Source organism: Polynucleobacter parvulilacunae, assembly GCF_018881715.1.
Classification (GTDB): domain Bacteria; phylum Pseudomonadota; class Gammaproteobacteria; order Burkholderiales; family Burkholderiaceae; genus Polynucleobacter; species Polynucleobacter parvulilacunae.
In genome coordinates, this window is sequence record NZ_JACVPW010000003.1 from 112,167 (window position 1) to 168,882 (window position 56,716).

Sequence of the window (56,716 nt, forward strand, 5' to 3'; positions counted from 1 at the left end):
AGTGGGTGAGGCGCAATTACTACCGCTAATTGGGCGCGTAGACGAGGAGCAACCAGAGAGAGATGGTTCTGCTTTTGATGCTGCAATTCGAGATTCTGGTCAAACCAGTGATGTGCAGCAGCGCTATGAAGAGGGTAAGCAAATTAGCCGCTTAATTCGCCACGTGATTGCCACACGTCAAGTGATGGATAAAAAAGATGGTCAAGATTGTTGGCGCCCAGCAAGAGCTAGCGACTTCATTCTGTTGGTTAAGCGTCGTAAATATTTGCCACAGTTCGAAAGAGCTCTTCGTGAGGCAGGTTTGGCTTATGACAGCACTCGCTTGGGCGGCCTTCTTAATACATTAGAGATTGATGACTTAATTGCATTGCTCACGGTTTTGGTTTCTCCTCGCCATGATTTGCCATTAGCCCAGGTTTTGCGTAGCCCGATTTTTGGCTTCACTGAAGCGCATATGCAAGAACTCAGCATGAGTGTGAATGGCAATCAGCAGGGCTATCGCTGTTGGTGGGATGCTTTACAGGATAGTCAAAACCCACATATCCAAAAGGCTGCAAGGTATTTGGAGCATTGGCGCGGGCTAGGCGAGGTATTACCAGTGCAGGACTTACTGGATTTGATTTATCACGAGAGCAATTTGCGCGTGAGCTATGCCGTTGCCGCTCAAAATCTAGCAAGGGCACAAGTCCTGGCCAATCTAGATGCTTTTCTAGAGCTCGCCTTAAATCAAGATGGCGGTCGCTATCCAAGCTTAAGTCGCTTCATTGATGAGATGAATGCAATGCGCCGTGGCGATGATGATGAAACGCCAGATGAGGGCGATGTTGAGGCTGAAGCTAATGAAGATATTGGTGAGGTAGATGAGCAAAGCGAGATGTCAGAGGAGGATCGTCATAAGCGTGTACGTTTAATGACAATTCATGGGGCTAAAGGATTGGAGTCGCCCTTTGTCATCATGCTCGACGCAAATAATACCGAGTGGCGCGCGCCACATCGCGGCATTCTCCTGGATTGGTCGCCAGAGCATGAGAGCCCGACACATCTCTCCCTGTATACCTCTAAGACCCTCACGGGTGAGCGTAGCGCTATCTTCAAAAAGGAAAATGAAGTTAGTCAAAATGAAAACTGGAACCTTCTCTACGTTGCGATGACTAGAGCCAAGCAGGGCTTATGGCTGAGCGGCGCGGCTAACAGTAGCAAGACTGGTCTGAATGAGCGCTCTTGGTATGGCAGAGCTTTGGCCGCAGGTGTTCCTATGTTAGACATCAATACCCCTGATCTTAAAGATATGCCCATAGAACAACGCGATATGCAGTTGGAGCTGGGAAGTACGCCATTTACGATTGATCACTTTCAGATTGCGTGGGATCAGGCTAAGACTCATTATCAAGACTCAATTGCAAAGATTGAGAGTGGCGCCTTAGCTAAAGCGCTTGCAGAAAAAACCTTAGAACAAGCAAAAGCGGAGCCTGACCCAGAAATTTTGGAAGAGGGCACGAACTTCCACAAATTACTTGAGTTCCTCACGCCGGATTCTAGTAATGAGGCAGTCTCACCTATGCCAAGCGAGCAAGAGCTCATGAACTGGCTTGGCGTTGATCAGGAGGGTGCAAATAAACTGATTGCACGCGTCCAAAAAGTGCTGACAACCCCAGAGCTCAAGCCTTATCTGACATCAGGCGAGTGGGTGCAGGCTTGGAATGAGTTAGATATCGCTAGCGAAGATGGCAAGAGCTACCGCATGGACCGATTGGTGGAGCTCGATGATCATTTGGCCATCATTGATTACAAGTTGACCATCCCAGAAGCAGGTAGCGAGAAATATGAAAAGTATCGCAAGCAGTTGCAGGGCTATCAGGCTGAACTAGCCAGAATTAGAAAAGACAAGCCAAACAAGGCTTATTTGATTTCTGCGCAAGGCGAGATCAAGGAGATCTATTAAACTGAATCAATCGGTTTAGCAACCTCGTCTTACTTCATTCTTTAGGAAATCCCCATGGCAATTTCAATGTACCAAGTATCAATCCCGCAATTTACAAAGATGCTCACCAACCTTTCGAACATCCTCAAAAAGGGTGAAGAATTTGCGGGTGCCAAGGGCCTTGATAGCAAAGTGTTGGTAGAGGGTCGGCTTGCTCCAGATATGTTTCCGCTAACTAAGCAAATTCAAATTGCTTGTGATCTAGTAAAAAATGGCATGGCGCGCATAGCTGGTGTTGAGTCGCCTAAATTTGAAGATGATGAGGTAACCTTTGCGGACCTTCAGGAGCGAATTGCTAAAACCATTGCTTTTGCTAATAGCCTCAAACCAGAGCAGATTAATGGCACCGAAGCGAAAGAAATTAAGTTCTCGATTAAAGAGTGGAGCTTTGAGTTTGTCGGTGAGCAGTATTTACTGACTTGGATTACTCCTAATTTCTACTTTCATGTGACTACGGCTTATGACATCCTGCGTCACAACGGGGTAGAAATCGGGAAGACGGATTATTTGGGCGGTTAAACTAGGGGCCATGGATCACTTTACTAAGCTCGTCGACATTGCGCAGCCTTGGCTGTATCGCGCCAGCATTTATCTTTCAAATGCTTTTGTCGACGACCCGGCGATCCTGGCCTTTGCTTTTTGCTAAGAGCAAAGCAGCCTTAAAAAGCCACCTACGGGTGGTTTTTTGTTGCCTAAATTTTGAGCAAATAGCCCTAAAACAACAAAAAGAGCTTCATTTTTGCGGTTTTTACATATACTGTATAAACATACAGTATATTAATGACTATGACGCAAGCGATGAACTCCGCAAAAGTAACTCTTACCCAGGCACCACAAGCCTTGGCAGGGCATTTTGCCGCCTATGAGCTCAAGCTTCTAAGTCACCGAATGTCAGCTGGATTCCCTAGTCCAGCGGCAGATTATGCTGAGGACGGCTTAGATCTGAACCATTACCTCGTTCAAAACAAGCCAGCTACTTTCATGTTTACCGTGAAGGGGGACTCTATGTTGGGCGCGGGGATTTGCGATGGCGATAAGGTAGTCGTTGATAAAGCCCTCAAGCCAAAACATAAAGATATCGTGGTCGCCGTTGTTGATAGCGAATACACCATCAAGCGCCTCTATCAATTACGCGGCCGTATTGAGCTGCAACCAGAAAATCCTAACTATCAACCCATTACCTTTAACGAAGGCAGCGAGCTACAAATCTGGGGTGTGGTTGTTGGGGTAGTGCGTAAGTACAGTAATGCGAGCACTAGATACAGCAAAGAAGGGAAGTGATATGAATATGCAAAATACTTCAAATTCACTCTTTGCGCTTGTTGATGTCAATAACTTCTATGTTTCTTGTGAGCGTGTATTTCAGCCTAAGTTAGAAGAGGTGCCGATGGTGGTGCTTTCCAATAACGATGGCTGCGCCGTAGCGCGTAGTGCCGAAGTTAAGGCGCTTGGCGTGAAGATGGGAACCCCTTGGTTTCAGATGAAGGAGCTGGCTAAAATGCATGGTATTCAGGCTTATTCATCTAATTACACCTTGTATGGTGATATGAGTAGTCGCGTTGTGCAGGTGCTCAGAGAATTCACACCCAATCTAGAGGTCTACAGTATTGACGAGAGCTTCTTGCAAATCGAAACCGTCTTAAAGCAATACCAAGACACTATCGAATTGGGTCAGAAGATCAAACAACAAGTTAAAGACACTACTGGCTTGCCAGTCTGCGTGGGCATTGGTGCCAGCAAGACCTTGGCAAAGCTGGCCAACCACTTAGCTAAGAAGCATCAGCAGTTTGCTGGCGTATGTGATGTGAACGCCATGGCAAAAGAAGAGCTCTATCAGTGGATGAGTGAGACTGAAGTGGGTGAGGTATGGGGTGTTGGTAAGCAAATTGCCACAAAACTCAAAGCTCAAAATATTCAGAGCGTATTTGATCTCTTGCAAGCTTCACCACAAGCCATGCGCCAACAGTTTGGCGTAGTGATGGAGCGTCTTTGTTATGAACTCCGCGGCACCTCTTGCTTGCAGTTAGAGGAAGTGGCGCCAGCCAAGCAACAAATCATTGCCTCACGCAGTTTTGGTAAGTTGGTTACCAGTCAGGCAGAGCTTGCAGAATCCGTCGCTACCCATGTAGCACGGGCAGCTGAAAAGCTCAGAACCCAAAACAGTACTACGGGCGCGCTCACGGTATTTATTCAGACTAATCCGTTTAAGCAAAACGAGCCGCAGCATCACCAGAGCGTCACGATCCCATTGGCAGATCCAACTGATAACACGCTGGTACTAACGAATGCGGCGCTGGCAGGACTCAAGCAAATCTATCAAGCTAACTTTCGCTATAAAAAGGCTGGAGTCATTCTGAATCTCATTAGCGATAAGCCAACGGCGCAGCAATCCTTATTTGACGATATTGCAACCAAAGGCAGATCAGCGCATCTCATGAAAGCGGTGGATGAGATCAATACGCGTTTTGGTAATGCGGTGATCCGATCTGCGGCCGCAGGAACCAACAACACTAAAGAAGATTGGCAGATGAGGTCAAACAATCGGTCCCCGAACTACACCACCAAGTGGGATGAGTTGCCGGTAGCTAGATAAAGAATTTAGTAACAAATCAATTAATCAGTAAATAACACGTAACAACGCATAAAGGAGAAGCAAATGGACACAATCAGCAACTTAATGAATAACTTTAACGGTATCTCATTAGCAGTGATCATGATCCTGTCTTACTGCGCAGTATTGAAAAATACTAAGCGTCACGATAGTGAAACAAAGCAGATCTTTAATCGCAGATACCAGTAAAAACATATCAGCAGTAGCAGTCAGCAAATAAGAAGCGGTAGGCCTGGAGGGGGAATAAGGAAATCACGGATTCCTTATTCCCTTGCTCTTTTGAGAGAGTTTAATTAGAGGAGGATTTATGTCTGATTCATCATTGATATCTGCATCAGCATTCTGAATAAGGATGCGGCCCTGTGCTACAGCGGTACTGTGTCGTAGCAAAAAGTAATGTTTTAAGAATTCATCAAAGTTGCTGCCCACATATTTTTTCTTCATAAATGATCTCTAATTAGTTTTTAATTAAAAGCGCATCAATAAAGATGTATGTTTAAAGTAAGAAGTTACTGAAAAGCTTGTAGGGGAGCTTTAATAAAAAACAGCAAGGGTTGGATTGACCCAAGCAAGAGAGCTAAGACTACTTGGCTTCTAAAGCTCTACGGAGGAATTCAGAAACATTATCTTGACGCAGCATCCATTGTTTGTAGTCGCTTGGAACCTGGCTAATGAGTTCACCTTTGTGTTTGCCAAAAGGCATGATCTTTGGAATTCGGGCTTTCTCAGACATTTCCCATAGAGCATCCAAAGAGACTGGGTGCAACTTATCAATAATTTGCCCAACAATCTTGGAGCAGATCCATACATCGGCCAATGCACTATGCGCATTGCGTAATTGATCTCGTGCCGTCTTGCGTTCAAAGTAATAGAGTAGTGCGCTTTGTGTGTGGCTATCTAAGTCGGGCCACAGACTGCGTGCCAGGGCTAGCGTGCAAATGCGTTTGACCTCGGGGCTACCAATAGCAACCCAGTCAAAGTCAATATTGTGACCAATCAGATATTTAGTGCCAGCAGGCAATCTAAAAGAACTACTAGCGGGACAATTAACCAACTCTTCATCCATGATGTGATGAGTGGCAAGTGCACCCAGGCTAATCGGTTTGCCAGGGTTATATCGTTGCACCCAAGGATTGCTAACTTCAAATGGATTGAGGGAAGTGACATCTAGTGAGGCAGCTTCAATAATGACTGCATCGTTCTTGTCGGTTGCTTCGACATCAAAAATAATTGCTTGGGGCATAAGGATTTCTTAGTGAATTGCTGGTGAGAATGATTGTGCCTTGAAACTACATTTTCGTATTAAAAAGTTAAGGAGACGGACTTATTGAATGGCTGCATATAGCTGAGCTGTTCTCATTACTCTCATTATTTGAATCTATAATGATCCCGTTATTTATGGGGAAAACAATATGAACGCAAAATCCATCATGGTCAGTACTGCAACTCTAATGCTCTTGGCTGGTTGTGCTGCCAAAGCGATTCACCCAAACGCGCAACAGGTTCGAATTCTCGAAAAAGCGCCAGATGGTAAGTGCCGGTATATTGGTGAAGCAATTGGTAGCCAGGGCAACTTCTTCACTGGGGCATATACGTCTGATGAGAATTTGCAGCAAGGCGCATTGAATGAGCTTAAAAACAAAGCAGCAAATATGGGTGGCAACGCAATCGTATTGGTTTCAAACCAAGCTGGATTGACACAAGGCTCCCAACGGAACACGACTTCATTGGGCAATGTATATAACTGTCAGTTCTGATGAAGCTAGGCGCTACATATTAATTAGCTTTCCTACAATCAATTCATCCCCAATCCCTACCTGCTACTCTCTAAAGTCACTACGCTGAATCTATCCACATAGAGGAGGATTCGGTTTGCAAGTATCTGTTGAGTGCACCCATAAGACATTACGTCTTTTTAAGATCCAATTGGACGCACGAACCGTCCTAGTTTTGCTGATTATTTGGATGATTTGGGGAATTTTCCGGATTCTGAAGATCTTCTGAATCACTGTTTTTGCTATGGGGAAGGGTGGATGAGCCAAACCCCCGGCACTGGCAGAAATTGGGTTTGGCTGCTTCGTTCCCGACCTGACCAGGTTATCCAACCCACCATGCGGGGAGGCCCATCCAATTCCATTTTAGCTTGTTAGAATGTAAGACATGACAGCATTGGCATTAGCCCGTTCGTGGCGCCCCAAAACCTTCTCTGAATTAGTCGGCCAAGACCACGTGGTCAAGGCTTTAACCCATGCCTTGGATCAGGGTCGTTTACACCACGCATGGCTCTTTACTGGCACCCGTGGGGTAGGTAAGACCACGATTGCCCGCATTATGGCTAAAGCCCTCAATTGCACTGGATCCGATGGTTCCGGCAAGATGACTTCAGAGCCTTGTGGTAAGTGCCCAGCCTGCATGGAAATCGATGCCGGTCGCTTTGTTGACTATATAGAGATGGACGCTGCAAGCAATCGCGGTGTTGACGATATTGCTTCTCTATTGGAAAAAGCAGCTTACGCACCAAGTAATGGTCGTTTTAAGGTTTACATGATTGACGAGGTGCACATGCTCACCAATCATGCTTTTAATGCCATGCTCAAAACTTTGGAAGAACCTCCAGAGCACGTCAAATTTATTCTGGCTACTACCGATCCGCAAAAGATCCCAGTAACTATTCTGTCTCGTTGCTTGCAGTTCAATCTCAAGCAAATGCCAGTACCACTCATCGTTGAGCATTTGGAAAAAGTGCTCGCAGCTGAAAAGGTGGAGTGCGAAGTGAATGCATTGCGTGTTCTTGCTAAAGCAGCCCAAGGCTCTATGCGTGATGCACTTTCTCTGACTGATCAAGCCATTGCCTATGCGGCCGGCAAAGTCACCGAGGAATCTGTGCGTGGCATGCTTGGTACCTTAGATGATGCTTATCTCATTCGCATTCTGGATTGCTTAATTGCTAAAGACGGTGCAAGTCTTCTTGCTGTAGCAAACGAGATGGGTGAGCGCAGTATGTCTTTCTCATTGGCCCTGCAAGATCTCTCCAGTTTGTTGCAAAAAATTGCAGCAGCGCAAGTAGTTCCAGAATCTGTATTAGAAGATTGGCCAGAAGCAGGTGAGATTCGTCGCTTAGCAGGTCAGCTCACAAAAGAAGAAGCGCAACTCTTCTACCAAATCACCATTACCAGTCGTCCAGATTTATCACTCGCGCCGGATGAACAAACTGGCTTTGCCATGACGCTCTTGCGCATGTTGGCGTTTCGTCCGGGCAATGGTGGAGGAGGCAATTCTTCTCCAGCACCATCATCGCCATCGGTCCCACCGGTAAATACTGCTCGTCAAACACCTCCAATGCCAGCAGCTAAAACAGCTGCTCCTGCGCCAACAGCAAAAGCTGCTGCTCCAGCTCCGTCACCCGCTGCTCCTGCACCTGTTGCTGCTTTAGCTAGCTCAGCTGAGCGTCCAGATTGGCATGCTTTGATGCGTCAGCTACCTGTTAAGGGGATGGTGCAACAGTTAGCGTTTCAGACGGAGTTGCAAGATTGGAATGATTCAGCGGCTGGTGTACGCGCAACGATTGTGACGCCTATGCCGCAGTTAGCTTCCGATGCATCTGTTGGTCGCTTAGCCGACGCACTTACTGCTCACTTTGGTAAGCCAGTGAAGATCGTGATTGAGAAGGGTGAAGTAGAAGGTAAGACTGTTGCTAAGGTTGATGCCCAGATTCATCAAGAGAAAAGAATGAATGCGGAACAGATGATTGCCGCTGATCCATTTATTCAGCAATTGGAAAAAGAGTTTGGCGCCAAAGTAGTTGGCGGATCTGTAAAACCTCTTTGATGTGACTCATTTAGTTAAATATCAATATTCAAAAGCACTAAGGAAATAAAGCGATGATGAAAGGTGGACTTGCTGGCCTCATGAAACAGGCTCAGCAGATGCAAGAGAAAATGAAAACTGCGCAAGCTGAATTGGCTGCGCTGGAAGTGACTGGCCAAGCGGCTGGTGGCTTGGTTAAAGTAACCATCTCTGGCAAGTACGAACTGAAGCGCGTGCAAATTGATCCAGGCGCTATGGATGATCGCGAGATGTTGGAAGACCTCATCGTGACTGCCTATACAGAAGCCTTTAAGCAAGTGGAAGCCGCTAGCGCACAGATGATGTCTGGTGCAACCGCAGGTATGCCTATGCCCCCTGGCTTCAAGTTGCCGTTCTAACTCTTTTCTAAATATAAAGCTCTGAATACATGGCGCGCATAGAAGCACCTCAAGATGCACTCGGTCGACTGATTGAAGCATTGCGCGTATTGCCTGGTGTAGGCCCTAAGTCTGCCCAGCGCATGGCGTTCTATTTATTGCAGCACGATCGCAATGGTGCAGCAGTGCTCGCTCAATCATTGGGTGAAGCAGTAGAAACTGTTGGACACTGCACGCGTTGTAATACGTTTTCAGAAACACAAATCTGCAGCACATGCTCGGACGATCGTCGTGATCCATCTTTGCTGTGTATTGTGGAAACGCCTGCTGACCAGGTGATGGTGGAGCAGACCTTAAGCTTCAAAGGCAATTACTTTGTATTGATGGGCCGTCTCTCACCACTTGATGGCATGGGCCCGAATGAAATTGGCTTTGATCGCTTACTCACTCGTATTGAAACTCCTGATACTGGTGTGCCGATTCGTGAAGTGGTTTTGGCTACGAATTTCACGAGTGAAGGTGAGGCCACTGCCCATTACATTGGTGAAGTGCTCAAGTCAAAAGGTATCAAGGTCACTCGTATTGCGCGAGGTATCCCGGTTGGCGGCGAGCTCGAGTATGTCGATGCAGGCACATTGGCTCGCGCCTTAATGGACCGCCGCTAATTCTTCTTAATCTCGGCGGTGAGTTGTTTTCAGGGTGCATGCAAAAACCAATGCGAGCCCAATCTAGCGGTGATTCTTCCTCAATCTGTCATCTTCAGGACATAAAGACTAGGTAAATTACCTCTTTTTGGGGATAATTCGGTCTGCACCACCCTTGAGCTTCAATCTCAAGCTGTGTTTGCCTAGTTTTCTCCATCGGCATGTTGTCTTTGCATTGCACTGGCAACCCCATTAGAAATTGTGAATGACCCGCAAGATTTATCTACTCCTCCTGTTGAGCATTATTTGCACATTCTTCGGGGCAACTGCGTTCGCGCAGAGGGCGGGTTCTGGCGCCGACCAAATTGCTGGTTTTGCGGAAGCTATTCATGGTTTACCAACAGAAGGTGAGCTCTTTGGTTTGCCGATGAACGTGCACGGTCAAACAACGTACATCAATCAGCGTTACAACAACTTCACATCAAGCTATTCTGGTCAGAATAGTATGTCATCTTTGAAGTCGATGAGCTATACCTGGTCAGGAACTTTATTTTTTGGTGCACGCCTTGCTCCAAATACAGATATATATTTCAACCCAGAAGTGATTTCTGGGGTGCCATTTTCTGGGCTCACTGGCCTTGGCGGATTTACCAATGGTGAGGCAACTAAAGCAAATGGTGCACAAGCCAAGTTTTACTCTGCACGCGCATTTTTACGCCAAACAATCAATCAAGAGGGCGATAAAGTCGTTCTTGAAAACGAAGCTAATCAAATTACCCAAACTGTGAGTAGTAATCGCGTAGTAGTAACTGCTGGACAGTTTTCCACTTTAGATATTTTTGACGATAGTCGTTACGCTAAAGATCCTCGTGTGCAGTTCATGAACTGGGGCAATATGACCTATTTGGCTTATGACTATGCTGCCGATGCGCGCGGCTATAGTACTGGCTTAGCGGGCGAATGGTACCTAGGCAATTGGGTGATGAGAGCGTCTCGAATGCTTGCCCCAAAGACTCCAAATGGCCGTGATTTGAATTGGCAAATCTTCAATACTTATGGCGATCAAGTTGAAGTAGAGCGTCAACACAATATTGCTGACTTGCCTGGAAAAGTTTCGGTACTCGCTTATCGCAACAAAATGATCTTGGCCCGCTTTCAGGATGCGACAAATTACGTAGTAGCTAATAATGCGCAAGGTACTCAAGCGATTAATAATGTTCGCAATAATTATCAGTACAAAACGGGTATTGGTATTAATGGCGAACAAGCGTTAACTAAAGATCTTGGCATTTATGGCCGCGCCTTTACCTCCGATGGTCACACAGAAACTATGTCCTTTACTGAAGCAGATAATTCTTTATCAGTGGGTATGGGGCTAAATGGTACGAGTTGGAGTCGTCCAAAAGACACAGTTGGTATATCGATGATGCAAAACGGTTTATCGAGCTATCGTAAAAATTATTTACAGTCGGGTGGAGTGTCTTACTTTATTGGTGACTATGCCGGTCCTGGACAGGCAATTTCTTATCGTCCTGAGCGTATTGGTGAGCTGTATTACAACGCCACGGTGATTAAGAATGTCCTGGCTGGTTTGAACTTTCAGCACATCAATAATCCGGCCTATAACGCGGCTCGTGGCCCCGTAAATATCCTATCTTTTAGGATTCATGCCGAGTTTTAAGGTTTTTACTGATAGCAGGAGTCATGCAGGCTTAATTATTATCTTTAGAATCAATAACTTATGGATTCTGATTTATTAGACTTTTGGCTTTTGTCCCCTATAATCCTTAAAACCCCCTGAAATGGGTATGGATAGGATCTAAATCCGCATCTGGGGCTATAAAAACAGCATTTCTACTGATTTAGAGGCAGCCGCTTTTGTTGATTCTCGGCAGATATAAAACTTGCGCAGTGAAACCGCTCAATAGCGTGACGCCATTTGCAATGGCCGCTTTTGTTGTTTGCTCCTCTGCCTTTTCAGTTTCAGCATTTGCACAAGCGGCTGTGGATGGTACTCCAGCAAGCGTGACTGTTCAGTCTGGTGATACTTCATTAGCGGCACCACCATCGATTGGCTCACAACTCGGCGCAAGCTCTAAAGCTGCTGAGATGTTTGCTCCAGTTACCAAAGCAAATACCCCGAAGATTTATACCAAGCCTGTTTCATCGGGACCAACGGAGATGGATTTGCGTCAACTCTGGAATGAGTTGAGGATAAATAATCCGCAGTTATCTTCATTGCGTGAGTCTTACTTATCCGCCAAGGCAACTGTTCCACAAATTAATGCGCCGGCCAATCCGCAGGTTGGTTTGGTGTGGTCAGGTATGCCGGTTAATTCACCTTTTGCTTTAGGCGGAGCAAACGCACCATCACAGCAATATCCAGGCGGCATTAGTAGTAATAACGCCATTTCAGTGGCGCAACCATTTCAGTTTCCAGGCAAGAAGAGTCTTGCAGCAGACATCGCCGATACCAATGCTGAAGCTTTGCTAGCAAGCTCTGAATCTACCTATTTGCAACTGGGTGCACAGTTATCAACGCTTTACTACAACGCTCTTGCAGCTCAAAAGCAATTGCAGGTTCTAAAAGAGTCTGTCATTCGTTTGGAGATGATCAAGAATGTAGCTAAAGCCCGTTATGCCAATAACGCTGCAGCCTATGTTGAGTTCTTAAACGCGCAAGTAGCGCAAAGTGCAGCGCAGGCAGATCAATTTAATGTAGAGCGCCAACTGAATGTTGCTTTAAACAACATTAACACTTTGGTTGGTCGTCACTCTCGTGACAGGCTGATATTGCGTGGGGATGTGCGTCGCGCAATGAACGGTGTCCCAACCTTGATTGAGTTAGAAGATTATGCAGAAAGTAGTCACCCATCTTTGAAGAGTTCAGCATTGCAATTGGATGCTGCGCGTAAAGGGGTGGATTTGGCAAAGAAAGCCTACCTACCAGACTTTCAGGTGATAGGTTCCTCTTACACACCACGCGGACCATTTTCTGCAAACAATGGCGCGATGTTCTATCAGTTTGAATTAGATTTAATTATCCCGTTGTACTTCTTTACTAAAGAAAAGTATGGGGTAGAGCAGGCGCAGCGTAATCAAGCAGCAGCAGAGGCGGGCAATATCTCCAATCGCCAACAAATCGTATTGGCTGTAAATACGGCCTACGCCAATTATGAGCAAGCCAAGAATCAAACCCAGTTTTTGAAGGATCGCCAAGTACCTCAGGCTGATGCTGCTTACAAGGTTGGACTGACGCAATACTCAAATAATGGTCAGGGCTTTAATGATTTATTGACTGCGCAAACGCAATTGCGTAACTTGGAGATTGCATTAGCTCAGGCGGAAAGCAATCTAATGCAAGCGCAAGCAGTATTAATGGTTTCAGCGGGTAAAGAACCCTTTTAAGGAGTAGTTTTGAAAGACAAAATTCTTTCGTTTCTAAAACAGTTGTCTGAAAAGGCAAAGCCACATTTGCAAAAAGGCGCTCAGCAGGGTGCGCACCATGCAAAAGTAGCGGCTGCTGGCTTGGCCGGTTTGTATTGGAATCTCTCTCCACAAAATCGCCATCGTGTACGTTTGGCTGCTTTTGCCTTTGCCATTCTTTCTCTGGGTATTATGGTTGGTCGTCTTACCAACGTGAATCGTGCTGTAAAGATTGAGGCATCTGACAAGGCATTAAAGGTGGAGAGGAGCGGAGCGCTAGAGTTAAGTCTTCCTGGCATCTCCCTTAATCCAGAAATTTATATATTTCAGTCAGCAGAAAAAGTGCAAGTTCCTGTAAATATTAAAGTGCCAGGACGTCTTGCCTTTAATGCAGAAAAATCTAAAGTACTGTCAGCACGTGCTCCTGGCCGCATAGAGCGCATTTATGCGTTTGATGGGGCTCCTGTAGAAATTGGCTCGCCAATTGTTGAGATGTACAGCCCTGAGTTTCTTTCGGCGCAGCAAGAGTACTTGCTGTCTTCTAAGACGGCCAAAGTCCTTGAATCTAGTAAGACCATGAGTGACTTGTTGGGGGATGCTCGTATTACCCAGCAGGCGGCTGCAAATCGCATGAGAAATCTCGGAGCAGGCGAAGGTGATATCAGAAGTATTGAAACTACAGGCAAAACTACTAGCAATCTCATCATGCGATCCCCTTTAAAAGGGGTTGTCGTCAAGCGCAATGTTGAGCCTGGGGCTGCTGTCAATTCTGGCGATGTAATTGCCACATTAGCCGACCCCAAGCAACTCTGGTTTTTGGGTAATGTGTTCGAACAGGATTTCAGGATGATCAAGCAGGGGCAAAAAATGGTTCTGCATCTTGAGGCTTATCCTGAAAAAGAATTTATTGCTTATGCAAACTACATTGCGCCGACGATTGATCCGCAGACGAGGGCTTTGTTGATCCGTGCTGATGTAGAGAACACGGACGATTTGTTGCGTCCGGATATGTTCGCTTCTGGCTTATTAACCACTGGCATTACTGATGCGGTTGTGGTTCCGCAAACAGCAATCGTCAGGGTGCGAGAAAATCGCTATGCCATTATTAAGGTTGGCCCTGAAACGTATCGCCGTGTCCCCGTTAAGGGTTATGACCTCAATAGCAAGACTTTTGCTATTACTGAGGGTGTGGAACAGGGCTGGCAAGTATTGGCTCAAGGCGCGGTGTTGTTAAATGATCGCTTTGCCAAGCAGGAGGATTAATTGAGCGCTTTTACCTCCTTTATTCGAGGGGTTGTTGAGAAGCGTGCGCTTGTCATATTTGCTTCGATCGTTTTACTTGGTCTGGGTGTGTTTAGCCTCAGTAAGTTGCCTATTCAACCCTATCCTGGTGTTGCTCCTTTAACTATTCAAGCCATTTCCCAATGGCCCGGCCGAAGTACAGCAGAGGTTGAGCAGCAGGTCACCATTCCAGTCGAGAACGCCTTAGCTGGTATTCCGGGATTGCAGGCTTTCCGTTCCGTTTCATTGTTTGGCTTATCTGTTGTCACTCTGAAATTTACCGAAACCACTGATTCGTTTAAAGCCCGTCAAATATTTATCAGTAATTTAAATGGCGTGAACTTTCCGCCTGGTGTTACTTCCAGTATTAGTCCGGATTCAGATGCGATTGGTGAAATCATGCGTTATGAGGTGCGCTCTGATTTCGCTTCCTCCACCCAGCTAAAAACTTTACAAAACTATGAGATCTATAAAGAGCTCAAGCAGACCCCTGGTGTAGCTGACGTTTCTTCTTTCGGTGGCAAGGTGCGCCAGTACCAAGTCATCGTCAGCCCAGAGAGTCTCCAGGCAAAAGGCGTATCTGTTAACCAGCTAATTGACGCCTTAACAAATGCTAATAGCAATACAGGCGGCGGATTGCTGCCAACAGGTGAGCAGCAGTTCGTAGTTCGTGGTGTAGGCCTGCTGAAGAATATTGATGATATCAAGCAGGTAGTCATTACTAACAATAAAGATGTTCCGATTCGGATCGGTGACGTGGCTAAGGTCGAGATCGGAAATGCGCCGCGTTTAGGTATGTTTCAGTTCAACGACAACCCAGACTCGGTAGAGGGAATCATCTATTTGCGTCGTGGTGAAAATGCTACAGAAGTATTAGCACGCGTTCGTACAACGATTGAAAATATTAATAAGCATGTATTGCCACCTGGTATTGAAGTAAAACCTTTTTATGACCGCCAGGCTTTATTGGACATCACAATTGGCACTGTTAAGCACACTTTAGTTATTGGTATTTTGTTGGTGGTTGCCGTTCTTTATTTGTTCCTAGGAAACTTGCGTGCTGCTGCAGTAGTTGCAGCAATTATCCCTTTGTCACTTTGCGTTTCCTTTATCCAGATGCACTTATGGAGTGTTCCGGCTAATTTGATTTCCTTAGGGGCGATTGACTTTGGTGTGATTGTCGATGCCGCAGTGATCTTGTGTGAAAACGTGATGCGTCACTTAGAGGAGGGTGGCAAGCGCCTGAACCAGAGCATCATTATGGCCACAAGTGAAGTACAGCGCGCCATGATTTACTCCACAGGAATCATCATCGTAGCTTACTCTCCATTATTTTTTATGGGCGGTGTAGAAGGCATTATCTTTAGACCAATGGCCTTTACGATGGGCTTTGCTTTACTGGCTGCAATGGTGCTAAGCCTGACCTTTTTACCGGCAATGGTTTCCTTGGTCTTTGGTGAAAATCTCCACCACAAGCCACCAGAGTTCATTACGAAACTTATTGCAAGCTATAAGCCTTTATTACGTAAGTTAATGGATCGTCCTTTAACGGTTTTCTCGGTAACTGTTTTTGTATTGGCTCTTACCCTTCTGAGTATGACTCGATTGGGAACGGCCTTCTTGCCAACCCTGGAAGAAAACAATATTTGGTTGCGTGTGACTTTGCCTAACACTGTTGACTTAGACTACTCAATTAAGATCGCTAATCAACTGCGCCAAAGCTTTAAGGGGCGCCCCGAAATTGATCGGGTAGCTGTTCAAATTGGCCGCCCTGATGACGGTACCGATTCGACTGGTGTGTTTAATCAGGAGTACGGACTTTATTTGAAGAGTCCAGACAAAATGCCCGCAGGCTCTTCTAAGAAGTTGTTGATTACGCAGTTAGAAAAAGAGCTTAATACCATCCCCGGTATTAGCTATAGCTTCTCTCAATACATTGAAGACAACGTAAACGAAGCCTTATCTGGCGTTAAAGGTGAGAATTCGGTCAAAATTTATGGCGACGATTTAGATGTTCTTGATCAGAAGGCGCATGAAGTGGTTGCACAACTGAAAAAAGTACGCGGTGTCGCTGATGAGGGTGTTCTGAAGGAGCTTGGACAGCCAACGCTGAATATTCAAATTGATCGCGATCGCGCCGCGCGTTATGGCATTAACGTCAACGATATTCAAACTGTTGTTGCCAATGCAATTGGTGGCGCTGCGGTAACTAACTTGCTTGAAGATGAAAAGACTTTTGGCATCGCCATTCGCCTGAATGAAGGTAGTCGCAATGATGTGGCTGACATTGGCCATTTATTGGTTGACTCTCCAAATGACACCAAGATTCCGCTATCCATGGTGGCAACGGTCAAGCTAACTGATGGGCCATTCTTCATCTATCGAGAAGCCGGTAAGCGTTATATTGCGATTAAATTTAGCGTGCGCAACCGTGACTTAGGCAGCGCCGTTGAGGATGCGCAGTACCTCGTAGAGAAGAACATTACCTTACCGCCGAATTACTCTATAAGTTGGGATGGTCAGTTCAATCAAATGAAACAAGCCCATAAAAAGCTGATGGTCATCGTGCCTTTGGCTTTGACTGGAATCTTCCTTCTGCTTGTTAGTGCATTTGGTAATTTCCGTGATGCGTTTATTGTGATGATTAATGTGCCATTTGCTGCCATTGGCGGTGTGATCGCACTGCATCTCGCAGGTGAGACTTTGAGTATCTCAGCATTCTTTGGCTTCTTATCGCTCTTTGGTATTGCCATTCAAGATGGTGTAATACTTATTTCCTTTATTAATAAGACCACAGCTAAAGAGCATGGTGAGATGAAGGATGTCATGGTTGATGGCGCTGCTCTTCGGGTGCGTCCCGTGTTGATGACTGCCATCTTGGCTGGTTTGGGTCTTTTACCAGCCGCCTTATCGCACTCCATTGGTTCGGAAGCGCAACGTCCTTTAGCGCTGGTGATTGTGGGTGGCATGGTCTCCACTATTATTTTGACGCTGCTCGTGTTACCGGTGATTTATAGCTGGTTTAGAGGTCGCGCCTTAACTGCAATGCAAAATACTCAAGCCTAGAAAGCCAATTTTTATGAGCGATCGTCAACCCCATATCTTGGTCTCTAATGATGATGGCTATTTAGCTCCTGGCTTATTGGCTTTGGTTAAAGCAGTGCGTCCTTTAGGGCGCATTACTGTGATTGCCCCAGAGCAGAACCATAGCGGCGCCTCGAATTCACTCACATTATCAAGACCCTTGTCGATTCATCGTGTAGCAGGTGGTGAGCGTGATGGTTTCTTCTTTATCAACGGCACGCCTACAGATTGTGTACACGTTGCGATGACTGGATTCTTGGATGAGAAACCTGACTTAGTGATCTCCGGTATTAATCAAGGCGAGAACATGGGTGAAGATACGCTGTACTCTGGCACCGTTGCAGCCGCAGTAGAGGGTGTGATGTTTGGTGTACCAGGCATTGCTTTCTCGCAAATTGATCGTGGCTGGAATCGCATTGAAGATGCTGCTAAAGCGGCACATGACGTAGTGGCACAAATGTTGGTTTCTGCCTTAAGTAAAAATCATGCTGACGGCGTAGCAACACTACTTAATGTGAATATTCCGAACCGCCCCTATGCTGATTTATACCGCTGGCGTGTTACCCGCCTGGGCAATCGCCACCACTCACAACCAGTGGTAGTGCAAGACAGCCCACGTGGTGAGAAGATCTACTGGATTGGCGCTGCTGGTGACGTGAAAGAGGGCTCTGAAGGCACGGACTTTCACGCAATCGCAGAGGGATGTATTTCTATTACGCCGATGCAATTGGATTTAACGCACCATGCGCGATTAGCAGCAATGCGTGCAAATGGCTGGGATCGCGGTTGAAGGCTCCTACCGAACGCTTTGCGGTATACCGACAAGCCTTAGCTGCAAAAGTGCATGCTGGTGGCGTCAAGCACGGCAAAACCTTAGAGGCTATTGCCACAGTTCCTCGCCATGCATTTATGGACGCCGGCTTGCATGCGCAAGCTTATGAAGATACGGCTTTACCTATTGGGCACGAACAAACCATTTCTAAGCCTTCTGTAGTAGCGCGCATGATTGAGTTATTACACAAGCCTAAACATAAGCTTGGCAAAGTACTAGAGATTGGCACTGGTTGCGGTTACCAGGCTGCAGTTCTGAGTTTGTTGGCGGATGAAGTGTATTCGATTGAGCGCATCCGTCCACTGCACGATATGGCAAGGGCCAAATTGCGCCCATTTCGAATTAATAATCTGCGCCTGATTTATGGCGACGGGATTTTGGGTTTGCCTCAAGCGGCACCGTTTGATGGGATTATTCTGGCAGCAGCAGGGCTCGGCATTCCGGATGCCTTGCTAGACCAATTGGCTATTGGTGGGCGCTTAGTTGCCCCAGTTGCCAAAAATGACAAAGAGCAGCAATTGGTGATGGTGGAAAGAATGAGTTCCCAGCGCTACCAAAGAACTGTGCTGGACGGGGTCTTTTTTGTGCCCTTACAATCAGGGGTAGTATGAGATTTATGATGAATTCACCCATTCAGCATCTTTTTAATGCCGTCAATTTAATGCCACATAAGCTATCTAATACCCTTCTTATTGCACTTCTATCCTCATCAGTAATATTGGTGGCCGGTTGTTCCATACCTCGCACTAAGCCTGCTAGCGTGACTGATCGTAGTGGTGGCTCTAGTGAACCTGCACCTCCTGGTTACTATCGCGTCAAAAAGGGCGATACGCTTGCTCGCATTGCTTTAGACAATGGCCAAGCGCCACGTGATGTCACTCAGTGGAACAAAGCGGTAAACCCAAGCTTTAATCCGAATGTGATTGAAGTGGGTGATTTGATTTTGATTAAAGCGCCTGGAGGTGCTAAGCCTGCGCGCGTAGCTGATAAAAAGTCAGATGCACCAGTGCAAGCACAATCACCAGAACCAGCCAAAACAGATGTCATTGCTGAACCAGGTATTCGTTTATCTTGGCCGGCAAAAGGTAAAGTCACTGGCGAGTTCAGCGAGACCAATAAAGGGATTGATATTGCTGGCAAAGTCGGCGAGCCCGTTCTTGCAGCATCCGATGGCAAAGTCGTCTATGCGGGTAATAGCCTGCGCGGTTACGGCAATCTCTTGATTGTGAAACATGACAACACCTACCTAACTGCTTACGCCCACAACAGCAAGCTCTTAGTTAAAGAGGGTGATGCTGTGCGCAAAGGTCAAAAGATCGCGGAAATGGGCGATACCGATGCTACAGCGGCAAAGCTGCACTTTGAGTTACGCGTTAACGGCAAACCAGTCAATCCAACACCGTATTTACAGTAGTGTTGCAGGAATAGGGTGATGGGCTATGGCCACTGTTCTTGTATTTGATATTGAAACTATTCCCGATGTAGCGGGTTTGCGTCGCCTGGAAGATTTTCCAGAGTCAATGAGCGACACTGAAGTAGCCGCCAAAGCAATGGCCGATCGTGCCGCTAAAACTGGTAGTGAATTTCTTCCTTTATTTCTACAAAAGATTGTTGCCATTTCCTGCGTGATTCGCAGAACGACCAAAGAAGGCTTGCCGCAAATTAAAGTGGGCACCCTTGGTACTGCGCAAGATGATGAGAAGGTATTGGTCCAAGCTTTCTTTGATCTGGTCGAAAAATACACTCCCCAATTGGTTTCCTGGAACGGTAGTGGCTTTGATTTACCTGTGCTGCACTATCGTGCATTAGCGAATCATGTACAGGCGCCACGGTATTGGGAGATGGGCGAGAGCCAAGATTCTGATAGCCGTGAATTTAAATGGAACAACTACATTAGTCGTTACCACATGCGTCATCTTGACATGATGGATCTCTTAGCAAAATTTAACGGTCGCGCGAATGCACCGTTAGATGGATTGGCTAAGCTGTGCGGCTTCCCGGGTAAGATGGGTATGGATGGTAGCCAAGTATGGCCCGCCTATCAAGACGGCAAGATTAATGATATTCGTCGGTACTGCGAAACCGATGTGGTTAATACGTACTTGATGTATTGCCGCTTTCAGTTGTTGCGTGGTGGCTTTTCTCTCGAGGAATACCAAGAAGAAATCGACTTCGTAAAGGCCTATTTAGAAAAAGAGGCCAAAGAACTGAATGGCGGTCAGTGGCAAGAATATCTCCAGGGTTTTTCAGCAGATGCGTAGAGGAGATAAGCCGGTCAATATTGAGGTGATTGAGCCAATCAAAGTGGAAGCCCTAGATTTAGATGCCCAGGGTATTGCGCGCCTAGCCCCCAGCGAAGAAGAAGCTTCCCAGGGTCAAAGTGGTAAGGTTATCTTTATTAAAGGTGCATTGCCAACAGAATTGGTGACCTACACCATCACTAGTAATAAAGCGCGTTTTAGTAAGGCAAAGGTGCGAGACATACTCAAGCCTGCAGTATTTAGAGCTGAACCTAAATGCAAGGCTTTTGGTGTATGCGGTGGCTGCACGATGCAGCATTTAGATATTCGTGCGCAAGTAGCTATGAAGCAGCGCGTCCTCGAAGATGATTTGCATCATATCGCCAAAGTGAAGCCAGAAGAAATTCTGCGCCCGATGGGTGGCCCCGCTTGGGAATATCGTCACCGCGCACGTTTAAGTGCCGTCAATCGCTCCATTAAAAAAGGTACGGTACTGATTGGCTTTCATGAGGGTAAGAGTGGCTATGTAGCTGACATGCTTGCTTGTGAGATCTTGCCTAAGCATGTCTCCGATTTATTGCCGGAGATGCGCAAATTGGTAATGGGTTTATCGATTGTTGATCGCATGCCACAAATAGAAATTGCAGTTGGCGAGCCTGAAGATGCACTATCGGATGACCCTAAAAAATCTAAGCCAGTCACCGCATTAGTGTTTCGTAATCTCAAACCCTTAACGACTGAAGATGAGCAGCTCTTGCGAGCGTTTGCAGATCAGCATCAGGTCTGGATGTGGTTACAGCCTAAAGGTATTGAGACGGTGGCGCCGTTTTATCCTGAGACTGGCAAGCTTTGCTATCGTCTGCCTGAGTTTGAAATCGAGATGCCATTTAAGCCTGCGGATTTCACGCAGGTAAATCATATGATGAACCGCGCATTGGTGAGCAGAGCGATTCGGTTGTTGGAAGTCAAAGAAACAGACCGAGTATTGGATCTCTTCTGTGGAATTGGTAATTTCACATTACCCCTTGCTAGAAAAGCAAAACAAGTTTTAGGCATTGAAGGTTTAGAGAGCTTGACGACTCGAGCAAAAGCAAATGCAGAACATAACGGACTCGTTGATAAAGCGAGCTTCATGCAAAGCGATTTATTTTTAGTAACAACAGAAACAATCACATCCTGGGGTAAAGCGGAGCGCTGGTTGATGGATCCACCACGTGAAGGTGCAATGGAGATTTGTAAAGCGCTAGCAGAATTGCATCTACAACAAAGCGACTTGCTTCCCCGGCGCATTGTCTATGTCTCTTGCAATCCTAAAACCTTGGCTAGGGATGTGGAGATCTTGTGCCACCAGGCGGACTACCGATTGAGTAGCGCAGGGATTATTAATATGTTCCCGCACACCTCCCACGTCGAGTCGATGGCAGTTTTTGATAGGTTATAGCTATTTGATATAGTGATAAATAATAAATAAAAAAGTATTGGAGGCGTAGTCAGATGAAGAAATTGGCATTTTTGCTGTGCGTTTTAGCGACCCCTTTTGCTTATGGCCAATCGCAAAACTTTGAAGGTTTTGGTTTGTCTGTGGACTATGCATTAAATTCTATTACTGACATATCAACACCAGGCGGATCGGTAACTAGTCGAAGCGGAATTCCCAGCATCACCGCTGATGTTTATAAAGCTATTAATGATCAATGGCTAGTCGGTGGATATGGTAGCTATGATTTGGCCACAACGGATACTTCAGGCTCCGACCCGGATGCGCAGCACCCAATGGAAGCTGGTGGAAAAGTGGCTTATGCATTTACTGAAAATTTATTGGGCTATATCAAGCTCGGATGGTCTTGGTCCAAGTACTCTTCGCCTGGCTACTATCAATGGCTGAATGGACCAAGTTACGGTATTGGGGCTGAGTATCTACTCAACAAGCATCTCTTTACTAGAGTGGAAGTGTCACAACAAAACTATAAAACCATTCAATGGAATGATGGCTCAACCGACAAGGTTAATATCAATAGCTATGGCGTTTCTCTGGGTTGGCGTTTTTAGTCTCTCGGACTTAAATTTCTCCGGCTCGTAATATTCGCACCAAAAGGGCGCAAATTCAGCGCTCTCTTGGTGTTTTTCGCCTTTGGCCGGGCATTCTAAGTATTTTCCTGTCTTATAGAAGAGTAGATTAAGCTTGTGTAGTGAATCTTGCTGCCAATCAGTCCATTTACTTTTGGGGGTACATCATGAAAGCCTCAGATAGTTTTGCTCTCTTGTTTATTTTGATAGCGCTGTCTTATGCGGTGAGTATATTTGTAGCAACTTAATTTGCTTGCTGTAAGCCAAGGAGCATTTAGTGCTCAAAGAAAAAGGCGCCCGCAGGCGCCTTAGAGAACATCACACTTTGCAGTGCGCTAAATTCCTTTTAGTCTCTATTGCCACCAACAATGCCCAATAATGCGAGCAAGTTGGTAAAGACGTTATACACATCCAAGTAGATTGCTAGGGTAGCCATGATGTAGTTGGTCTCACCGCCATTGATGACACGTTGTACATCAACCAAGATGAAGGCGGAGAAGATCGCGATAGCCAGCACCATCACAGTCAACATCAAAGCAGGTAACTGTAACCAGATGTTTGCAAGGGAAGCAACGATCAAGAGCAGTACGCCAACCATCAGCCATTTGCCCATGCCAGCAAAGTCACTCTTGCTTACAGTGGCAATGGTTGCCATGGTTGCGAAGATTGCAGCTGTGCCGCCGAAAGACAGCATGATCAGTGTTGCACCATTGCTATAGCTATTTAAAGTAAAGCCGACTAAACGGGACATCATGATGCCCATGAAGAAAGTAAAGCCCAGAAGTAGCAGGACGCCTACACCGGTATCTTTATTCTTTTCGATTGCCCAGAAGAAACCAAAGGCAACAGCCATAAACACCATAAAGCCAATAAATGGGCTGCCTGAGAACAGGTCTAATCCCATGGCAACTCCGAGCCATGCCCCAATCACTGTTGGAACCATGGAGAGCGCCAAGAGGGCGTAGGTATTACGCAGTACGCGGTTGCGTACCTGGACAGTGCTAATTGAGCCGGTTTGGCCAAAGCCGTAAGAGTTCAGATCACTCATATTGACTCCTTCTTTTTCATAGTTAATACAAGAGCCCATGTAGGGCTGTTGAGGATAAGTATAGACAAAACACCCCAATTTCAAGCCCCCACAGAAAAGACCTACAAATTAAAGGCTTATGCCCTGTAAATTCAAGGGCTTAGCCCTACAGACATAGGGGTAAATACGGTCAGGCAATGTATAATTCGGGGGTCGCTGGAGTGGGGCGGGTTATTAGTCCAATCCCAGCAAATACCTTTGAAATCACTATTGGAGTCTTGAATGGCAATTGAACGCACCCTTTCTATTATCAAACCTGATGCTGTCGCTAAAAACGTCATCGGCAAAATCTATGACCGTTTTGAATCTGCTGGTTTGAAGATTGTTGCTTCCAGAATGGCGCATTTGTCACAAAATGAAGCAGAGCAGTTCTACGGCGTTCACAAAGACCGTCCTTTCTTCAAAGACTTGGTGAGCTTCATGATCTCCGGCCCTGTAATGATTCAAGTATTGCAAGGCGAAGGCGCTATTGCTAAGAATCGTGACTTGATGGGCGCGACTGATCCTAAGAAAGCAGAAAAAGGCACAATCCGTGCTGACTTTGCTGACAGCATCGATGCAAACGCTGTTCACGGTTCTGACGCTCCTGAAACAGCTGCTGTGGAAGTTGCTTTCTTCTTCCCTGGTATGAATGTTTTCAATCGTTAATCGACGATTGCTAACGAACAACCTATTTAACTAATAAGTAGGCGCATTGACCTCCCCGCGCGTAAATCTCTTAGATTTTGACGCTGACCAAATGGCAGCGTATGTCGCGGGGTTGAATGAAAAGCCCTTTAGGGCAAAGCAGCTCATGCAATGGATACACCAACGTGGTGTTGCTGACATTAATGAGATGAGTGATTTAGCAAAAAGCTTTCGAGCAACTTTGCTAGACAAAGCAGAAGTACTTTCTCTCCCCGTAATTAAAGACGAACACGCCGCTGATGGTACCCGCAAGTGGTTGCTGGACGTGGGCGCCGGTAATGCAGTGGAGTCTGTTTTTATTCCTGAAGATGACCGCGGCACCTTGTGCATTTCATCTCAGGCAGGTTGTGCAGTGAATTGCCGCTTTTGCTCAACAGGGCATCAAGGCTTCTCTCGTAATCTGACTTCCGGTGAAATCATCGGACAACTTTGGTTCGCTGAGCATCTATTGCGTAATGATCCAGAAGCTATTCGCAGAATTGAAAAATTTCCAACTCCAGGCTGGGAGCACACAGGTCGTGTGATTTCCAACGTGGTGATGATGGGTATGGGCGAGCCTTTACTTAACTATGACAACGTCGTTTCTGCATTGCGTTTAATGCTCGATGACAGAGCCTATGGTTTATCTCGTCGTCGTGTGACGGTTTCTACATCTGGCGTAGTGCCCATGATTGATCGTCTTGCGCAAGATTGCCCAGTCGCATTAGCAGTTTCTCTGCATGCACCGAATGATGCATTGCGTGATCAATTGGTGCCGCTGAATCAAAAATATCCCTTACGTGAATTGCTAGATGCGTGTGAGCGTTACCTACCATTCGCACCAAGAGACTTCCTGACCTTTGAATATTGCATGCTCGATGGTGTGAATGACTCGGATATTCAGGCAAAAGAATTGGTGCGCCTGCTTAGAAACATTAAGTGCAAGATTAATCTCATTCCATTTAACCCATTCCCAGAGTCTGGGTTAAAGCGTTCACCAGCTCAGCGGGTCAATGCATTTGCTGGCATCTTGCTGGATGCAGGTATGGTAGCCACAGTACGCAAGACCCGTGGTGATGACATTGCTGCGGCTTGTGGTCAATTGGCGGGTGATGTGGTTGATCGTACCCGCGTGCGTGAACGTGATGTCCACAGTGCCGAGATCGAAATCGAAGAAGTGGAATCCGATGAGCGGTCAAATGAGCACCCCATTGAGTGGCTCAAAAAGTTAAATTAAAGATTAGATTCCGATTAATCCAATGAGTTCTAATAATTCTTTGCCGCCATTACCGAATTTACCTTTGGGCCCTTCGCCTAAGCGACCAACACGTCAAGCAACGGTTGCTTGGAAGACAAACGTCATCACTGTTGGTGGTGATGCACCTGTTCGTGTGCAGTCAATGACAAATACCGATACTGCTGATGCGGTGGGTACAGCGATTCAGGTGAAAGAACTAGCGCGCGCTGGTTCGGAGATGGTGCGCATTACTGTAGATACACCAGCTGCTGCAGCAGCGGTGCCTTATATTCGTGAGCAGTTAGACAAGATGGATGTCTTAGTACCATTGATTGGCGACTTCCACTACAACGGGCACACTTTATTAAATGATTTTCCAGAGTGCGCTAAAGCGCTCTCAAAGTACCGTATCAATCCAGGTAATGTGGGTAAGGGCGCTAAGCGCGATCCACAATTTGCGCAGATGATCGAAGCCGCTTGTAAATACGATAAGCCTATTCGGATTGGCGTGAACTGGGGTAGCTTGGATCAGGATCTTCTGGCATCCATCATGGATAGCAATGCTGCTTTAGCAGTTCCAAAAACTGCGCAAGAAGTAATGATTGAGGCCTTGATTCAATCTGCTTTGCAGTCCGCAGAAAAAGCGGTTGAGTTTGGCATGAACCCCGATCAAATTTTGCTGTCTTGCAAAGTGAGTAATGTACAAGACCTAGTTGCCGTATATCGTGATCTCTCCCGTCGCTCTGACTATCCCTTACATTTAGGTTTAACTGAAGCGGGTATGGGTAGCAAAGGAATTGTTTCTTCTACTGCTGCGATGGGTATTTTGTTGCAGGAAGGTATTGGCGACACGATTCGTGTTTCCTTAACGCCTGACCCAGGCGCCCCTCGTGAAAACGAAGTGATTGTTGCCCAAGAGATTTTGCAAACTATGGGCCTACGCAATTTCACGCCAATGGTAATTGCGTGTCCTGGTTGTGGCAGAACAACTAGTACAACTTTCCAAGAGTTGGCAGCCAATATCCAGTCTTATCTTCGCCAACAAATGCCGGTTTGGAAGAAAACCCATCCTGGCGTAGAGAATATGAATGTAGCCGTAATGGGTTGTATCGTGAATGGCCCGGGCGAGAGCAAGCATGCCAATATTGGTATTTCATTACCAGGAACGGGTGAAACTCCGGCCGCGCCAGTATTTGTGGATGGAGTGAAGGTCAAAACCCTACGTGGTGAGAAAATCGCTGAAGAGTTTCAGGTGATTGTTGATGAGTACGTCAAACAAAATTACGCAGCAAAAGTTGAATAAAGCCAAGCTAGAACAAGAATAAAAATGACTGATCAAAGTAAAGACCAAAAGCCACAGGCCAAAGTTCAAAAGACGCAAAAGATCAATGGCGTGCGTGGCATGAATGATCTGCTGCCTGCAGATGCCGCTCAGTGGGCGCACCTTGAGCATGTCTTGCGTGATCTCACACGTGCTTATGGTTATGAATTCATGAGAACGCCGATTGTTGAAGCAACCGCAGTATTTCAACGTGGCATTGGTGAGGTTACTGACATTGTTGAAAAAGAAATGTATTCCTTTGAGGATCGCTTAAATGGTGAGCAACTGACTTTACGTCCTGAAGGCACAGCTGCTTTAGTGCGTTCTGTTATTGAGAATAACTTGCTCTACGAAGGACCAAAGCGTCTTTGGTATACAGGTCCCATGTTCCGTCACGAGCGCCCACAACGTGGTCGCTATCGCCAATTCCACCAGTTTGGTATTGAGGCTTTAGGCTTCTCAGGCCCTGATATTGATGCGGAAATTATTCTCATGGGTCAGCGCCTCTGGGATGAGCTGGGTTTGAAGGGCGTGCGTCTAGAAATTAACTCTCTTGGTCAGGCACCTGAGCGTGCAGAGCACCGCGCTGCCTTGGTAACGTATTTTGAGAAGAATAAAGAGGGGCTTGATGAAGATTCGCAGCGTCGTCTTCTCACTAATCCACTAAGAATTTTGGATTCTAAAAATCCAGAAATGCAGGCATTAATTGAAGGCGCGCCAAAGTTATTGGATTTCTTGGGTGAAGAGTCCCTTAAGCATTTCAATGCCGTACAAGCATTGCTCAAGGCCAATAACATTCCCTGCAAAATCAATCCACGTTTAGTGCGTGGCTTGGATTACTATAACCTCACCGTCTTTGAATGGGTGACTGATGAATTAGGTGCTCAAGGCACGATTGCGGGTGGTGGACGTTACGACCCCTTGATCGAGCGCATGGGTGGTAAAGCTGCACCTGCTTGTGGTTGGGCTATGGGTATGGAGCGTGTTTTGGAATTGATGAAGGTTTCTGGATCATTGCCAGAAGCTCAGGTTCAATGCGATATCTTTGTATTGCATCAAGGTGGCGAGACTTTGACGGCCGCCATGATTATTGCTGAGCGCTTACGTAGTGCTGGTATCGATACTATTCTTTTCTGCCCTCCAGACGGTCAATCTGCTAGCTTTAAGTCCCAAATGAAGAAGGCGGATAGTAGCGGGGCCGCTTTTGCGGTCATTATTGGCCCAGATGAATTGGCTAAGAATGAGGCCCAACTGAAGGATTTACGTGGCACGGGTGAGCAAAAGTCTGTTCCCTTGGATGATGTCCTGGGAGCGTCAATTGATGCCCTAGTAGGCGCCTCCGAATAGAATTAAGCTAATACACCATTAATTACTAATAAATGAGTTTGGATTGACATGCCTTTAGATCTAGAAGAACAAGAACAATTAGACCAATTCAAAGCGTTTTGGCAAAAGTACCGCAACCTGATTACTGGCGTAATTACTGCTGCCTTATTCGCCTATGCTGCTTACAGTGGATATCAATGGTGGCGTAATAGCCAGGCGCTAGAAGCTTCTAAGTTGTATGAAACGATGGTAAGCGCTATTGCTAAAGGTGATAAAGATCAGACCTTGCGCGCTACAGACGATCTGCAAAAAGATTTTGGACGTACGCCTTATGCAGCGATGTCTAGTTTGATTGCTGCGCGTATTGCATCGGACGCCGGTGACACTGCAAAGGCTTTGGATTACTTGCGTTGGGCTGCAAAGAACGCTTCAAATGATGGTTATCTTGCGTTGGCTAAATTACGCTTGGTGACACAGTTGATTGAGCAGGGCGGCGAGAAAGATTTTGCGGAAGCCAATCAAATCTTGAATGAGAAACCCATTGCCGGTTTTGAGTCTTTATGGCTTGAGCGTCGTGGCGATTGGTACTTGGCTCAAAAGAAAAATGCCGAAGCTAAAACAAGTTATCAAGATGCGTGGAAAAAATTAGATCAAGCAAAAGAGTTTCCTGAAGAGGCGCGACGTCTCTTGAAGGTGAAGCTAGATGCTGTTGGAGGAGTTGCTCAGTGATGATTAAAAAGATGAAGAGCTCGCCAATGCGTATCTGTACTGCTTTGGTATTGGGTTCGTTGGTCATTGCTTTGACAGCTTGCTCCGGCGGCTCTCGAGTCAGAAAGCCAGCAGAATTAGTTACAGTAAGTAATCAATTTGATTTGCAACCGGTATGGTCTACCAGCATTGGCTCATCAGAAACTTTTAACTTTCATCCAATTGTTGCTGGCGATGCAGTGTATGCAGCCTCTCATGGTGGGAACTTGGCAAAGATTGATTTAGCAACTGGCAATAAGGTCTGGTCAGTATCGGTTCCTGAGAATTTATCGGTTGGCCCTGGCTCTGATGGCCGTACTACCGTTGCTGTAACTACCAAAGGCATGGTCTACGCCTATGATGATGCTGGTAAACCGATCTGGAATGTCAGTGTTGGCAGTGAAGTATTAAGTGAGCCAGTAGTTGCTGGTGGCGTGGTAATTGTGCGCGCGCTCGACAATCGCTTCATTGGGCTGGATGCACAAACTGGCGCCAAAAAATGGACCTATCAGCGTCAGCAATCCGCTTTGTCTTTGCGTGTAGGCTACGGAATGTTGGCTATTAATAATGAAGTGATTGTGACGGGTTTTGCCGGCGGACGTTTTGGCATGATTGCCATTGCTAATGGCGGTTTAGTTTGGGAGACCCCAGTTTCATTTCCGAAGGGTTTCTCAGAAATTGAGCGCTTGAATGATGTGACTGCTAAGCCAAGCATGGAAGGCGATATTCTTTGTGCGGTTTCTTATCAAGGACGTATTGGCTGTGGTCAAGCCCGTACTGGCAGCCTTTTGTGGTTTAAGGACTATTCAAGTTATACCGGTACTTCACAAAGTACGGATATGGTTTTCTCAGCAAACGAAAAATCCTATGTCACTGCCTTTGCGACGAAGGACGGCACACAGGTTTGGGAAAATACACAACTCACATATCGTGATGTAGGCGAGTCACTTGCAGTTGGCAGAGTGTTATTAATGGGTGATGCCCAAGGGTATATCCATGCATTTTCACAGGCGAATGGTGAGATGGTTGCGCGTATTCGTCACGACAGTAGTCCAATCTCGGCTGCCCCCATTGCGGTAGGTGGCCTCATCTTGGTTCAGTCTCAAGGTGGAAAAATAGCGGCGTACAGTCCAAAATGAATCCAGTCATCACTATCGTCGGCCGTCCCAATGTGGGTAAGTCGACACTCTTTAATCGCCTAACGCGTTCACGTGATGCTTTGGTGGCTGACTTTTCTGGCTTAACCAGGGATCGTCACTATGGTAAAGGCCGCATTGGTGAGCGTGCATTTATTTGTGTGGACACTGGCGGTTTTGAGCCGGTAGCAAAGACTGGCATTGTTGCCGAAATGGCAAAGCAAACCAAGCAAGCCGTTGCAGAGTCTGACATTGTGATTTTCTTGGTTGATGGTCGTTTGGGCATGGCGCCGCAAGATCGTGTCATTGCTGACTTCCTGCGTAAGACTGGTAGACCAGTCATCTTGGCGGTAAATAAAACAGAAGGTATGCAGGCTGGTGTTGTGACTGCCGACTTTCATGAACTCGGTTTGGGCGAGCCATTTCCAATCTCTTCCGCGCATGGTGATGGTGTTCGTGGTCTGATTGATGACGCATTAGACTCACTAGGCATTGCAGAGCCCGATGAAGATGAATTAGCTAACGATCCAAATCGCCCAATGAAGATTGCGGTAGTAGGGCGTCCTAACGTTGGTAAATCTACCTTGATCAATAAGTTGATCGGTGAAGAGCGCGTCATTGCATTTGATATGCCAGGCACTACCCGTGATGCAATCGAGGTTCCCTTTGAGCGCAATGGCAAGCCATACATCTTGGTTGACACCGCAGGCCTGCGTCGTCGTGGCAAAGTATTTGAGGCAATTGAGAAGTTCTCGGTTGTTAAAACATTGCAAGCGATTGCCGACTGTAATGTGGTGATCTTGATGTTAGATGCCCAGCAAGATATTTCTGAGCAAGATGCTCACATCGCAGGATTTATTGTTGAAGCCGGTCGTGCATTGGTGGTTGCGGTGAACAAGTGGGATGGCCTCGATGCGTATGTAAAAGAGCGCGCTCGTTTAGAGATTGCACAAAAGCTGCGCTTCTTAGATTTTGCAAACGTACACCCGATTTCGGCTAAAAAAGGCACAGGCCTAAAGGAGCTCTTTAAAGATGTGGATTTAGCCTATGCTGCAGCGATGGCAAAACTACCAACGCCACGCCTAACGCGTATTTTGCAAGAGGCTATCGAGCATCAACAGCCAAAACGCGTGGGTATGGGTCGTCCGAAATTGCGTTATGCCCACCAAGGGGGCATGAACCCCCCAATTGTGGTCATTCATGGCACATCATTGAGTGGGGTTACTGATAGCTATAAACGATACTTAGAGGGTCGCTTTAGGGATGTCTTTAAGTTGCGTGGAACGCCTTTGCGTATTCAAATGAATACGGCCAAAAACCCCTATGTTGATGACGACAAGGGTAAAAAAGGCAAAAAACGCTAATTTAGGCTAAGCTTTATTCCTCGACTTGAAATGGGCTTGATTTTTTTAAAAATCGGCCCAATATAGATAGTCTGAGTAGTAATTTGCTTAGATTTGGTTGGCATGTATTTAGTAGTGAATATTGATGTTTAATAAAAAAAGCAAGACTCCCAAAAAAGTAGTTAACAAAAGATAATCAAGGAGCAGTATGAGTAATAGCAACCCAAAACAAATTCAATTACTTCAGGATCCTTTCCTCAATGCTTTGCGCAAAGAGCATGTTCCTGTTTCGATCTATCTCGTAAATGGTATTAAGTTGCAAGGGAATATTGAATCATTTGATCAGTATGTTGTCCTTTTGCGCAATACCGTGACGCAGATGGTTTACAAACACGCAATCTCTACGATCGTTCCTGCTCGTGCGATTGATTTCCGTTTGGAAGAAGCTAGCCCTGTATAAAACTGGTGTAGATGCGGCACGCGCTGTTCTGGTTGGAGTAGACACAGGACGCGAAGATTTTGCAGATAGCATGGCCGAGCTCAGCCTTTTAGCTGACAGTGCCGGCTCTATACCCGCAGCCAGTGTTATTGCCCGTAAAGGCAGAACCGATCCAGCCCTATTCATAGGTTCTGGCAAGGCTAATGAACTCAAGAGAGTGATGGAGGAGCAAGGTGCAGAGCTTGCCATCTTTAATCATCCGCTTTCACCAACTCAGCAACGTAACTTAGAGCGTCACATTGGTTTTCATGTGATGGATCGCACTGGTTTGATTTTGGATATCTTTAGTCAGAGAGCACAAAGTCATATTGGTAAGACGCAAGTTGAGCTTGCTCAAGTGCGCTATCGCATGTCTCGTTTGGTGAGGGCGTGGAGCCACTTAGAGCGACAGCGTGGTGGTATTGGTGTGCGCGGCGGCCCTGGTGAAACGCAGATGGAGTTAGACCGTCGGATGCTGGCGACTAAAGCCAAGCGCCTAGAAAACGAATTAGAAAAGCTTCAACGCCAACAAAGAACCCAAAGAAGGGCCCGTAACCGCAAAGATGTGTTCTCCGTTTCTTTGGTGGGATACACCAATGCTGGTAAATCCACTTTATTTAATGCCCTAACTAAAGCAGGGGCATATGCGGCCGACCAATTGTTTGCCACCTTGGACACCACTTCCAGAAAGGTCCATTTGGACGGGGTGGGGTCGATTGTGGTCTCCGATACGGTGGGTTTCATCCGTGATTTGCCCCACCAGCTGGTAGAGGCTTTTAGGGCCACTTTGGACGAAACCATCCACGCGGACCTGATTTTGCATGTTATTGACGCCTGTAGCCCAGTTGCCAGGGAGCAAAAGGCCGAAGTTGAGGCAGTTTTGGAGGAAATTGGGGCTGATGATATCCCTCGGATCGAGGTGATGAACAAGATCGATCAGATGCCTCAGACCTTCACCCGTGGGGCCGCTTTAGAGCGGGATGCCCAGGGCTTTCCGAGCCAGGTTTTCCTGTCAGCCAAGACGGGCTTGGGCCTTGATTTGCTTCGCTCAGCCCTGGCTGAATGCTCCCAAATGACTGATAGAATAAGGGTCGAGCACAACCGTGCCAAGAAGCAATTGGCCCCGGATGAGTTTTTAGAGCCTTTACCCGAACGACCAGAAACTTCTGAATTTAATCCGATTGCCAACCGAAGCTATTTTTCTAATGACGCGTAAATTTCTCGACCTCTTTTCGGTCAATGATCCAGGATGGGGCAACAGTCACAATTCTGGTGGATCCAAAGATGCCAAAGATGGGCAGGCGACTGATCAAGCTCCAAAAATAGATCCAGAAAATAAACCGGTAGAAACTCAACCAAACAATCCAGTAAATGCGCCCGTAAACAAGCCAGACGGCCCTCCGGATTTGGATGAATTGTGGCGCGATTTCAACGACAGAATTGCTGGCATCTTTGGCGGCAAGAAAAAGCCGGGCACAGTTAATAATTCTGCAAGTAAGCCAGTCAATAAGCCAAGTAGCACAGATATACCTCCGCCATCACAGCGTGGCGGTAATGGTGGTGGCAATAATGGCGGTATCAATACACCTAACTTTAATTTCAGCAATCCATTTGGATCCAAAGCAAGTTTTCTGATTGCGGGAGCGGTTGTTTTCTTTATGTGGGTATGCAGCGGCTTCTTCATTATTCAAGAAGGTCAAGCTGGCGTCATTCTGACTTTTGGTAAATACGATTACACCGCTAAGCCTGGCATCAATTGGCACATGCCATGGCCGATTCAGTCCGAAGAGACGGTGAATTTATCTGGCGTGCGATCTGTTGAAGTGGGACGTCCAGTGCTGATCAAGGCCACCAATCAAAAAGATTCTTCAATGCTGACTGAAGATGAAAACATCATCGACGTTCGCTTTGCTGTTCAATACCGCTTAAAAGATCCTACAGATTATTTATTCAATAACCGTGATCCAGATACTGCAGTTGTCCAGGCAGCTGAAACAGCGGTTCGTGAAATCGTTGCGCGTAGCAAGATGGATACCGTCTTGTATGAGGGGCGCGAAAAAATTGGCATTGATTTAGCAAACTCTATTCAGAAGATTTTGGATAGCTATAAGACTGGCATCTATGTCACGAGTGTGACTGTGCAGAACGTACAGCCACCAGAGCAAGTACAGGCCGCATTTGATGACGCAGTCAAAGCAGGGCAGGACCAAGAGCGCCTCAAGAGTGAAGGTCAGGCTTATGCCAATGACATTATTCCGCGTGCAAAGGGTACGGCTGCTCGCCTAATTCAAGAGGCTGAGGGCTATAAAGCGCGTGTAGTGGCTACCGCCGAGGGTGATGCAACCCGCTTCAAGCAGATTTTGGTTGAGTACGCCAAAGCTCCACAGGTAACCAAAGATCGCATGTATATCGATACTATGCGTGAGATGTACAACAACGTAACCAAGATCTTGGTTGATACCACCAAGAGTAATAGCTTGCTATATCTGCCGCTAGATAAGATCGTGGCACAGGTAAGTGCTGAAAGTGCTCAAGCGGCAAATACACAAGTTAATTCCTCTACCGCAACTACCCCAACTGGAAGTGTGACAGTGGGTGGTGCAACCGGCACAAATACGAACCCTACGAGTTCCGTATCCAGTTCGGTTACTAGTCCAACCCCTGTAACGCCAGCTGCTAACAGCGGCGCTGATAAACGTGATGGTCTCCGTAGTCGCGATAGGGAGTCCAGATAATGAATGCAAATCGTTTAATTGCCGCAGGCATTGGATTTATTATTTTCATTTATGTGCTGTCATCCAGCATCTTTGTTGTAGATCAACGGAAGTTCGCTGTGGTGTTTTCATTCGGACAAATTGTTCGTGTGATTGAAAAGCCTGGTATTCAGGTGAAGATGCCTGCGCCATTTGAAAGCGTTCGCTTTTTTGATCGTCGTATTTTGACGATTGATAATCCAGAGGCAGAGCGTTTCATTACCGCTGAAAAGAAAAACTTATTAGTGGATTCTTATGTGAAATGGCGGATTGTTGATCCACGTAAGTTCTTTATTAGCTTTAAAGGCGATGAGCGCTTAGCTCAAGACCGTTTAACTCAATTGGTGCGCTCAGCCCTGAATGAAGAGTTCACAAAACGCACTGTGCGTGAATTGATTTCCGATCAGCGTGAAGAGGTGATGCAGGGCATTCGCAAAAAAGTAGCTGATGATGCAGCTGATATCGGTGTTGAGATAGTCGATGTACGCTTAAAGCGCGTTGACCTCTTAGCGGAAATTAGCGACTCTGTTTATCGCCGTATGGAAGCAGAGCGTAAGCGTGTAGCGAATGAGTTGCGTTCAACTGGTGCTGCAGAGTCTGACAAGATTCGCGCGAATGCCGAACGTCAGCGCGACACCATCTTGGCTGAGGCTTATCGTGATGCGCAAAAGATAAAGGGTGCTGGCGATGCTAAAGCTACTGCGCTGTATGCAGAAGCTTTTGGGCGCGATCCCCAATTCGCCCAGTTCTATCAAAGTCTAGAAGCTTATAGAAGCTCATTCAAGGACAAGAGGGACGTCATGGTCGTTGAGCCAAGTGGCGAGTTCTTTAAGTTCTTGCACAAAAAATAAGAAAGCGAATAGCCCACATCATGAATCGCTGGTTACTTCCTGAAGATATTGCAGACGTATTGCCTGCTGAGGCTCGCAAGGTTGAGTCATTGCGTCGTGCCATTTTGGATTTATATCAATCTTATGGCTATGAATTGGTTGCTCCTCCAATATTAGAGTTTTTAGACTCGTTATTGACTGGTACTGGCTCTGATCTCAATTTACAAACCTTTAAATTGGTAGACCAGTTATCTGGTCGCACCTTAGGTTTGCGCGCAGACATGACTCCGCAAGTCGCTCGTATTGATGCACACCTTTTAAATCGTGCTGGAGTCACCCGCCTATGCTATGCCGGCTCTGTTGCGCATGCTCGCACGCCAGTAGGCAGTTCAGCACGCGAAGAGTTGCAACTTGGTGCGGAGATTTACGGTTGTGCAACTTGGGAAGCTGACTTAGAGGCAATCACCCTTTTGCTAAAAACACTTTCCGTTGCAGGTTTGGAGAAGGTTTATCTTGATTTATCCCATGCTGGCATTTTGGCGGGGATCTTGGACGGTCAGAACTTAGATAAAGCAACAGTTGAAGTTTTGTATGGTCTATTGCAAAGCAAGGATCGTCCACGCTTAAGTCAGTGGGCCACTTGTCTACCTGCAAAAGCATCTGAAGCGCTAATAGCGCTCACGGAATTAAATGGCCCATGTTCAGAAGTGCTGGCTAAAGCAAGAAAAGTATTGCCTAAGCACGCGGCAATTGACCAGGCTTTGGCTGATCTAGAGCGCTTGGTTTCGGCTGCAGCAAAGTTATCCACAAGCTTGGAGATCAGCATTGACTTGGCTGACCTGCGTGGCTATCAATATCACAGCGGCGTGATGTTCGCCGCTTATATTGATCAATTGCCGCAGCCCATTGCTAGAGGCGGTCGCTACGACCATGTTGGTCAAGCCTTTGGTCGTCCTCGTCCTGCAACGGGTTTTTCATTGGATCTCCTAACCCTAGCAAACCTATCTCCTTTAAATGTACGCAAGTTGGCTATCTTGGCTCCTTGGATTGATGATGCTGAATTAAGCAAGGCAATCGCAACCCTCAGAAGTCAGGGTGAGGTGGTGATTCAGATTCCAGCAGGCACAACGGTAGATGCTGCTGAATATCAATGCGACCGAGAGTTAGTAAAGCAGGGCAGCTCTTGGGAAGTAAAGAAGAAGTAAAAAAATTAAAGCAGTGAATATATAAAGCAGCAAATCAAGTAGTGAGCAAGTAATAAGCAGTTAACTTATTTTGTAATTATCTTTTTGGATTTCATTATGTCTTCAAAGCAGCAAACTAAAGGTCGTAACGTAGTTGTCATTGGCACCCAGTGGGGTGATGAAGGCAAGGGTAAGGTAGTCGATTGGTTGACTGATCATGCGCAAGCGGTAGTTCGCTTCCAAGGCGGTCACAATGCTGGCCATACCTTGATCATCGGTGACAAGAAGACAATTTTGCGTTTGATCCCATCCGGAATCATGCATAAGAATGTGATTTGCTACATTGGTAACGGTGTGGTGCTCTCACCAGAAGCGCTCTTTAAAGAAATTGGTGAGCTTGAGTCTGCTGGTTTAGATGTTCAATCTCGTTTGAAGATTTCAGAAGCAACTACTTTAATTCTGCCTTATCACGTAGCGATTGACCATGCCCGCGAGAAGAAGCGTGGCCAAGCCAAGATTGGTACGACTGGTCGCGGCATTGGACCTGCTTATGAAGACAAGGTAGCACGTCGTGCACTACGCGTACAAGATTTGTTCTACCCAGAAAAATTTGCTGAGCAATTACGTGAGAACTTGGAATATCACAATTTCATGCTCACTAATTACTATGGTGCTGAACCAGTAAATTATGAGAAGACGTTAGCTGAAGCAATGTCTTATGCTGAGCGCCTTAAGCCAATGGTGGTTGATGTATCTAGCGCCTTGTATGCTGCTGAGCAGTCTGGCCAGAACCTATTGTTCGAAGGCGCACAGGGAACATTGCTCGATATCGATCACGGCACTTATCCATACGTAACCTCTAGTAACTGCGTCGCAGGTAATGCCGCTGCTGGTTCAGGTGTTGGTCCAGATTCTTTGCAATACATCTTAGGTATCACTAAGGCCTATTGCACACGCGTTGGTGCTGGTCCATTCCCTAGTGAGCTTTACGATCATGACAACCCTGCTAAGCAAGATCCAGTAGGCGTGCGTTTGGCTGAAGTCGGCAAGGAATTTGGTTCTGTAACTGGACGCCCACGTCGTACTGGTTGGTTGGACGCTGCTGCATTGAAGCGCTCTATTCAGATCAATGGCTTGTCTGGTCTATGCATTACTAAGTTAGACGTTCTCGATGGTTTTGAAACCATTCGTTTGTGCGTTGGTTACAACCTTGACGGCAAGAAGTTGGATGTATTGCCACGCGGCGCTGAATCTGTTGCCCGTTGCGAGCCAATTTATGAAGATTTCCCAGGCTGGAAGGGCACAACTTTCGGTATCCGCGAATGGGACAAGTTGCCCCCTGAGGCGCAAAACTTCCTGCGTCGTATTGAGGAGGTTGCCGGTAAACCAATTGCCATGGTCTCTACAGGCCCAGAGCGTGACGAAACCATCCTGCTCCAGCATCCATTCCAGGATTGATGGAAAATATTTGATTCAGCAATTTTTAACCTATTTATCAACATTTATTAAGAAATTAACACCATGACTGCGCGCACAACTTGCAATAGCCTTCAAGTGGCAACTCCCTTATATCGATTCATCGAAGATAAAGTACTTCCAGGTACTGGTATTAAGAGTGCTGACTTTTGGAAGGGCTTTGATGAAATCGTTAAAGACTTAACCCCAAAGAATGAAGCCCTGCTCGCAAAGCGTGATCGTATTCAATTGGATTTGGATAAATGGCACCAAGCGAATCCAGGCCCAATCAAAGATATGCCTGCTTACCGTAAGTTCTTAAAAGAAATCGATTACTTAGTTGATGTCCCAGGGAAAATTACCGCCACAACCAAGAATGTAGATGACGAGTTAGCGCTGCAGGCTGGCCCTCAATTAGTGGTTCCAGTTCTGAATGCGCGTTATGCATTAAATGCTGCTAATGCACGGTGGGGCTCTTTGTATGATGCTCTCTATGGTACCGATGTTTTATCTGAAGAAGATGGCGCTACCAAGACTGGTGCTTACAATCCGATTCGCGGCGCTAAGGTAGTTGCTTATGCACGTAACTTCTTGGACCAAGCTGCACCATTGGCAAAAGGATCACACCGTGATTCAGTAGCTTACACAGTAGATGGCAATAAGTTATCTGTGAAGTTAAAGGACGGTACAAGTACTGGCTTGGCTGATGAGAAGCAATTCGTGGGTTACCAAGGTGATGCAGCGGCTCCAAGTTCTATCTTGTTGCGCAATAACGGCGTTCACATTGATATCGAAATTAATAAGAGCAAAACGATTGGCGCCAGTGATCCTGCAGGCATCAATGATGTTGTATTGGAAGCTGCTCTTTCTACTATTTTGGACTTGGAAGACTCTATTGCTGCAGTGGATGGCGATGACAAGGTTCTAGCTTATGAGAATTGGTTGGGCATCCTCAAAGGCACTTTAGTTGAGGAAGTAAAGAAGGGTGATAAGACTATTACCCGCACTCTGAATCCAGATCGCAAATACAAAGCTGGCATCGGCGCAGTAGATGCAAAAGATGGCGTGGTCACTTTGCATGGCCGATCACTCTTGTTCCTGCGTAACGTTGGCCATTTGATGACTAACCCGGCGATCATTACTGGTGAAGGTAAGGAGATCTACGAGGGTATCTTGGATGCAGTAGTAACTGTATTGATCGCCTTGTATGACATCAACCGTCCAGCAAGCCAAACAATTGGTAATACACGCAAGGGTTCTGTTTATATCGTTAAGCCAAAAATGCACAGCCCAGAAGAAGTGGCTTTTGCAGGTGAATTGTTTGGTCGTGTTGAAAAGCTACTCGGCCTGCCAGCGGATACAGTGAAGTTAGGCATCATGGACGAAGAGCGTCGCATGAGCGCAAACATCAAAGCGGCAATTGCTGCTGCTGGTGCGCGTGTAGCCTTCATTAATACTGGCTTCTTGGACCGTACTGGTGATGAAATGCACACAGCAATGTATGCAGGCCCAATGATGCGTAAAGGCGATATGAAGACTAGCAAATGGTTGTCCGCTTATGAGCGTCGCAACGTATTTGCAGGTTTGGATTGTGGCTTGCGTGGCCGCGCTCAAATCGGTAAGGGTATGTGGGCAATGCCAGACATGATGAAGGCTATGGTTGAGCAGAAGATTGTTCATCCTAAAGCGGGAGCAAATACTGCTTGGGTACCATCACCAACAGCTGCAACCTTGCATGCGCTTCACTACCATCAAGTAAACGTCGCTGAACTCCAGAAAGAAATGGAAAAGCTTGATACTCAAGCTGAAGCTGAAGCATTGATCAACGATTTGTTGACTATTCCTGTGGTTGAGAAGGCTAACTGGTCTAAGGAAGAGATTCAGCAGGAGTTAGATAACAATTGCCAGGGTATCTTGGGTTATGTAGTTCGTTGGATCGATCAAGGCGTTGGTTGCTCTAAGGTGCCTGATATTCATAACGTAGGCTTGATGGAAGATCGTGCAACATTGCGTATCTCCAGCCAGCATATTGCTAACTGGTTGCTCAACGGTATCGTTACTGCTGATCAAGTCAACGAAACTTTGCAGCGTATGGCTAAAGTAGTTGATGGTCAGAATGCTGGCGATCCTTTGTATCAGCCAATGATGCCTAACTACAAAGATTCTTATGCTTATAAAGCAGCTAGCGATTTGATTTTCAAGGGTCTTGAGCAGCCTAATGGCTACACAGAGCCTTTGTTGCACGCCTGGCGTTTAGAGGTAAAGAAAGCGCACGCTAAGTAATTTAGCTAAGACCCTAAATAAGAATGGATTTGCTCACAAAGCAAATCCATTTTTTATTGGTTACAAATTATTAACTATTGAGCATGTTCGGATTTCTAAACCCATTCTCTAATACCCGCTCCCGGTTTCCATTTCAGTTTAATGATGGTGGTAGGGAGGCGGCTGGTTTCAAAGGTGGTGCAGGGGATTGTGTAGTGAGATCGATAGCAATTGCCGCAAACCTTCCATATATGCGCGTGTATGAAGATTTAAGGCTTGCGAATGAGAGTTACGCCCAACTCAAAAATGATCGCTTGGCAAAGAGGCTCAATGCAAAAGGATCATCCCCTAGGAATGGCAATCACCGCAATGTGTTTCATGACTACATCCTAGCTCAGGGTTTTGAGTGGGTGCCAACTATGAAGGTGGGGGCAGGCTGTCAGGTGCACTTACGTCCTGATGAGTTGCCTAGCAAAATACTGATTGCCAAGGTTTCTAAGCATCTCACCGCTATTATTGATGGCGTCATACACGATACGCATGATCCCTCAAGGGGTGGCAATCGTTGTGTGTATGGTTACTACATTAAGACGCGTTAGGATCTTTTTGGTGGTGTTTAAGATTCCAAGCGGCCCTATACGAATTCGTCATCCCGATCATGCTTGAGGTAGTCCATGCGATGGCGAAGAGGCCTGAAAAGGAAATAAAGAATGCGAGGCTTTTCCAGCCATTGGGCAAAATGTCGGCGATAAAGCCTACCGTGGTGTAACAGCTACCTACAAATAGAAGCGTTTGAATTGCGTTATCAATCAAGCCAAGGCTAAGAATGTACAGCGTCCAGACAATAATCTCTGAGATATGAATAATGGCTATAAAGAAAAAAGACGCATAGAAATGAAAAAATACACGATTGTATTGTTTGTATTTAAGATTTTGGTTGGTTAATCTCTCAAAGCGCATCATGATGAAATTAAGCAAGCCACCATGGAAAAAGAGCACCAGAATTAGCCCTAATATCCCATAAAGAACATCCCTGATGAGAGGTAATAGCGGAATACCTGCCAGAGTTGCTTGGGCTAAGTAGTCGGGGGTAGTGGGCATAAATTGAGCGTAATCTAAAAAAGCTGGATATGCAAATATCCTTATCAGGGTTGATAATGTCATATTGAATAGCCCAAGTAAAGTAGCCCTTGAATACCACCCCTCATATTCTTGAAACCAAGAAGCGCGAACGCTTCTTTTTGTTTTCTTTGGCGGGTATTCAGTTCACCCACATCCTTGATTTCATGATCATGATGCCTTTGGGCCCTGAGTTTATTCGGGTGCTCAATATCAATACCCATCAATTTGGTTTGCTGCTGTCTTCGTATACCTTTGCCGCTGCAGCAGCAGGTATTTTCGCCACTTACTATGTGGATCGATTTGAGCGCAGAAAGCTGCTTCTCAGTCTCTATGTATGCTTCATTATTGCAACACTAGCTTGCGGCTTGGCGCCGAATTATGAGTTGCTTTTTATAGCCCGAGCTTTTGCTGGTGCATTTGGTGGAATCTTAGGCTCCTTGGTTCAAACCATTGTGGCTGATTCAATCCCGTTTGAGCGCAGAGGTAAGGCGCTGGGAACGGTGATGGCTGCATTCTCGGTCTCCACTGTTGCTGGCGTTCCGCTGGGATTATTTCTGGCAAACCATATTCCTTCTTTAGGCTGGCGTGCTCCATTCTTCTTTATTGCCATCGTCTCAACTTTGATTCTTTACCTGGGTTACCGCAACATTCCGAAGATAGCTGGTCATCTAGAACATGTGCATGAGGGCAGTCGCCTTAGCCAGATTATAAAAATCGTAATAGCGCGCCAGAACATTAAGGCTTTCATCTTTATGGCGCTGATCATGATTACGGGATTTTCGGTAATTCCTTATATCGCTTTGTATCTGACTTCTAATGTCGGCATCAGTAACTCTTATATTTCTTTAATCTACTTGTGCGGTGGCATAGCGACCCTGATGAGCTCTCGCTTTATCGGGCATATGTCAGATAAGCATGGCAAGGTGCTGGTATTTAGGGTGTTAGCAATCATTAGCTTGATTCCGCTCTTAGTTACGACCAATTTGCCGGTGACGCCTTTGTGGATTGTGCTGATTAATTCAACAGCATTCTTCATTTTGGTTTCTGGAAGAATGATTCCAGCTATGGCCATGGTGAGTCAGCTAGTTGAAAGCAAGATACGTGGAACCTTTATGAGTCTGATTGGTTCCGTGCAAATGCTTTCTTCTGGTATTGCCTCGGTCTTGGCGGGTTGGGTAGTTACTATTGGACCGGATGGCATGATGCAGCACTACAACCTAGTGGGTTACGGAGCGGCAGTCTGTGGATTACTGACATTCTGGCTGGTAGGATATATTCATTCCGATAAGAAAAAAGCATAAGAACTAAAGAACATAGGAGATCTCATGATTGAATTTAAAAGACCTGATGGACAGCTTCTCAAAGGATATTTGGCTGAGCCAAGTGATAAGGCGAATGCCCCTGGCATAGTTGTCATTCAGGAGTGGTGGGGTCTAGATGATGAAGTAAAGGCCGTAGCGGATCGCTTTGCTAAAGCCGGATATCGTGCGCTAGTGCCTGACTTATATCGCGGCAAATTGGCTCTTGAAGCAAATGAGGCCGAACATTTAATGGGCGACCTTAATTTTGGCGATGCGGCTGGCCAAGATATTCGTGGCGCCGTTCGATATCTAAAGGCAACTGGCAGCGCAAAGGTTGCGGTAACTGGTTTTTGCATGGGCGGAGCACTAACTGTTCTTACGGCCTGCAATGTCCCAGAATTAGATGCCTCTATTGTTTGGTATGGCAATCCTCCATTGGATTATGTCGATGCCAAAGCAATTACCAAGCCGATGCTAGGCCACTGGGCCTTACACGATGAGTTCTTCCCAATAGCGGGCGTTGATCAGCTTGAAGAAAAGCTAAAACTAGCGGGCGTTAGTTATGAGTTTCACCGCTATGACACTAAGCATGCCTTCGCGAACCCCAAATCGGATACTCGTGGGTTGACGCCCCTCAAGTACAACGCTGAAGCGGCACAGTTAGCCTGGGACCGCACTTTGGTTTTCTTAAAAAAATATATAGCTAGCTAGGCCTCATGAAAAATACCGCCCGCGAAGACGTATTCTTCAATTGGATATACAAGAGAAGCAATGTCCAAATCTTGCTAGTGCTAATTCTCTTTTTTGTTAGCTTGCTTGATTTGATGCCTCGTATGTTGCAAAGCATCCCGTTCTTGGTGCCAACGCAAGATAGCACTAGATTGGGTTTGGCACTTTTTGGATCCATCATTACCTTGAGCGGCCTATTGATTGGTTTTTTACTGAATCAAGCACAAAGTAATTTTCGTGAAGTGCAAACTTTGGTTTCTCAAGAGGCAGGGCGTATTAATAATCTGGATCGTCTACTTACTCGTTTTGGTGACCCATCCATAGCGCTGATTCGTGCCGAGTTATTTGAATACATGAACTCTATTGTCATTGACGAATGGCCGCTTTTGCAAAAAAACGAGGGCAGCACGAAGACCCATATGCTCTGGCGCGGAATATCTCGGAAGCTGATGTCAATTGAGCCCCATACCAACCGTCAGACGGCAATGTATACCGACATTATTAAGAAATCAGAGGAAGTAGCTGAAAGTAGGGAAGCGCGTATTGAGCGTGCCAACATCCGGTTGCCCGGCTTATTTTGGGTGGTCATTCTCATTTGTATGTTTTCACTGGTGGGGATTAATACTTTATTTGTGCCCTCGGATTCGTTTTTCTTGGGCTTGAAAATTTTGCCAGTGACGATGGGTGCATTGATTTCTCTGCTGGTGATCACTGATCAACCATTCAAGGGGCAGAACTCTGTAAAGCCAGACGCCTTCTATAAAATTATCGAATCGATTAAAACTCGTAAAGAGTAATATTTTTTAAATTGCTATGCACTTATTTTCTGAAAACCTTGCGGTAGAAATTTCTACCTATTACCGTAACTTGGCCCTGGGTCATGGTGCTGTGCCAAAGGTATTTACTTTGGTAAATGGCGAGGGCGATCAATACCTCTTTTTTGTTGATGATCTTCCTTTTGAGAAAGAGGACGAACAGAATCAATTTCTTGCTTACATCGTGCAGGCGCACGAAGCGGTTTGTTATGCCCGTGGCACTTTAGTCATCGTCGAAAAAAATCAGCAATATATTGAGTTTGCAGTAATTGATCGAGATGATGCCCAAGCGATTGTCTGCTCGGCAGAGCTGACTAGAGATATGGACAATAAGCCGATTGGCTTAGGTGAATTTGAAAAGACTTTGGTAAAGAAGAGCTCTATTATTTTTGGAGGCCTCTTTGAGCCTATTCAATTATCTAATGACAAGATCGACGACTTTGAAAGCCTCTGGGCGGAGATGAAATCTAAAATCTTGCACCGTTCAATGGGGCTGTAATTTATTTCTGAGAAATTTACGAGAGGTGGCCTCAACTGCAAAAGAGCCAACCAAGGCAATCATCAAAGCAATTGCACTATTCGGCGCTGTCTCAATCACATTCAGAAACAAAGTAGTAAACAAGCTTAAGTTAATAACGATTGCCGTCCATAGGGGCCAAATCTTGGCACCTGTTTGATTTCGTACGCGAATATGTCCGTAAGTAATGGCAGCGTAGACCAATAAAAAGGCAAGGCTGGCCATTTTTCCAACCACCTCTAGTGGAAATGCTAATACCAATCCAATTACCAAAAGGGTGGATATGGTTAAAGAGCGCAACCCTGTTTTTAAGACTGACTCACCAAGGGCTTTAGAGATTGAGTTCTTGTTGGCCATGTCAGCAGCGATGTTTGATGCAGCAAAGATGGTGGCATTAAGGGCTGCGGCGCAAGCTAAGAGGGCAGATGCACCTATCACAACAAATCCTGTCTTTCCAGCTACGATTTGGGCGGCATCGGCCAATACATGGCCGTTATAGGCCGCCATTTGAGCGGGGGAGAGTAGAAGTATGGATGCGGTACTCACTAGAACATAAGCAATAGTTACCAAAATAAGTGCTGAAAACATCGCAAGCGGAAGCTCTTTCCGAGGCTCTTGCATGGCGTTAGAGGAGTTGGTGACTACGCCGAAACCTTGGTAATTGATATACAAGATACCAGTAGCAATGGCAATGCCATTAATCGACCAGCTTGATGGCTCAAATGCGCCAATATCAGCAACATGAATGCCGTCTACCGAAAAGAGCAAAAGAGCAATCGTCACAAAGCCAATTGCTAGTGCCTCTGCTTTACCAACAAAATTAGTGCCAAGCAATTTAATCCCGGCACAAAAAATAACGATGCCAGCGCTAATAAACTTTACTTCTAAAGGTGATAAGTTGCCGCCAAACAAGGTATTAGCATATTCAGAAAAACCAGCGGCGTAAAGTGCGGCAGCAATAAGATAGGCTATGAATTGAAATATATTGAGGCCGCCAGAAACTACACCAGGCCCAAAACTCATCACGGTAAATGTAGCGGCACCTCCGCTGCTGGGGTAGGTGGCGCCTAATTTGGCATAGGAGTAGACGGAAAATGATGCGGCAATAGCGCCAAGCAAAAATGCAAGGGGAATGTGGGATCCAGCATGGGCGCTCGCTGTGCCTAGGAGGGAAAAAAGACCGGCGCCCATCATTCCGCCAATACCCAGGGCAGTAGCAGAAAAAAGGCTAATATTTTTTCCTTTGGAGTTGGTGCTTTTTAGAAGAGCGGGTTTGGATGGGTTTATCAAGGGGCGCAGGTTTCTGTTTGTAGACTCTATATTAAGGCTTACGGTCAATTTAGGCCAACTTACCGCAAGATCATTTGGTGTTGCGGGCCCCCGCTAAGGGGTAACTTTGCGCTGTTAGAATCATCTAATACCAACTTTTCTGAAGGTTAAAAATGCGCTATATCAATCGAATCGCTCTCTCAGCAATGTGCCTAGTTGCACAATCAGTTATTGCTGGTGGAAATGCAGATACTATTTTTTATGGTGGCCCTATTCTTACGGTAAACCCAAAGAATGAGCAGGTTCAAGCATTGGCAGTGCAGAACGGAAAAATTGTTGCGGCAGGAAAAAAAGATGTTGTTACAAAAGAATGGCAATCTAGTTCAACTAAGGTTGTAGATCTTCAGGGTCAAACCTTGATGCCAGGTTTTGTTGAGCCTCATGTACATATCATTGGTACAGCCATGACTGAAGTATTGGGCTTAAACCTCTCCAATTTTAATTTGCCGTATGACACATTGGATACATTAAATGCAAAGATGAAAGCTGCGTTGAGTAGTGTTCCTCCAGGAGGTTGGCTTTTTGGTTTTGGTGTTGATCCATCGCGCACCGATCCATTTATGACTGAGTTGAACGCGGACGTTTTGGATAGGGTATCCACTACAGTGCCGATTTTTATCATTAATCAATCAGGGCATATTGGTTACGTAAACCATAAGGCATTGGAATTGGCTGGTGTTACAGAAAGTACACCCAATCCTGGCGGCGGCGGAGTATATGTCAAAGATGGAGCAGGAAAGTTGACTGGTGTGCTAATTGAGCCTCCAACTTATGCGCCGTTTATGGCAAAGATGCCTAAGCCACCTGTTGCAGACTTGGTAAATGCCATTAAGAAAACTGTTAACAACATTGCATCTAGCGGTGTGACTACCTCTGCGGAGATTACTGTTGGTTTTGACTTAGGGCTAGATCAAGAGGTGAAGCTGTACCAATCTTTATTTGCAAATGACGCTATGCCTATTCGGGTACGCGGTTACTTGTATGGTCCAGCGATCCCGGCTGGATATAGTGGCTTAAAGCCAAACGAAGGTAATGATCGTTTACGCTTTATTGGTGTCAAGTTTATTTCTGATGGGTCTACTCAAGGCTTAACTGCAGCTTTAAACGATCCATATATCTATCCAAAAAATACTGATAACCGCGGTAATTTGGATTATCAGACTGAAGATCTGTATCAGCAAATGAAAACTTACTTTGATCAAGGTTGGCAATTGGCCGTGCATGCTAATGGCGACCGCGCAATTGATCAAACCTTATCTAACTATGAGAGATTGTTAGCTGGCAACCCTAAGCCAAAAGAGCGTCGTCTTCGCATTGAGCACTTTACGGTGAACACTCCTGACGAAGTAAGTAGGGCGGCAAAAATTGGCGCTATCCCAGGATTTACTATTGGCCATGTTGACTATTGGGGGGAGGCTTTCCATAATCATTTGATTGGGCCAGAGCGAGCTAATCGAATTGATCCATCGGCGAGCTTCCAAAAGCTTGGAGCACGCTATGCATATCACAGCGATTCCCCAGTTTCTAACGTAGGTCCTCTCAATTACATCTCTGAAGGTGCGGGTCGTTTATGGCAAAAGCCTACGCGTCAGGTGCTTGGGCCTAATCAACGCGTCAGTGTGGATCAGGCTATTCGTGCAGTCACCATTAATCCGGCTTATGAAATGTTCTCTGATGACAAGATTGGCAGTCTGGAAGTGGGTAAGCAGGCTGATTTAGTTGTTCTGGAGAAGAATCCTCGCGCAACTGCCGTAGATGAAATCCGTAATATCAAAGTTAAAGAAACTTGGATTGATGGCAAGAAACAGACTTGGTGATCAGAGTTTTAGCTAATTAAAGAATAAGCCGCCTTTGGGCGGTTTTTCTTTGGGCGCTTAGAGTGCTTGCCTATTGTAAAAAGGGCTTTAGGCCCCATATAGGTCTTTGTAGGTGTATTTGGTGCCCAGGAAGGGTCCTTAACGGTTTACTTCCTGTCTTATGAATCAATAGTTTAGCAGTTGTTTTGTCTACAGATTTATGTAGTTTTATGTAGAACGAGGCTAAGATGCTATTGATTAGTACAAGGAACATTCAAGTAAAGATGCGTTATTACACCAATAATAATGGCCAACATTATTTCCAGCGAGCCATCCCCAAGGACTTACGCAGGTACTTCAAGGGTCAAAATTCTGTCCGCCATAAGCTACCATCCATTCATGCTCAGATGCTTGTTGAGATAGATCGGCTAGCTCGTCACTATGATCTTTATTTCAAATCTTTAAAGAATGGCAATGAAGGCACACCACGTGAGTTACAGAATCAGGCTTTAGCAATTCTTGATATTCATGGCGTCTTTCCTTTGGCTGCAATTACGCCAGCTAGAGTGCCGGCTGGTGAATATGCCTATCCACATCTAGACGAAATAGAGGACTATCTTCGGGACCGCGAACAAGGTGGAGTCATGACAAAGTCCGATGAACTTGCAAAGGCTTGGTTGTCGAAGCCGCTGCCTATATTGCTTTCGCAGGCGCTTGAGATTTATTTTGAAAATCATGTCAATGGCCAAAAAGAGAAGTTCCAAAAAGGCGTTATTAAGCGCTGGAAGCACGTATATGACGTTACTGGTGGGGATATACCACTGGATGATGTTACTAGGGATATGGGTAGGCGTTACGTCCGGCATCGCTTAAAAAGTGTCAAGACTGGCACCATTGAGCGCGAGCTTAAAACAATTCGTGCGGTAATCAACAAGACAATCATTGAGCGATCGCTAAAGATAACCAATGTCTTTGAGCGATTAAGCATCCCCAATAAGGGAGGGGATAAGAAAGTCAGAGAAGACTTTGAGATTTCAGAGCTAAGTTCAATACTAAAGGGTTGTGTGGCTAAAGGAGACGATATTCGCATTCTCATTTTGGTAGCCTGTTTAACTGGAGCAAGGCCTAGTGAGATTGCTGGATTGCGTCGTGAGGATGTCTACTTAAACGATCCAATACCCCATATCGACATTGTTGAGTACGCAAGCCGCACATTAAAAACAAAGTCTAGTCTTCGTAAAGTCCCCTTAATTCCCCTTGCTGCAAAATGGTTGGGTAAGTTACTAAACAGTCATCAAGACGAGGCTGTATTCACACGCTATTGTGATGGTTTTGAGGTATTTGGCGATAACGTTAGCGCGACAACTAGTAAATACATTAAAACGTATGCCAACAATAAATCCCTTTATTCGGGGCGCCATACAACCAAAACCTTGTTGGACCAGGCAAATACTCCTGAGCATTTATCGGAGGCTATTGGCGGGTGGGGCAAAGCCTCTATTAGTCGAGGTTATGGCACGGGCCACTCTCTGAAGCAAAAGTATGATGCGCTGATTGAGGCGTTTAAACCCTTAGTAAACGAAGAAATAATTCTGTCTTAATGGGGCGAATTCGTCTGTAAATGTGCACTATTAGTTATAGCCAAAGAAATTGTTTGAAAAAGTGAATTATCTAGGGCGAAAATGGCTAAAAATTTGCATTATTATAAGTAGGGCAGGTAAATATGCGTCAATAAACTGTTGATTTGCGTATTAGTAAGAGTGCAGGAATGAGGTTGGTAGGTTGGTCCAACGTTAAATAAGTCTCCAACTGTAAAAAGTCTAAAACGTCTGGGCCATGACGGCGCCCAAGTGCCTTGGTTTATGTTGCAAAACCAGCGGCCAAGCCCCTGAGGCGGCGGATGTATCGCCTCTTGTAGATATGTGATCGGCCTGCATCCGCAGGTGGGAGATCACCAAAAATCCGAAAGCAACCCTAACGGGCCGCAAGGCCACTTATTGTCTTTTGAAAGGGCGATTATGGGTGTTTCCATATCTAACAAGGAATTTCTACAAGCAGTTTTCAATAACCCACCAGCCTCCCGTTGTGCTTGGGTAACTAGTTTTACAGCCAATCCAAATGAGGCGAAAAAGGTGTGGGGTGGAAGATTGACGCCATTACATGCATGCCGCGATTATGTAGACTCAAATGCGTACTTCAGCGTTTCTTTATTTGCCTCAGATGCCCCCAAGCGTCGCAAGGAAACAATGCAAGAGATGCATGTTGTTGTTTTGGATGATGCGAAAAGTATCTCAATACCACCAAGTTGGCGTTTAGAAACTTCTGACAATAACTATCAAGTTGGCTTTATCTTAAGCGCCCCAATTACTGATGTCCAACTTGGAACAAGGCTATTGCAGGAGGTCAGCCGTAAAAGCTATGTCAACTCCAATGATCAAAATGGCAATAATCCGGTTAGATACGTGCGGCTTCCAGTTGCAGTGAATACAAAGACCAGCCCGCCATTTATTCATCGTCTAGTAGAGTTCGCGCCCGAAAAGCGTTACGGCTTAGATGCGCTCATAGAGGCTTTGCACTTAGATGCTCACTATATTTATAGCGGGGCACCATCAGCGCGTGATCCATCAGTTTTTTCGGATCACTTCGCGGGATTCGGCCCAGTGGATTTGGGGGAAATGAAGCGCCAGATTGCGGAGGATGGTAGGTATCACGATCAGATGCTCAAAATTACCGCCAAGTTAGTTAGCGAAGGCATATCACCAGAGGATGTGAGGCTGCAATGTGAGCAGTTTATGCAATCAATACCCCTCGATCAAAGAAGATCAAATTGGTCAAACGATTTTGCCGATATTGGGCACATGGTATCTGGAGCGGTTGAGAAGGGCTTTGCTAATCGCCTACGTCTTGGGCATCAAATTGATCTTCAAACCGGTGAAATCATCGAGACTGGTGAGGGTCAGATGTATGGGGATATTTACAACGGCAAAGTGTTTGCGCAGATGTTCGCTGGTCGAATGTTGTATTGCCATGCCAGTAAAGAATGGTTGCGATGGAATGGTCAGGTCTGGCAATGGTGCCTATCAGGCGAGCAAGATGTATTGGCTAAGCAAGCATCCAATGAGCTTATTCGGCGTGCAGCGCAGGCATTTGCCAGTAATCCCAAGGGCGAAGAAAACAAGCAAATACAGGCTAGTGCAAAACAAACGCTAAATAATCAAAAACGAGCAGATATGCTGCGTGCAGCCAGCACTGAACCGGGTATGTGGATTGGCAGCATGGCAGAGTTGGACGCTGATCCGATGCTTCTGGGCTGTAGCAATGGTGTTATCAACCTAACCACCGGAACCTTGCTTACATCAGATCCAAAGATGCTTATTACGAAGCAGGTGAGGGCGGCTTATCAGCCAGAAGCTAAGGCAACGCTATGGGAACGCTTTATCTGTGAATGCTTTCTAGGTGATGCTGAAACAATTCGCTACATCCAAAAGGCTCTTGGGTACTCCTTAACCGGTGATGTTGGCGAAGAAGTCATGCACTTTTTCTACGGTGTTGGCAGCAATGGCAAGACGCTGCTTACTAATGTTATTTACAACATCCTCAGTGATTACGCAGCGATTGCTGATACCGACCTGTTGATGCGCAAAGATAAGACTAATGACAATACGCCAACTCCAGATATAGCGCGTCTACAAGGCAAGCGGTTTGTTATTGCCAATGAGGTAGAGGAGGGGCGCAGGTTGAACGACAAAAACCTAAAGACCTTAGCAAGTAAGCAAAACATGCATGCTCGTGAGCTCTATGGCAAGACGTTTGAGTTTGCTCCACAGCACAAGATTTTTGTCACAACCAACCACAAGCCCTATGTGTCAGATCAATCTGAGGGTGCGTGGCGACGTATTCGTATGGTTCCGTTCTTGAATCGAGTGTCTGGGGATCAGATTGACTTCGATTTAGAGGGCAAGCTGATGAAAGAGGCCTCAGGGATTTTGAACTGGCTAATTCGCGGTTGCTTAATGTGGCAAGAGGAGCGTCTAAATCCATCGTCAGCAATTGAGCGGTCCAGTAGTGAATATAGAAGGGAAAGTGACGTGTTTGGATTGTTTATTTCCGAATGCTGCAAAGAAGGCCCGGAGGAAAAAGTGGATCAACAAGCGCTCTTTAATCGCTGGCGATTATGGTGCATTGAGAATGGTCATCAAGTGGGCTCTAAACGCACTCTAACCATGCGCTTGGAGATAAGGGGTATGAGCTCCAAAGTCTATATCGGAAAAACAAGGGCCTATCAGGGAATTGGTCTGGATCTTAGCGCTGAGTTCCCGCAGTTAGCCGCAGCTTAGCCACAGCAAGCAACAGCATCTATTGCTATTTCTATAAAACCTCACAGGAAAGAATTATTAGAAGGGGTTTTAGGGATTTGGGAGTTGATGCTGTGGCTTGTTGTTGCCGACGTTCAGCAAATACAAATACTCAATATATGGAGCACGCAATGCGTATCAAATTCAATCCGTCTTTTAATTTAACTTCCGAGCAAGGCTATGAGCTACTGCAGGCATGGGAGCCTATTAGAGGTCTCGTAGAGGCCTCGAAAGATACTCTAGTCGTCCTAAAGTTAAGTAGGAGAAACCCAGTTCTTACCCGGCGTCAGCTTTACATGATCTGCGCCACCTTAGCTAACCTTGGGCAAGCAAGTATCCCTGAGTGGGCTCATGAAATGCTTGATATTCAGCCGGGGGCCAAATGAGCAAAATCAACTGTCCCCGCTATCAGCAATGTAGCGCTGCAATCTGTCCCATGTGGCGCCCAGTGCTTGATCAGAAAATGGTGAAAGGAGAGCGAGTCTGTGGCGTGCTTCTTGAATACCAAAAAACCCAATCCAGAGCCATATTAACCACCCACTATGGCACACAAATGATGCAGCTAATGGCACAGGCTACCGATCAGATTAAAGCCCATGGCGGGTACCTTCTTCGTTCAGCCCTAAACCGAGCTGCGAGCTCTGGAACAAGGCTGAAGTTCATTTCCTGCGGTTAGGTCGGCACGCGGATGCGAGAGCTGAGGTCGGGGTTGGACTAGGTTTTTTGATACCCAACTCCGATTGTTAACAATGCAGCACATTTTTATCCCCCGCAAAGCTAAGCATGTTCTTAAAAGTGCATTAACTATCCTTTCATTAAATCCAACCACAAAACCCAACAACAAAAAACACTCAATAAATTAGGAGAAATCATGGCAAAAAGACGCAGCAAAAAACGAAATTACTTAACATTGGACGTGGAATTTGCAGAATTGGCGTATGTATTACACGGAAATGCTAACCGCCTCAGAACTACCGCAACCCACATCAACATCACAGCAGCGTTTCGCATGCAGTTGCTGAGAATGGAGCAGCGGATGGTAGAGCTTGCCAGAAGTCTGGGTAATGAGCTGGATCAACCCGATCAAGATGCATTTATGACAAAAGAGAGTACTGAGAGAATTGGGGACCAGCTGGGCCTATTTGATAACTAACCATAAAGGGTTAAGGTCCGCTATCGGCCAATAAGAGGCGGTAGTGTCACCTCTTTTTTACTTCACGGGTAGCGATAATTTATTTAAGATCCCGCAGTGTGCTGAGTCCTGATTCGCATGACATTGTTTTCTGAGCAGCTTTAATTGTCGCTCAAGTTGGCGTAGCTCATTAATTCGATTGCTTACACCTTCAATATGGGCATCAAGCAATTCATTTACTGCATCACAGTTTTCATCGGGCAAATCTTTTAAGCGAAGTAATTGACGAATTTCACTTAAGGTCATGTCCAGCGAGCGGCAGTGGCGAATAAATGTAAGGCGTTGCAGGTGCTGATCCCCGTAGATTCGGAAGTTACCCTCAGATCGAGCCGGTTTTGCTAACAAACCCTCTTGCTCATAAAACCGAATAGTTTCCACTTGAGTGCCTGTGGCTGTTGCTAGTTCACCAATTCTCATTTGACCTCCAAGTTTTTACATTTTTATTCTAATCCCTTGACTCTATAGTTACTATAGGGTGTTAAATGTTCTATGTCTTCATCATTTAGGTTTCCGCTATGAGCGAATGCAATACCTCCTGTAGTTGTTCTACATCAACCCCTGTGACAAAGGCTTCTGAGATACGGAGCAAGAATAAGGCCATCTATCGCATTGAAAATATGGACTGCCCAACTGAAGAGGCGCTTATTCGCAAAAAGCTAGTTAGTGTAAACGGCATTGAGTCGCTGGACTTTAACTTAATGCAAAGGATACTCACGGTTGGTCACAATCTCAACTCACTTGACGCTATCGAGTCCGCTTTGGGTTCAATTGGAATGCAGGCGGTGCTACAAAGTGGTCAGACTTCTACAAAGGACAGCTCGATTGAGCCTATACCTAAAAAAAATTGGTGGCCATTGGCTGTTGCAGGTATCACTGCAACCTTGGCTGAAATCATGGAATTGCTGCAACTTGGTAATCAGTGGATTGTCATTGCTCTAGTAATCGCCTCAATTGCTTCAGGTGGCCTGACCACCTATAAAAAGGGCTGGATTGCATTAAAGAATGGCAATCTCAATATCAATGCCTTAATGTCAATTGCAGTCACAGGCGCGATGGCGATTGGAAGTTGGCCAGAAGCCGCCATGGTGATGTTCTTATTTACTCTAGCTGAAGTAATTGAAGCCAAGTCATTAGATCGTGCTCGTAATGCGATTCGTGGCTTATTAGACCTCACCCCTGAAACCGCAACCGTTCAGCAAGCCGATGGCTCTTGGGTGCTAACGGATGTAAAGGCTATCGCTTTAGGTGCTTTAGTTCGAGTGCGTCCTGGAGAGCGAATAGCTTTAGACGGCATATTAATAAGTGGTAACTCGGCAGTAAATCAAGCGCCAATCACGGGTGAGAGCCTACCCGTCGATAAGATAGTTGGCGATGAGGTATTTGCAGGAACGATCAATCAGACAGGATCGTTCGAATACAAAGTTACTGCAGAAGCGACTCATTCAACGCTAGCTCGAATTATTCATGCAGTTGAAGCAGCGCAAGGAAGTCGTGCGCCCACCCAGCGTTTTGTTGATCAATTCGCCAAGATCTATACGCCAGCTGTTTTTTTGCTTGCGGTGTTAGTCGCTGTTTTGCCTCCATTGTTAATGGCGCAGTCATGGCAAGAGTGGATCTATAAAGCATTAGTCATGTTAGTGATTGCCTGCCCTTGTGCTTTGGTGATCTCAACACCAGTAACGATTGTGAGTGGCTTAGCAGCCGCTGCAAGAAAAGGCATCTTAATTAAAGGAGGCGCTTTTTTAGAAGCAGGACGGAGCATGAAGGTCTTAGCAGTAGATAAGACAGGGACACTAACCTACGGGAAGCCTGCACAAACGGACTTTTTTGCATTAAGTAGCAATGACAAGCATATTCACGAAATTGCCATCAGTCTTGCAGCGCGATCTGATCATCCCGTATCTCTAGCAATTGCCCATGCTAATCAAGAGCAAAAGAATGATTTAAAGACTGTAGATAGCTTTGAGGCGATTCTGGGTCGCGGTGTCAAAGGCGTTATTGAGGGTAATTTGTATTACCTTGGCAATCATCGACTGATTGAAGAATTGGGTTTGTGCTCTGATGATATTGAGAATCGTTTATTACCACTAGAGCAGCAAGGCAAAACGGCCGTATTGCTTACCAACCAAACAGAGGTTTTAGCCATTATTGCGGTGGCCGATACTGTTAGAGAAACAAGCAAGCAGGCTATTGATGAGCTTCACCAATTAGGCGTGACTACCATCATGCTCACTGGTGACAATCAGCACACCGCTAAGGCAATAGGTAAACAGGTGGGTGTCGATGAGATTATGGGTAATTTATTGCCTGAAGATAAGCTCAAAATAATTGACAGTCGCCTAAAAAAGGATCCCAATGTAAAGGTAGGCATGGTTGGAGATGGCATTAATGATGCCCCCGCTTTAGCAAGAGCAAGTATTGGATTTGCGATGGGGGCGGCTGGAACCGATACTGCGATAGAGACTGCTGATGTTGCGCTAATGGATGATGATTTACGCAAGATTGCTACCTTTATTCGGCTATCCAAATCAACCGCTCTAATTCTGACTCAAAACATTGTTCTTGCTCTTGGCATTAAAGCTATTTTCCTTGTGCTTACCTTTACAGGGCAAGCCACGATGTGGATGGCGGTATTTGCGGATATGGGTGCGAGCTTGCTAGTAGTGGCAAATGGATTGCGGTTATTAAGAAGCTAGGTGTTAGTTCATATCAAGCAGTTAACTCAAGGAGTACTAAAATGAAAAAGCTAGGATGGGTTGCGATTTTAAGTTTAGGTGTTTTACTAAGTGCGCCCGTTTTGGCGCAAACAGCAGGGGCGGGCACTAAAGCCTCACAGACACAACAAAAAAATGTTGATGTAGCGGAGTTTGATAAGCAAGCCGCTCAAATTCAAGAGAACTTTAAAAAGATGCAACAGCAGATGGATCAGATCCGTGCAACTCAAGATCCGCAAGAAAGGCAAAAGCTGATGCAGGCTCACTGGAGCACAATGCAGGGCAACATGAATATGATGCAAGGCATGTGGGGTTCGGGAATGATGGGTTGTTGTGGTGGTAACGGCGGCATGATGGGTGGACACATGATGGGTTGGAATGGTATGGGCCCCTATTACTCTAAATTAACACCTGAGCAGTTAAAGCAACGCCAATACATGATGGATCAATACATGGGTATGCAGCAGAACATGATGAACCAAATGATGCAGCAGAACTATATGTGGATGGATCGGTCAAGGTAGTAACACACTAGGGGGATGAGTTACTGGACTTGTCCTCCAAGGTCTCCCTTGGGTCTTGATTTCAACCCGTCGATGCAACAGTTAGGGCAAAACGTTCTGCCGGTGTTTGATAGTTTAGTGTTTTTCTAGGGCGTTCATTGAGTTGCC

50 protein-coding genes, 1 other RNA gene and 1 pseudogene (1 of these 52 running past the window's edge) are annotated in these 56,716 nt (G+C 46.0%); 46 read left to right on the top strand and 6 right to left on the bottom strand.

The genetic code is table 11. The features are described 5' to 3' along the window. The 5 genes from ICN18_RS10530 to ICN18_RS08045 all read left to right on the top strand — a co-directional run. Nucleotides 1-1,942, top strand: partial view of a UvrD-helicase domain-containing protein gene (locus tag ICN18_RS10530; protein ID WP_369411879.1) — the 3' portion only. Its footprint begins 1,574 nt before the window's first position; the window shows 1,942 of its 3,516 coding nt (coding positions 1,575-3,516); its start codon lies beyond the left edge, outside the window; it ends in the stop codon at nucleotides 1,940-1,942. 54 nt (nucleotides 1,943-1,996) lie between these two features. Beyond that, nucleotides 1,997-2,500, top strand: coding sequence for a DUF1993 domain-containing protein (locus tag ICN18_RS08030; RefSeq protein WP_216189993.1), 504 nt, complete (start codon nucleotides 1,997-1,999; stop codon nucleotides 2,498-2,500). A gap of 261 nt (nucleotides 2,501-2,761) precedes the next feature. Beyond that, nucleotides 2,762-3,262: a LexA family protein gene (locus tag ICN18_RS08035; protein WP_216189994.1), complete on the top strand. Its 501-nt coding sequence runs from the start codon at nucleotides 2,762-2,764 to the stop codon at nucleotides 3,260-3,262. Between the two features lies 1 nt (nucleotide 3,263). Then, complete coding sequence (locus ICN18_RS08040) at nucleotides 3,264-4,574, top strand: Y-family DNA polymerase (RefSeq protein WP_216189995.1); 1,311 nt, start codon at nucleotides 3,264-3,266, stop codon at nucleotides 4,572-4,574. 63 nt (nucleotides 4,575-4,637) lie between these two features. Next, nucleotides 4,638-4,781 carry a hypothetical protein gene (locus tag ICN18_RS08045; RefSeq protein ID WP_216189996.1) on the top strand — a complete coding sequence of 48 codons (144 nt, stop codon included), beginning with the start codon at nucleotides 4,638-4,640 and terminating at the stop codon, nucleotides 4,779-4,781. A 394-nt stretch (nucleotides 4,782-5,175) separates the two neighbouring features. Here ICN18_RS08045 and ICN18_RS08050 read toward each other — a convergent pair whose 3' ends face one another. After that, complete coding sequence (locus ICN18_RS08050; RefSeq protein ID WP_216189997.1) at nucleotides 5,176-5,835, bottom strand: putative quorum-sensing-regulated virulence factor; 660 nt, start codon at nucleotides 5,833-5,835, stop codon at nucleotides 5,176-5,178. Nucleotides 5,836-6,004: 169 nt separating this feature from the next. Here ICN18_RS08050 and ICN18_RS08055 point away from each other — a divergent pair, with 169 nt between their 5' ends. Further along, a complete protein-coding gene (locus ICN18_RS08055; RefSeq protein WP_216189998.1) occupies nucleotides 6,005-6,349 on the top strand; it encodes a DUF4156 domain-containing protein in 345 nt (114 codons plus the stop codon). A gap of 272 nt (nucleotides 6,350-6,621) precedes the next feature. On the opposite strand, the gene ffs is transcribed toward ICN18_RS08055, so the two are convergent. Continuing rightward, an RNA gene (gene ffs / locus ICN18_RS08060) (signal recognition particle sRNA small type) lies at nucleotides 6,622-6,720 on the bottom strand. A gap of 32 nt (nucleotides 6,721-6,752) precedes the next feature. On the opposite strand from ffs, the gene dnaX reads away from it, so the two are divergent. From dnaX to ICN18_RS08125, 13 genes and pseudogenes are all read left to right on the top strand, one after another. Further along, nucleotides 6,753-8,420, top strand: a complete 1,668-nt coding sequence (gene dnaX / locus ICN18_RS08065; protein WP_216189999.1) for a DNA polymerase III subunit gamma/tau — start codon at nucleotides 6,753-6,755, stop codon at nucleotides 8,418-8,420. Between the two features lie 53 nt (nucleotides 8,421-8,473). After that, nucleotides 8,474-8,797: a YbaB/EbfC family nucleoid-associated protein gene (locus tag ICN18_RS08070; RefSeq protein WP_072582156.1), complete on the top strand. Its 324-nt coding sequence runs from the start codon at nucleotides 8,474-8,476 to the stop codon at nucleotides 8,795-8,797. Nucleotides 8,798-8,826: 29 nt separating this feature from the next. Continuing rightward, the gene (gene recR, locus ICN18_RS08075) at nucleotides 8,827-9,441 is read left to right on the top strand and encodes a recombination mediator RecR (RefSeq protein ID WP_216190000.1); all 615 of its coding nucleotides are present in this window, start codon (nucleotides 8,827-8,829) and stop codon (nucleotides 9,439-9,441) included. Nucleotides 9,442-9,685: 244 nt separating this feature from the next. Further along, nucleotides 9,686-11,101, top strand: coding sequence for a carbohydrate porin (locus ICN18_RS08080; RefSeq protein ID WP_216190001.1), 1,416 nt, complete (start codon nucleotides 9,686-9,688; stop codon nucleotides 11,099-11,101). Between the two features lie 230 nt (nucleotides 11,102-11,331). Next, complete coding sequence (locus ICN18_RS08085) at nucleotides 11,332-12,828, top strand: TolC family protein (protein WP_369411880.1); 1,497 nt, start codon at nucleotides 11,332-11,334, stop codon at nucleotides 12,826-12,828. A 9-nt stretch (nucleotides 12,829-12,837) separates the two neighbouring features. Next, the gene (locus ICN18_RS08090) at nucleotides 12,838-14,109 is read left to right on the top strand and encodes an efflux RND transporter periplasmic adaptor subunit (protein WP_216190002.1); all 1,272 of its coding nucleotides are present in this window, start codon (nucleotides 12,838-12,840) and stop codon (nucleotides 14,107-14,109) included. Further along, on the top strand, nucleotides 14,110-17,193 hold the full coding sequence (locus ICN18_RS08095) for an efflux RND transporter permease subunit (protein WP_216190003.1): 3,084 nt from the start codon (nucleotides 14,110-14,112) through the stop codon (nucleotides 17,191-17,193). It abuts the gene before it with no gap. A 13-nt stretch (nucleotides 17,194-17,206) separates the two neighbouring features. After that, complete coding sequence (gene surE / locus ICN18_RS08100) at nucleotides 17,207-18,001, top strand: 5'/3'-nucleotidase SurE (protein ID WP_216190004.1); 795 nt, start codon at nucleotides 17,207-17,209, stop codon at nucleotides 17,999-18,001. 29 nt (nucleotides 18,002-18,030) lie between these two features. Next, nucleotides 18,031-18,654, top strand: a pseudogene (locus ICN18_RS08105) (protein-L-isoaspartate(D-aspartate) O-methyltransferase); the annotation flags it as partial. 8 nt (nucleotides 18,655-18,662) lie between these two features. Beyond that, complete coding sequence (locus tag ICN18_RS08110) at nucleotides 18,663-19,457, top strand: peptidoglycan DD-metalloendopeptidase family protein (protein WP_439650823.1); 795 nt, start codon at nucleotides 18,663-18,665, stop codon at nucleotides 19,455-19,457. Between the two features lie 25 nt (nucleotides 19,458-19,482). Then, entirely contained in the window at nucleotides 19,483-20,304 is an 822-nt protein-coding gene (locus ICN18_RS08115) for a 3'-5' exonuclease (protein WP_216190006.1), read from the top strand. Beyond that, nucleotides 20,297-21,724, top strand: a complete 1,428-nt coding sequence (rlmD, locus tag ICN18_RS08120) for a 23S rRNA (uracil(1939)-C(5))-methyltransferase RlmD (protein WP_216190007.1) — start codon at nucleotides 20,297-20,299, stop codon at nucleotides 21,722-21,724. The genes ICN18_RS08115 and rlmD overlap by 8 nt, the downstream gene beginning before the upstream one ends. 53 nt (nucleotides 21,725-21,777) lie before the next feature. Then, nucleotides 21,778-22,332: an outer membrane protein gene (locus ICN18_RS08125; RefSeq protein ID WP_216190008.1), complete on the top strand. Its 555-nt coding sequence runs from the start codon at nucleotides 21,778-21,780 to the stop codon at nucleotides 22,330-22,332. A gap of 364 nt (nucleotides 22,333-22,696) precedes the next feature. Here ICN18_RS08125 and ICN18_RS08130 read toward each other — a convergent pair whose 3' ends face one another. Further along, nucleotides 22,697-23,398, bottom strand: coding sequence for a Bax inhibitor-1 family protein (locus ICN18_RS08130; RefSeq protein WP_216190009.1), 702 nt, complete (start codon nucleotides 23,396-23,398; stop codon nucleotides 22,697-22,699). A gap of 261 nt (nucleotides 23,399-23,659) precedes the next feature. On the opposite strand from ICN18_RS08130, the gene ndk reads away from it, so the two are divergent. From ndk to ICN18_RS08205, 15 genes are all read left to right on the top strand, one after another. After that, nucleotides 23,660-24,085 (top strand): nucleoside-diphosphate kinase, encoded by a 426-nt coding sequence (ndk, locus tag ICN18_RS08135; RefSeq protein ID WP_068321117.1) that lies wholly within the window; start codon nucleotides 23,660-23,662, stop codon nucleotides 24,083-24,085. A 46-nt stretch (nucleotides 24,086-24,131) separates the two neighbouring features. Continuing rightward, nucleotides 24,132-25,340, top strand: a complete 1,209-nt coding sequence (gene rlmN, locus ICN18_RS08140) for a dual-specificity RNA methyltransferase RlmN (protein WP_216190010.1) — start codon at nucleotides 24,132-24,134, stop codon at nucleotides 25,338-25,340. A gap of 22 nt (nucleotides 25,341-25,362) precedes the next feature. After that, nucleotides 25,363-26,643, top strand: a complete 1,281-nt coding sequence (gene ispG / locus ICN18_RS08145; protein WP_216190011.1) for a flavodoxin-dependent (E)-4-hydroxy-3-methylbut-2-enyl-diphosphate synthase — start codon at nucleotides 25,363-25,365, stop codon at nucleotides 26,641-26,643. Between the two features lie 24 nt (nucleotides 26,644-26,667). Next, on the top strand, nucleotides 26,668-28,008 hold the full coding sequence (hisS, locus tag ICN18_RS08150; RefSeq protein ID WP_216190012.1) for a histidine--tRNA ligase: 1,341 nt from the start codon (nucleotides 26,668-26,670) through the stop codon (nucleotides 28,006-28,008). A gap of 48 nt (nucleotides 28,009-28,056) precedes the next feature. Beyond that, nucleotides 28,057-28,716 (top strand): YfgM family protein, encoded by a 660-nt coding sequence (locus ICN18_RS08155; protein WP_216190013.1) that lies wholly within the window; start codon nucleotides 28,057-28,059, stop codon nucleotides 28,714-28,716. Further along, nucleotides 28,716-29,873, top strand: a complete 1,158-nt coding sequence (gene bamB / locus ICN18_RS08160; protein ID WP_216190014.1) for an outer membrane protein assembly factor BamB — start codon at nucleotides 28,716-28,718, stop codon at nucleotides 29,871-29,873. Before ICN18_RS08155 ends, bamB begins: the two co-directional genes overlap by 1 nt. Beyond that, nucleotides 29,870-31,234, top strand: a complete 1,365-nt coding sequence (der, locus tag ICN18_RS08165; RefSeq protein ID WP_216190015.1) for a ribosome biogenesis GTPase Der — start codon at nucleotides 29,870-29,872, stop codon at nucleotides 31,232-31,234. Before bamB ends, der begins: the two co-directional genes overlap by 4 nt. A gap of 187 nt (nucleotides 31,235-31,421) precedes the next feature. Then, nucleotides 31,422-31,673 (top strand): RNA chaperone Hfq, encoded by a 252-nt coding sequence (gene hfq / locus ICN18_RS08170; protein ID WP_216190016.1) that lies wholly within the window; start codon nucleotides 31,422-31,424, stop codon nucleotides 31,671-31,673. Continuing rightward, nucleotides 31,633-32,907 carry a GTPase HflX gene (hflX, locus tag ICN18_RS08175; RefSeq protein WP_369411881.1) on the top strand — a complete coding sequence of 425 codons (1,275 nt, stop codon included), beginning with the start codon at nucleotides 31,633-31,635 and terminating at the stop codon, nucleotides 32,905-32,907. The genes hfq and hflX overlap by 41 nt, the downstream gene beginning before the upstream one ends. Then, nucleotides 32,897-34,426, top strand: a complete 1,530-nt coding sequence (gene hflK, locus ICN18_RS08180) for an FtsH protease activity modulator HflK (protein ID WP_216190017.1) — start codon at nucleotides 32,897-32,899, stop codon at nucleotides 34,424-34,426. The genes hflX and hflK overlap by 11 nt, the downstream gene beginning before the upstream one ends. Further along, the gene (hflC, locus tag ICN18_RS08185; RefSeq protein ID WP_216190018.1) at nucleotides 34,426-35,295 is read left to right on the top strand and encodes a protease modulator HflC; all 870 of its coding nucleotides are present in this window, start codon (nucleotides 34,426-34,428) and stop codon (nucleotides 35,293-35,295) included. The genes hflK and hflC overlap by 1 nt, the downstream gene beginning before the upstream one ends. Before the next feature lie 20 nt (nucleotides 35,296-35,315). Then, nucleotides 35,316-36,479: an ATP phosphoribosyltransferase regulatory subunit gene (locus tag ICN18_RS08190; protein ID WP_216190019.1), complete on the top strand. Its 1,164-nt coding sequence runs from the start codon at nucleotides 35,316-35,318 to the stop codon at nucleotides 36,477-36,479. Nucleotides 36,480-36,575: 96 nt separating this feature from the next. Beyond that, the gene (locus ICN18_RS08195; RefSeq protein WP_216190020.1) at nucleotides 36,576-37,916 is read left to right on the top strand and encodes an adenylosuccinate synthase; all 1,341 of its coding nucleotides are present in this window, start codon (nucleotides 36,576-36,578) and stop codon (nucleotides 37,914-37,916) included. Nucleotides 37,917-37,979: 63 nt separating this feature from the next. Beyond that, the gene (locus ICN18_RS08200) at nucleotides 37,980-40,196 is read left to right on the top strand and encodes a malate synthase G (protein WP_216190021.1); all 2,217 of its coding nucleotides are present in this window, start codon (nucleotides 37,980-37,982) and stop codon (nucleotides 40,194-40,196) included. An 83-nt stretch (nucleotides 40,197-40,279) separates the two neighbouring features. Continuing rightward, on the top strand, nucleotides 40,280-40,774 hold the full coding sequence (locus ICN18_RS08205) for a hypothetical protein (RefSeq protein WP_216190022.1): 495 nt from the start codon (nucleotides 40,280-40,282) through the stop codon (nucleotides 40,772-40,774). On the opposite strand, the gene ICN18_RS08210 is transcribed toward ICN18_RS08205, so the two are convergent. Continuing rightward, entirely contained in the window at nucleotides 40,761-41,276 is a 516-nt protein-coding gene (locus ICN18_RS08210) for a hypothetical protein (protein WP_216190023.1), read from the bottom strand. The genes ICN18_RS08205 and ICN18_RS08210 overlap by 14 nt on opposite strands. An 89-nt stretch (nucleotides 41,277-41,365) precedes the next feature. Here ICN18_RS08210 and ICN18_RS08215 point away from each other — a divergent pair, with 89 nt between their 5' ends. From ICN18_RS08215 to ICN18_RS08230, 4 genes are read left to right on the top strand one after another with little or no spacing between them, the layout of a single operon-like run. Further along, nucleotides 41,366-42,598 (top strand): MFS transporter, encoded by a 1,233-nt coding sequence (locus tag ICN18_RS08215; RefSeq protein WP_255532166.1) that lies wholly within the window; start codon nucleotides 41,366-41,368, stop codon nucleotides 42,596-42,598. A 24-nt stretch (nucleotides 42,599-42,622) separates the two neighbouring features. Further along, nucleotides 42,623-43,309: a dienelactone hydrolase family protein gene (locus tag ICN18_RS08220; RefSeq protein ID WP_216190024.1), complete on the top strand. Its 687-nt coding sequence runs from the start codon at nucleotides 42,623-42,625 to the stop codon at nucleotides 43,307-43,309. A gap of 5 nt (nucleotides 43,310-43,314) precedes the next feature. Then, nucleotides 43,315-44,124, top strand: a complete 810-nt coding sequence (locus ICN18_RS08225) for a bestrophin-like domain (protein ID WP_216190025.1) — start codon at nucleotides 43,315-43,317, stop codon at nucleotides 44,122-44,124. A 16-nt stretch (nucleotides 44,125-44,140) separates the two neighbouring features. Beyond that, entirely contained in the window at nucleotides 44,141-44,641 is a 501-nt protein-coding gene (locus ICN18_RS08230) for a hypothetical protein (protein ID WP_216190026.1), read from the top strand. On the opposite strand, the gene ICN18_RS08235 is transcribed toward ICN18_RS08230, so the two are convergent. Beyond that, complete coding sequence (locus ICN18_RS08235; protein ID WP_216190027.1) at nucleotides 44,627-45,949, bottom strand: APC family permease; 1,323 nt, start codon at nucleotides 45,947-45,949, stop codon at nucleotides 44,627-44,629. The genes ICN18_RS08230 and ICN18_RS08235 overlap by 15 nt on opposite strands. A gap of 152 nt (nucleotides 45,950-46,101) precedes the next feature. Between ICN18_RS08235 and ICN18_RS08240 the strand changes: the two genes are divergently transcribed. The 6 genes from ICN18_RS08240 (at nucleotide 46,102) to ICN18_RS08265 (ending at nucleotide 53,292) form a co-directional block, all read left to right on the top strand. Then, nucleotides 46,102-47,805 (top strand): amidohydrolase, encoded by a 1,704-nt coding sequence (locus ICN18_RS08240; RefSeq protein ID WP_216190028.1) that lies wholly within the window; start codon nucleotides 46,102-46,104, stop codon nucleotides 47,803-47,805. 227 nt (nucleotides 47,806-48,032) lie between these two features. Further along, nucleotides 48,033-49,385 carry a phage integrase SAM-like domain-containing protein gene (locus tag ICN18_RS08245; protein WP_216190029.1) on the top strand — a complete coding sequence of 451 codons (1,353 nt, stop codon included), beginning with the start codon at nucleotides 48,033-48,035 and terminating at the stop codon, nucleotides 49,383-49,385. 417 nt (nucleotides 49,386-49,802) lie between these two features. Beyond that, nucleotides 49,803-52,121 (top strand): DNA primase family protein, encoded by a 2,319-nt coding sequence (locus tag ICN18_RS08250; RefSeq protein ID WP_216190030.1) that lies wholly within the window; start codon nucleotides 49,803-49,805, stop codon nucleotides 52,119-52,121. A gap of 149 nt (nucleotides 52,122-52,270) precedes the next feature. Continuing rightward, on the top strand, nucleotides 52,271-52,525 hold the full coding sequence (locus tag ICN18_RS08255) for a death domain-containing protein (protein ID WP_216190031.1): 255 nt from the start codon (nucleotides 52,271-52,273) through the stop codon (nucleotides 52,523-52,525). Further along, complete coding sequence (locus ICN18_RS08260) at nucleotides 52,522-52,815, top strand: hypothetical protein (protein ID WP_216190032.1); 294 nt, start codon at nucleotides 52,522-52,524, stop codon at nucleotides 52,813-52,815. Before ICN18_RS08255 ends, ICN18_RS08260 begins: the two co-directional genes overlap by 4 nt. A 195-nt stretch (nucleotides 52,816-53,010) precedes the next feature. Then, nucleotides 53,011-53,292: a hypothetical protein gene (locus ICN18_RS08265; protein ID WP_216190033.1), complete on the top strand. Its 282-nt coding sequence runs from the start codon at nucleotides 53,011-53,013 to the stop codon at nucleotides 53,290-53,292. Between the two features lie 57 nt (nucleotides 53,293-53,349). Here the strand turns inward: ICN18_RS08265 and cadR are convergent, their stop codons facing one another. After that, on the bottom strand, nucleotides 53,350-53,748 hold the full coding sequence (gene cadR, locus ICN18_RS08270; RefSeq protein WP_068949421.1) for a Cd(II)/Pb(II)-responsive transcriptional regulator: 399 nt from the start codon (nucleotides 53,746-53,748) through the stop codon (nucleotides 53,350-53,352). 98 nt (nucleotides 53,749-53,846) lie between these two features. Here cadR and ICN18_RS08275 point away from each other — a divergent pair, with 98 nt between their 5' ends. After that, entirely contained in the window at nucleotides 53,847-56,027 is a 2,181-nt protein-coding gene (locus tag ICN18_RS08275) for a heavy metal translocating P-type ATPase (protein ID WP_216190034.1), read from the top strand. A gap of 41 nt (nucleotides 56,028-56,068) precedes the next feature. Beyond that, a complete protein-coding gene (locus tag ICN18_RS08280) occupies nucleotides 56,069-56,569 on the top strand; it encodes a hypothetical protein (protein WP_068949419.1) in 501 nt (166 codons plus the stop codon). The last annotated feature ends 147 nt before the right edge of the window (nucleotides 56,570-56,716 follow it).

Excerpts from the sequence above, each read along its gene's own strand:
- ICN18_RS08030 (WP_216189993.1), top strand. The coding sequence starts at position 1,997 with ATGGCAATTTCAATGTACCAAGTATCAATCCCGCAATTTACAAAGATG.
- ICN18_RS08035 (WP_216189994.1), top strand. The coding sequence starts at position 2,762 with ATGACTATGACGCAAGCGATGAACTCCGCAAAAGTAACTCTTACCCAG.
- ICN18_RS08040 (WP_216189995.1), top strand. The coding sequence starts at position 3,264 with ATGAATATGCAAAATACTTCAAATTCACTCTTTGCGCTTGTTGATGTC.
- ICN18_RS08045 (WP_216189996.1), top strand. The coding sequence starts at position 4,638 with ATGGACACAATCAGCAACTTAATGAATAACTTTAACGGTATCTCATTA.
- ICN18_RS08050 (WP_216189997.1), bottom strand. The coding sequence starts at position 5,835 with ATGCCCCAAGCAATTATTTTTGATGTCGAAGCAACCGACAAGAACGAT.
- ICN18_RS08055 (WP_216189998.1), top strand. The coding sequence starts at position 6,005 with ATGAACGCAAAATCCATCATGGTCAGTACTGCAACTCTAATGCTCTTG.
- dnaX (WP_216189999.1), top strand. The coding sequence starts at position 6,753 with ATGACAGCATTGGCATTAGCCCGTTCGTGGCGCCCCAAAACCTTCTCT.
- ICN18_RS08070 (WP_072582156.1), top strand. The coding sequence starts at position 8,474 with ATGATGAAAGGTGGACTTGCTGGCCTCATGAAACAGGCTCAGCAGATG.
- recR (WP_216190000.1), top strand. The coding sequence starts at position 8,827 with ATGGCGCGCATAGAAGCACCTCAAGATGCACTCGGTCGACTGATTGAA.
- ICN18_RS08080 (WP_216190001.1), top strand. The coding sequence starts at position 9,686 with ATGACCCGCAAGATTTATCTACTCCTCCTGTTGAGCATTATTTGCACA.
- surE (WP_216190004.1), top strand. The coding sequence starts at position 17,207 with ATGAGCGATCGTCAACCCCATATCTTGGTCTCTAATGATGATGGCTAT.
- ICN18_RS08110 (WP_439650823.1), top strand. The coding sequence starts at position 18,663 with ATGAATTCACCCATTCAGCATCTTTTTAATGCCGTCAATTTAATGCCA.
- ICN18_RS08115 (WP_216190006.1), top strand. The coding sequence starts at position 19,483 with ATGGCCACTGTTCTTGTATTTGATATTGAAACTATTCCCGATGTAGCG.
- rlmD (WP_216190007.1), top strand. The coding sequence starts at position 20,297 with ATGCGTAGAGGAGATAAGCCGGTCAATATTGAGGTGATTGAGCCAATC.
- ICN18_RS08125 (WP_216190008.1), top strand. The coding sequence starts at position 21,778 with ATGAAGAAATTGGCATTTTTGCTGTGCGTTTTAGCGACCCCTTTTGCT.
- ICN18_RS08130 (WP_216190009.1), bottom strand. The coding sequence starts at position 23,398 with ATGAGTGATCTGAACTCTTACGGCTTTGGCCAAACCGGCTCAATTAGC.
- ndk (WP_068321117.1), top strand. The coding sequence starts at position 23,660 with ATGGCAATTGAACGCACCCTTTCTATTATCAAACCTGATGCTGTCGCT.
- ispG (WP_216190011.1), top strand. The coding sequence starts at position 25,363 with ATGAGTTCTAATAATTCTTTGCCGCCATTACCGAATTTACCTTTGGGC.
- hisS (WP_216190012.1), top strand. The coding sequence starts at position 26,668 with ATGACTGATCAAAGTAAAGACCAAAAGCCACAGGCCAAAGTTCAAAAG.
- ICN18_RS08155 (WP_216190013.1), top strand. The coding sequence starts at position 28,057 with ATGCCTTTAGATCTAGAAGAACAAGAACAATTAGACCAATTCAAAGCG.
- bamB (WP_216190014.1), top strand. The coding sequence starts at position 28,716 with ATGATTAAAAAGATGAAGAGCTCGCCAATGCGTATCTGTACTGCTTTG.
- der (WP_216190015.1), top strand. The coding sequence starts at position 29,870 with ATGAATCCAGTCATCACTATCGTCGGCCGTCCCAATGTGGGTAAGTCG.
- hfq (WP_216190016.1), top strand. The coding sequence starts at position 31,422 with ATGAGTAATAGCAACCCAAAACAAATTCAATTACTTCAGGATCCTTTC.
- hflK (WP_216190017.1), top strand. The coding sequence starts at position 32,897 with ATGACGCGTAAATTTCTCGACCTCTTTTCGGTCAATGATCCAGGATGG.
- hflC (WP_216190018.1), top strand. The coding sequence starts at position 34,426 with ATGAATGCAAATCGTTTAATTGCCGCAGGCATTGGATTTATTATTTTC.
- ICN18_RS08190 (WP_216190019.1), top strand. The coding sequence starts at position 35,316 with ATGAATCGCTGGTTACTTCCTGAAGATATTGCAGACGTATTGCCTGCT.
- ICN18_RS08195 (WP_216190020.1), top strand. The coding sequence starts at position 36,576 with ATGTCTTCAAAGCAGCAAACTAAAGGTCGTAACGTAGTTGTCATTGGC.
- ICN18_RS08200 (WP_216190021.1), top strand. The coding sequence starts at position 37,980 with ATGACTGCGCGCACAACTTGCAATAGCCTTCAAGTGGCAACTCCCTTA.
- ICN18_RS08205 (WP_216190022.1), top strand. The coding sequence starts at position 40,280 with ATGTTCGGATTTCTAAACCCATTCTCTAATACCCGCTCCCGGTTTCCA.
- ICN18_RS08210 (WP_216190023.1), bottom strand. The coding sequence starts at position 41,276 with ATGCCCACTACCCCCGACTACTTAGCCCAAGCAACTCTGGCAGGTATT.
- ICN18_RS08220 (WP_216190024.1), top strand. The coding sequence starts at position 42,623 with ATGATTGAATTTAAAAGACCTGATGGACAGCTTCTCAAAGGATATTTG.
- ICN18_RS08225 (WP_216190025.1), top strand. The coding sequence starts at position 43,315 with ATGAAAAATACCGCCCGCGAAGACGTATTCTTCAATTGGATATACAAG.
- ICN18_RS08230 (WP_216190026.1), top strand. The coding sequence starts at position 44,141 with ATGCACTTATTTTCTGAAAACCTTGCGGTAGAAATTTCTACCTATTAC.
- ICN18_RS08240 (WP_216190028.1), top strand. The coding sequence starts at position 46,102 with ATGCGCTATATCAATCGAATCGCTCTCTCAGCAATGTGCCTAGTTGCA.
- ICN18_RS08245 (WP_216190029.1), top strand. The coding sequence starts at position 48,033 with ATGCTATTGATTAGTACAAGGAACATTCAAGTAAAGATGCGTTATTAC.
- ICN18_RS08250 (WP_216190030.1), top strand. The coding sequence starts at position 49,803 with ATGGGTGTTTCCATATCTAACAAGGAATTTCTACAAGCAGTTTTCAAT.
- ICN18_RS08255 (WP_216190031.1), top strand. The coding sequence starts at position 52,271 with ATGCGTATCAAATTCAATCCGTCTTTTAATTTAACTTCCGAGCAAGGC.
- ICN18_RS08260 (WP_216190032.1), top strand. The coding sequence starts at position 52,522 with ATGAGCAAAATCAACTGTCCCCGCTATCAGCAATGTAGCGCTGCAATC.
- ICN18_RS08265 (WP_216190033.1), top strand. The coding sequence starts at position 53,011 with ATGGCAAAAAGACGCAGCAAAAAACGAAATTACTTAACATTGGACGTG.
- cadR (WP_068949421.1), bottom strand. The coding sequence starts at position 53,748 with ATGAGAATTGGTGAACTAGCAACAGCCACAGGCACTCAAGTGGAAACT.
- ICN18_RS08275 (WP_216190034.1), top strand. The coding sequence starts at position 53,847 with ATGAGCGAATGCAATACCTCCTGTAGTTGTTCTACATCAACCCCTGTG.
- ICN18_RS08280 (WP_068949419.1), top strand. The coding sequence starts at position 56,069 with ATGAAAAAGCTAGGATGGGTTGCGATTTTAAGTTTAGGTGTTTTACTA.